This is a genomic window from Streptomyces tanashiensis, assembly GCF_014648895.1.
Lineage (GTDB): Bacteria > Actinomycetota > Actinomycetes > Streptomycetales > Streptomycetaceae > Streptomyces > Streptomyces tanashiensis.
In genome coordinates, this window is sequence record NZ_BMRZ01000002.1 from 850,530 (window position 1) to 906,726 (window position 56,197).

The window sequence follows — 56,197 nt, forward strand, 5'->3', positions numbered from 1 at the left end:
TCAGAGTCCACCTCGGCCAGACGCTCGCACGCGCCACGGGCGCATGGCCGGCTTGCGCCCTGCCACCTCGCGCCCACCCCTGGCGTGCGCTCCTGATGAAGGGATTGCCGTGTTCTTCACGCAGTACTACCTCGACTGCCTCTCCCAGGCGTCGTACATGATCGCCGACGAGCGCACGGGCCGGGCGGTGGTCGTCGACCCCCGCCGGGACGTCTCCGAGTACCTGGCCGACGCCGCCGCGCACGGCTTCACGGTGGTCGGCGTCATCAACACCCACTTCCACGCCGACTTCGTCGCCGGTCACCTGGAGATGGCGGACGAGACCGGCGCCTGGATCGGCTACGGCCGGCGCGCCGAGACCGAGTACCCGATCCGCAAGCTCGCCGAGGGCGAGCGGATCTCCCTCGGCGACGTCACGCTGGAGGTCCTGGAGACCCCCGGGCACACACCGGAGTCGATCAGCGTCCTCGTCTACGAACGGGCCGAGGACGAGGTGCCCTACGGCGTCCTCACCGGCGACGCGCTGTTCATCGGCGACGTCGGCCGCCCCGACCTCCTCGCCTCCGTGGGCGTGACCGCCGAGGAGCTCGGTGCGATGCTCCACGACAGCGTGCAGAACAAGCTGATGGGGCTGCGGGACGAGGTGCGGGTCTTCCCCGCGCACGGCGCCGGATCGTCCTGCGGCAAGCACCTTTCGACGGAGAAGCAGTCGACCATCGGTGAGCAGCGGGCGACCAACTACGCCTGCGCGCCGATGAGCCGCGAGCAGTTCGTCGCCCTCGTCACCGCCGGCCAGCCGGCCGCGCCGGGCTACTTCGCGTACGACGCCGAGCTGAACCGCAAGGACCGGGCCCGCTACGACACTTCGGCTCCTCGCCCGCTGGCGCTCGCCGAGTTCACCGGGCTGCGGTCCGCCGGCGCGGTCGTGGTGGACGCACGCGACCCGCAGGAGTTCGCGGCCGGGCACCTGCGCGGCGCGGTGAACGTGCCCGCCGACGGCCGCTTCGCCGAGCAGGCAGGCACCGTCCTCCACCCGGCCGCCGAGCTGGTCGTCATGGCCCCGCAGAACCGGGAGGAGGAGGTCGTCACCCGCCTCGCCCGGATCGGATTCGACCGGGTCGTCGGCTACCTGCGCAATCCCGAGGACGCCCTGGAATCACTGTCCGACGAGGTCTCGCCCGCCGGCCGGATCACCGCCGCACACCTGCGCGGCGCCCTCGCGGGCGAGCGGCCGCCGGTCGTCGTGGACGTGCGCACCTGCGGGGAGCGCGAGACGAACGGCTTCATCGGCTCCGCCCTGCACATCCCGCTCAGCGAACTCCCCCACCGCACGGACGAGCTGCCGTCCGACCGGCCCCTCGTCCTGCACTGTGCGGGAGGCCACCGTTCCTCCATCGCCGCGAGCCTGCTGCGACAGCGCGGCTTCCAGGACGTCTCCGACATCCTCGGCGGATACGCGGCCTGGGCCCTGACGGAGCCGGCGGGCGAGACGGCCGGAGTCTGACCCCGACCGCCCCCGTTCCACGCCGCAAGCCCACCCCCGGCGCCCCGCCGTCCACCGGGGCCCCTCGCAAGCTCATGAATACCCCCCTGGGTATTCATGAGCCCACATGAACTGGAATCCCATGAGCACCTCCCCCGCGCCCACCCCCTCCCTCACTCCCGCCGCACTGCACCGTCTCGTCCAGGAGGGGCGCGCTCCGCGCCTGCTCGACGTGCGCACGCCGGGCGAGTTCCGTACGGCGCACATCCCGGGCTCGTACAACGTGCCCCTGGACACCCTGCGCGAGCACCGCACCGAACTCCTGACCCACCTCGACGAGGACGTCGTGCTCGTCTGCCGCTCCGGGGCCCGTGCCGCCCAGGCCGAGAAGGCACTGGCCGATGCCGGACTGCCCCACCTCCGCGTCCTGGAGGGCGGCATCGTCGCCTGGGAGTCGGCCGGCGCCCCCGTCGACCGGGGTCCGGAGCGGTGGGACATGGAGCGGCAGGTCCGGCTCGTGGCCGGCTCGGTCGTCCTGGCCACCGGTCTGATCGGGGTGTTCGTCCCGGGCGCCCATCTGATCGGCACGGCGATCGGCGCGGGCCTGACGTACGCGGCTCTCAGCAACTCCTGCGCCATGGGCGTCCTGCTGTCCAAGCTGCCGTACAACCGCGGGCCCCGCGCCGACATCCGTACGGTGATCGCGGAGCTGCGGAGCGCGTCGTGACCACCCTGGTCGTCGCGGCGTCCCTGCTCGTCGGCGTCAGTCTCGGCGTGCTCGGGGGCGGCGGCTCGATCCTGACGGTGCCGATCCTGGTCTACCTTGCCGGGCAGGACACCAAGGAGGCGATCGCCACCTCCCTGTTCGTGGTCGGCGTCACCAGCCTCGCCGCACTGATCCCGCACGCCCGGGCCCACCGGGTCCGCTGGCGGACCGGTCTCCTCTTCGGCGCGTTCAGCATGGTCGGCGCCTACGGCGGCGGGCGGCTCGCCGAGTACGTCCCTGGCACGGTCCTGCTCGTCGCCTTCGCCCTGATGATGCTGGCCACGGCGGCCGCGATGCTCCGGAAGCCCAGGCCCGGCCGGGAGAAGGCGCGCAGGGCACACGCGGAACTCCCCCTGAAGCACATCGCGGTGGAGGGTCTCGTCGTCGGTGCGGTGACGGGTCTGGTCGGCTCCGGCGGGGGATTCCTCGTCGTCCCGGCGCTCGCCATCCTCGGCGGGCTGCCCATGGGCATCGCGGTCGGCACGTCGCTGCTCGTCATCGCGATGAAGTCCTTCGCCGGCCTCGCCGGGCACCTCTCGGGCGTCGAGATCGACTGGGGTCTGGCCCTGACCGTCACCGCGGCGGCGGTGGCCGGCAGTCTCGTGGGCGGCCGGCTCGCGGGCCGCATCCCGCAGGACGCGCTGCGCACGGCGTTCGGCTGGTTCGTCGTCGTGATGGGTGTCTTCGTGCTCGCGCAGCAACTCGACTCCGCCGTGTGGGCCCACCCGGCCACGTGGGCGGTGACCGGGGCGGTCCTGGCCGGCGCGGTCGCGGTCCGACTGCGGCGGATGTCCCGGTCGCCACGTTCCGGCCGTGGCACGAGAGAGCACGCCTTGAGGTCCTGATCCCCGAGGTACGACCGAGCGCCGTCCGTACGGGCGGGCGGATATTCGGTGGGGTCGTGGGAGCCCTGTCAGGCACAATGCCCGCGATGATCTCCACTGCCGAGCAGCTGCTCGCCGCCCTCGAACCCCTTCCCCACGCCGCCCGGCTCCGGTTGACCGCCGTCACCGCTCACCGGCTCGCCGCCCGGGGAGCGGTACGGCCTCTGCTCACCGCTCTGGCCGCGGGCGGCCCGTACGAACGCCGCCTCGCCGCGCTCGCGGCCCTGACCGCCGGAGAGCCGGACCACCTCGTGGCCCGGCTCGGCGACCCGGACCCCGTGGTCCGCCGGTACGCGCTGCGCGGCGCCCGGCGGCTGCCCGTCGCGGACGCCGCCGTCGAGGCGGCCTACGACGACGCGCCCGCCGTGGTCCGCGCCGATCTCGCGCGGCTGCTCCGTGACGGGCGAAGGCCGGAACTCGCCGAGCGGCTGGTGCTCCGGGTGCGCGACGCGTACGGCGACCGGGACGCGGCCCGCCTGCTGCCGGGCTGCTCGACGGAGTTCACCGCACGTCTGCTGCCCGAACTCGCCGGGGCGCTCGCGTTCGAGGACTGGAGCACGCTGGCCGTACGCCACCCCTCCGCCGTCCTGGACCATGCGGAGCGGGAACTCGGAGGCATACCCCGGCGGTTGCGCGACCTCTGGTGGAGGAGGCACGCCGCCGGAATCGCCGCCGCCCTGCCCGCCGCGCCGGGGCGCGTCCTCGACCTGCTGGAGCGGTACGGCCCCGACAACCTGCCCGGTCCGGTGCAGGACCGGCTGAGCGACCTCGTCGCGGTCGACGCCGAGCGCGTCGTGCGCTGGTTCGCCGACCCGGACCGGTCGGCCGCGCGGTGGGAACGGACCCCCCGCCGAACCGTCATGCGGCAACTGGTGGCGGCGGACCCGCCGTCGCTGCCCCTCCTGGGGGCCCGGTGGTTCCACCGGGAGGCCTTCGGCGTGCTGCTGCGATCGATGCCACCGGCGCGCCGGCCCCGCTTCGTGGACGCCGTCGTCGCCGCCGCGGGTCCGCGCGGGAACGTCCACGCGCACGCGGGGGTGATCGCCCCGCTGCCGCCCGCCGAGCGGCACGCCCGGGCCCGTGCCGCGATCGAGGCGGTCCGCTCCGATTCCTCCGCGGGCTGGGACCTCTGGGGTCTCCTCGCCCTGCTGCCTCCTGCCGAGGCCCGCCCCGAGCTGCTGGCCGGACTCGGGACCCATGACGCCGACGAGCGCGGGACGATCTGGTCCCAGCTGATCGCCAACGCCGGCCACACCCGTGATCCGGGGCAGATCGCGGAGGTCCTCGCGCTGGCCGCCGCCCGGCTCGCCCACGAGCGCGCCCCCGTGCGCGAGGAAGCCCTGTCCGCCGTCGGCGAGCTTCCGGCCCCGGCACTCGTGGCAGCCCTCGCGATCCGCGCGTCCGCCGGGGGCAGCACCGGGTCCGCCTCCGTGGAACGGCTGTGCCTCGACGGCCTGAGAGCCCGGGACTGCTCGGAGAGGACCCGGGACGCGATCCGGACGCTGGCCGTGACGCTCCTCGCCGGCGCCGAAGCGAGCGCCGCCGACGGCGGCGGGGCCACCGCGGACACGCCTGCCGACGCCGGCGGTGCCACCGCCGTGCGGACCGCCGTACACCTCGTCGAAGCCCTGACCGCGCACACCGGAGCGGCGCGGCTCGGACTTCCGGGCACTTTGCTGCGTGGCGGTGCGGCGGGCGCCGTGCTGGGTGCGCTCGGACCCTGGCTGGACCGGGCAGCCGTCTCCGGAGACGTCGCGCCGCTCCTCGCGCTGGTCAGGTCCGCCGGACGCCACGCCTTCGGGAACGCGGACCTCCAGGACCGTCTCCGACAGGCCCTGGGCTCCTGCCCGGACGGGGTCTTCGGCGAGGTCGCCGCCGCCTGGCTGGCCGACCCGGTGTCCCGGGGCGAACGCGTCGCCGAGTTGCTGGCGCGGGAGCCGTCCGCGGCCTTCGTGCCCCAGGTGCTGGCCGTCCTCGCCGCGGACCGGACCGACCTGCTGGACAGCGCCCTGCCCGAGACGCCTCCTCCGGGCGGCCGGTTCCCCGTGGCCGGCGCTCCCCGGCCGTTGCCCCCGTTCCGCTACGCCGACCGGTGGCTGCCCCGTCAGCAGGAGGCCGCGGTCCGGCTGGCCTCGGCCGTCATCGCCGACCCCGGCCGGGGCCTCGACGAACGCGCGGCGCTGCTCCGGGCGGTGGCCCCGGTGCCGCAGCACGGCAGGACCCTGCTCCAGCGGTACACCGCTCCGGGCCCGAGTGTCCCCGGGCACGGGAGTACGGCGGAGGCCTCGGCCGCCCCTGCCGGCTCGCCCTTGACGGCGGCGGCCTCGGCCGGCCCTGGCGGGTCGCCCCTGACGGCGGCGGCTCTGGACGCGGCCGCCCACACCGACGACCCGGCCTCGGCCCTGGCCACCCTCCTCGACCACGCGGGAGACGACAGGGCGGCGGCCGCCTGGTCCGCGGCCGCCCGCGCCGCGGCCCACGCCCGGCCCACCCGGGTCGCCGCCCTGCTCCACGACGTCCTGACCCGTGAGACCGGGGTGAAGGTCACCGTCAGAAAGGCGGCCGCCCGGCTCGCCGCCCGCCATCTGCCCGCGGGCGTCGCCGCCGCGCTCCTGTCCACCGTGGGCCGTGCCCCGGGCATCCACCGGGACGTGCACGCCACCGTCGTCGGCCTGGCCGCGACACTGCTGCCGGACGAGCGCATGTGGGCCCTGCTGGAGTCGGCGGCCGCCGACGGGCCCGACGCCGCCCGGAACGCGCTTCTGGACGTGAGCCCGGCGGAACTGGCCCCCGCCCACCGGTCGCGGTACGGGGAGCTCGTCGCCCGGCTGGCCTTCGTCCCCGAGGAGGAAGAGGCGAACCAGGCCCTGTACGGGCTCCGCGACTGGGCGCAGTACACGCCCGCCGCGGGAAGCGCCCTGGTGGCCGTCTACGCGGACCTCGCCTCGCCGCTGAGCGTCCATCGGGCGGGATACGGACTGACGGAGCTCGCCCAGTCCGGACTGCCCCACCCGCTCGGCGGCGCGACGCCCGGCAGCCTGCTGCACGATGCCGTGGACCGCCTGCTGGTGCTCATCGCGGCCGGCGAACCGGAGGGCGGCGGTCGCGACGGGGACCTTCCGGCGCGGCGTCGCCTCGACTCCCTCCTCGGCTCGACGATCCGGGACCCACGGATGTGCGCGGTCCTCGCCCGGCAGCTGGCTGCCGAACCGGCGGCCACCGCCACCCGCACCGCGCTCCTCGTACGGGCGATCGACCTGGAGGCCGCGGAGCCCGAGCTGTTGCTCTCGCTCCGCGAACTCACCGCCGCGATCGAGGGCCGTCCCGTCCTCGCGGCCCGGGTCGCCGAGGACGTGGAGGAAGCCCACCGGTACGGCAGGCCGCTCGCCGGCCCCGGCGCCGCTCCGACCGCGATCCGCGTCCTGAGCGGCGAGGGCGGCCTGGTGGAGGGGCTCCTCGCCGTCGGCCTGGCCACGGCCCTCGGCACCCGCCTGGACTGGCCGGAGAGCCTTCGTACGACCGTCGTGGAACTGCGCCGCCACCCGGAGCCGGAAGTCCGGGACGCCGCGTACGCCACGGATCTGGGCCGCCGCTGACCCCCTGAGGCCGCCCCCACGCGCCCCGGCTACAGGCTGAGCGCGTCCTCGGCGTTGTCCATCCACGGGGTGACGGAGTTGTCGTCGGAGACGTTCAGACCGGGCGTCGAGGCCTTGAGCGGGACCTGCTTCAGGTCGGAATCGGTCTCCATGGTCATCGCGATCGAGGAGACGGTCTCGCTCTTGGGGCCCTTCAGGCCGCCCATCAGTCCCGCGTAGGCGGACTGGCCGGGTGCGAGCTTGAAGGCCTCCTCGATGCCCGGGGCGGCGCCTCGCGCCGTCGCCTGCCCGTCGAGGCCGCCGAAGGTCACGACGGGGTGGCCGAGGACCCGGCAGGGCTTGCCGGTCTTGTTCGTGACCTTGAGCAGGTAGCTGCTGGTCGTGGGCTCGGCCAGGCTCGCGGTGAACGTCAGGTCGTAGGTGCTGCAGGGGAAGACGTCGTAGTCCGGATCGGTCGACGGCGTCACGGGCTTGGCGGGCGTCGACGGCTTGGCGGGCGTCGACGGCTTGACCGGCTTCGACGGCTTGGCGGGCGTCGACGGCTTGACCGGCTTCGACGGCTTGGCGGGCGTCGTGGGCTTGGCCGGCTTCGACGGCTTGGCGGGCGTCGTGGGCTTGGCCGAGGAGGTGGGCGGCGTCGCGGAGGGGGCGGAGGAGGTGGGCGGCGTCGCGGTGGGCACATCGGTCCCGCCGGCGGCTCCGTCCTCGGAGGGCCCGCAGGCGGTCAGGGCCAGCGCGGACACGGCGACGAGGACGACGGCGGCTCTGCGAACGGTACTCATGGTGGTACTCCCCCCGATGGCAACGCACGAACTGCGCTGTGGTGGACACCAGGTTCGCGCGCGAGGTTCACGGTTCTGTGACGGAGTCTTGCCGAAATCACCACGGTTCACCCCACGCGTCGCGAGCTCGTCGACGCACCGGCTTCGCAGGGGAGCGACGAGCGGGAGCGGCTGGAGCGGAGCGAGGCCCGGGGTCGGTGATGTCGGGCGCGCACGGTGTACGTCCGAGATCGACATCGCCGGCCACTCGAAAATCATTCGATCAATCATGGCCCCGCGCTCTAAGGTCGGCGACGTGGCAACGAAACTCAATCAGATCATCGCAGTCGAGAAGGGCGTCAAGTCCCGGGCGCATCAGGACCTGACGGCGGCTCATCACGGGCTGCAGAAGCCCGCGTTGCTCGCCGGCATCTCCCGTACGTACCAGCCGAAGGACGAGGAGGGCGAGCAGCTGCCGCCCGAGTCCACGCTGGTGCAGGTGAAGGCCGAGGACGTCCTGCGGGACACCGCACGGGCGTTGACCCGCCTGTTCGATGTGACGGCCACCAAGGACTGGGCGAACTGCGAGGCGCGCGCCGACATCACGGTCGACGGGCGCGTGCTCGTGGAGCGGGTGCCCGTGGCGTACCTCCTGTTCCTGGAGAAGCAGCTCACGGACATCAACACCTTCGTGCGCAGGCTTCCGGTGCTGGACGCCGCGGAGTCGTGGACGCAGGACCCGTCGACGGACGCCTGGAAGACCGAGGTCGTGCGCACCGTCCGGACGAAGAAGGTTCCGCGCAACCACGTGAAGGCGGAGGCGACGGACAAGCACCCGGCGCAGGTCGAGGTGTACTACGAGGACGTGCCGGTCGGTTACTGGACCACCGTGAAGTTCTCCGGTGCGCTGCCGGCCCGGCGGGTCAACGAGCTGCTCGAGCGGGTGGAGAAGCTCCAGCAGGCGGTGAAGTTCGCCCGTGAGGAGGCGAACAGCGCCGAGGTCACCGACCAGCGGGTCGGCGACGCCGTCTTCGGCTACCTCTTCGGGTAGCCGGGACACCACAGACTCCCCGGCCACAGAACACGGCCGGGGTGCGCGAGGAGCGCAAAGCTGAAGCTGAGCCTTGTCGTGACATCCGCGGTTCCAGTGGAGGTTCGAGTCCTCCTCCCGGCACTTCCGGCCGGGATGGCCCAACCAGGCAGAGGCAGACCGCGGTCAATCTCAGACTATTGCTCCAGACTCAGCATGCGCCGCTCATCGCCGGATCGACCGGGCCCGGGCCCAGGTGCGTCGAAATGCCAGTTCGAATCTGGTCCGCCGAGCTCGATCGGCGGTGGTCCAAAGGCAGGACGCGACGCAATGACGAATAACCCGGGTCCTCAAGTGTGCCGGCGTGTGATGTGAGCGGCACCCACAGGGTCCGGGGGCAGGCTACGCCCTCGGACCCGCTCCTTTTCCGTGCGACCGCTCAGGGCTCTCCGGGCGTGCGGGTGAGCTGGTGGAGGCGGAGGGCCAGGTGGGTCTCCAGAGCGCGGGCCGGGGTGTTCCAGTCGGGGCCGAGGAGTTGCGCGACGCGGTCCAGGCGCTGGACGACCGTGTTGACGTGGACGTGCAGGGCGTCCTTGGCGCGGGAGAGGCTGGCGCCCTGGTCGTAGTAGGCGCGCAGGGTGCGCAGCAGGTCGGTGCCGCGTTCGGTGTCGTACGCGAGGACGGGGCCGAGGACCCGCTCGACGTACGCGCCGACATCGGCACGGTCGCCCAGGAGGACGCCGATGAAACCCAGTTCGGCGATGTCGGCGCCCTCTCCGCTCCGGTCGAGGGCGTGCAGCGCCGTCACGCATCGCCGGGCTTCGGCGTGGAGGGCCGCGATCGCCTCGGACCCGCATCCGGGGCCCGCCGCCCCCGCGGTGACCGGCGCCCCGAGCGCGCGCGTGAGGTCGGCCGAGAGCGTACGGGCGAGGGTCCCGGGCCGGTCGCAGGGCGCGAGCAGGACCACGTGACCGTGTCGGGTGCCTGACAGCCCGCCGAGCCTGCGGGCTGTGCGCGCGGTCTCGGCGGCGAGCCGGGGGCGCAGGGCCGGCTCGCTGTCGAGCACGGCGACGGCGTGGGGGTGGGCCAGATTCACGCCGAGGCGACGGGCTCGCAGAGTGAGGCTTCCGCCGTCCCGACGCGGCGACGCCGTGGGGTCGGCGAGGAGGTCGTCGAGGAGTTCGCCCCGTACCCGGTCCTCGGTCTCGGCCACGGAGCGGCGCATGAGGAGCAGCATCGCGGTGACGAGTGCGGCGCGTTCGAACAGGCGCCGGTCGGCCTCGGAGAGGTCGGCCCGGCCGGTCAGGACGATGCTCCCCAGCGATTCGGTGCCGGCCAGCACGGCGCAGGTCCAGACGCCGTCGGCGTGGATCGCGCTGCCGTCCGTACGCGACGCCGTCAGGGTCTCGGCCGAGGGCGTGACGGGTCCGGTGCCCGACCGGGCCAGTTCGCTGCCGTCGGTGTCGTGGACGGCCACTCCCCCGCGGAGCAGTGCCCCGATCTCGGCTGCCACGTCGTCGATGCCCGCGCCGCGCAGGACGAGTCGGGTGAGGCGGTCGTGGGCGTCGGAGGCCAGGTGCAGCGCCTCTCCGTGGGCGCGGGCCGTGGCGTTGGCGGCTTCGAGCCGGGTGAGCGCGCTGCGGGTCTCCTCCAGGCGGCGGGCGCTGTCGATGGCGACGGCGGCGTGGTCGGCGAGCGAGCCGAGGAGGGCGATGGCGTCGGGGGTGAACTCGCGCGGGGTGCGGTCCGCGGCGAACAGCACGCCGATGATCTCCTCCCCCAGCCGCAGGGGGACGCCGAGGATGCCGCGGAGTCCTTCCTCGGCCACGCCGTCGTCGATGGTTCCGGTGTGGCGGTAGCGGTGGTCGGTGCGGTAGTCCGTGCTGGCGTAGGGGCGCGCGGTCTGGGCGACCAGGCCGCCGAGGCCTTCTCCCATGCCGAGGCGGAGCTGCTGGAAGGCCGCGGAGACGGATCCTTCGGTGACGCGCATGAAGGTGTCGTGGGCGAGCGGGTCGTTGAGCGTGAGGTAGGCGACGTCGGAGCCCAGCAGGGTCCTCGCGCGGCGGACGATGGCGCGGAGCACGGCGTCGAGCTCCCGCAGGCCGGCCAGATCGCCCGCGGTGTCGAACAGTGCGACGAGTTCCGTCTCCCGGCGCCGGTACTGGTCGAGCACGCGTCGTACGGACAGGGCGGTCTCGGTGGTCTCCTCGATCCCTGCGATGTCCGGCGCGGCGACACCGGCCGCGCGTGAGCGGGCGGGCTGGGAGGCGAGTTCCTCGGCGGGGGCGTCGGCCGCGAGGAGCTCCAGCAGACGGCGGGCGGCCGCCTCGGCGGGAGCGGTGACCTGAGCGGCCCTCTCGGCGGGTACGGAGGCCCGGCCCCCGGGCCCGTCAGGTCGGGACGTCCGGCCGCGCGGCTCGGCGGGTACGGACGCCGGGCCCGCCGACTCGGCGGGTACCGGCGTCCGGGGGTCGGGTCGGCGGCCGGTGGTCATGAGGCCTCCTCGCGGGCCGTGTTGTGGACGGGTGGTGCGGCGCGGCGCCCGGTCCACCGCGTTGCCCCCGTCAGGGCGGCGGACCGGGCTGCTCACGGGCGGGGCGGTGTCACACCCGGTCTGCCGCCGGGACCGCGGGAGCGGCGGCCGGCTCCTCGTGCCGCGAGCGCTCCAGGTCGCGCCCCCGGGTCTCCCGGGTGACCGCCACGGTGATGGTGGTGATCACCGCCGCCACGCAGAGGTAGAGACTGACGGGGGTGGAGGAGTCGTAGTCCTTGAGGAGTTCGACGGCGATGATCGGGGCGAGGGCTCCGGCGACGATGGAGGCGAGCTGGGAGCCCATGGAGGCGCCGGAGTAGCGGACCTTGGTGTCGAACATCTCGGAGATGAACGCGGCCTGCGGCCCGTACATCGCGCCGTGCAGCAGCAGCCCGGCGGTGACGGCCAGGGCGATCACGGGGAACGACTTGGAGTCGACGAGTCCGAAGAAGGCGAAGGCCCAAACGGCCATGCCCACCGAGCCGATGAGGGTGACGGGCCGCCGCCCGATGCGGTCGGACAGGGCGCCCCACAGGGGGATGGTGACGAAGTGGACGGCGGAGCCGATGAGGACGGCGTTCAGGGCGGTGCTCTTGGGCAGTTCCAGGTGGACGGTGACGTACACGAGGAGGAAGGAGGTGAGGATGTAGTACGAGATGTTCTCGCCGAAGCGGGTGCCGATGGCCGACAGCACCTCGCGCCAGCTGCGCCGGAACACCTCGACGACCGGGGCCTTCTCCTTCACGCCCTGCGCGGCGGCGGCCTCGGCCCGGGCCTGGGCGGCGAGGAAGACCGGGGACTCGGACACCGAGACGCGGATCCACAGGCCGATCAGGACGAGGACTCCGGAGAGCAGGAAGGGGATGCGCCAGCCCCAGGACTGGAAGGCCTCCTCCGACTGGAACGCGGCGAGCAGGGCCAGGACGCCGGTGGCGAGGAGGTTGCCGCCAGGCGCGCCGGCCTGCGGCCAGGAGGCCCAGAAGCCGCGGTGCTTGTCGCCGCCGTGCTCGGAGACGATCAGGACGGCCCCGCCCCACTCGCCGCCCAGCGCGAAGCCCTGGACGAGGCGCAGCACGGTCAGCAGGATCGGCGCGCCGGCTCCGAGGGTCTCGTACGTGGGCAGCAGACCCATCGCGAAGGTCGCGCCGCCCATCATCAGCAGGCTGACCACCAGCAGCTTCTTGCGGCCGATCTTGTCGCCGAAGTGGCCGAAGACGACCCCGCCGAGCGGACGGGCGGCGAAGCCGATGGCGTACGTGATGAACGCGATGAGCGTGCCCACGAGCGGGTCGGCGCTGGGGAAGAACAGCGTGTTGAAGACGAGGGCCGCGGCCGAGCCGTAGAGGAAGAAGTCGTACCACTCGATGGTGGTGCCGATCAGGCTCGCGGCGACGACGCGGCCGATGCCGCCTCTCGGCGTGGTGGTGTCAGACATGGGTTCACCGGTTTCACGAACGGAACGGGGACGGGGACGGGCGTGCGGCGGTGCTGGGGCGGTGCGGGGACGGCGAGAAGTGGGGCCGGGAGACGGCCGCGGGTCAGCCGGCGGTCCAGCCGCCGTCGAGCGGCAGGGAGGCCCCGGTGAGATAGCCGGAGTGGGGACCGCACAGCCATAGGACGGCGGCGGCCACCTCCTCGGACTCCAGGAGGCGTTTGACGGGCGTGCGGGCCAGCATGACGTCGGAGAGCACGTCGCCCTCGCTGATGCCGTGCGCGGCGGCCTGGTCCCTCACCTGGCCCTCGACGAGCGGGGTACGGACATAGCCGGGGTTGACGCAGTTGCTGGTGACTCCGTGCGGGGCGCCTTCGATCGCGGCGACCTTGCTCAGCCCCTCCAGGCCGTGCTTGGCGGCGACGTAGGCGGCCTTGTACGCGCTGGCCCGCAGGCCGTGGACGCTGGAGACGTTGACGAGGCGGCCCCAGCCCCGGTCGTACATGTGCGGCAGGACGTGGCGCATCAGCAGGAACGGAGCGGTGACCATCACCTTCTGGATCAGTTCGAAACGCTCCGTGGGGAATTCCGTGAGCGGAGCCACGTGCTGCAGGCCGGCGTTGTTGACCAGGATGTCGACCTCGGCCGGCAGGTTGCCGATGGCGGAGGCGTCCGCGAGGTCCGCGACATGGGCCTCGCCTCCGGTGATCTCCGCGACCGCCTTGGCCGCCTCGGCGTCCCGGTCGACCACGTGGACGGTGGCCCCTGCCTGCGCCAGGGCGAGCGCGCAGGCCCGGCCTATGCCGCTGCCGCCGCCGGTCACGAGGGCCGTGCGGCCGCTCAGGTCGAGCGCCGCGGCGGGCGGCGGCAGAGCGACCGGGCGGGGAAATGTGTTCGTCATGGCCGGAAACAGTAGGGAGCGCCACGGGCCCATCCCATGTCGGCAGCCCCTACAAACCACTGCCCAGGGGTGGTGGCTGCCGACATGACAGGGGCGGAGCCGAGGAGGAGCCGGTACCGGGGCCGTCTCGGGGACGGCCATGGATCGCTGTCACACATGGTTCCGGCCAAGCCTGGTTGTCCGGCCCATGTCAGCGCCGGTGCGGGCGCCCCCATGATGCACGCCACACCGACCGTCCCGGTCCCACGCCCGGCTCGGTCGGTGCTCCCCCGTGCTCACCCCTACAGGAGGCAGTCGTCATGGGACAGCCGCACCCTCCGTTCCGCTTCACCAAGAGCCGCCGCCTCGCCGGAGGCATCCGCCGCTGGGTCACCGCCGCCGCGGGCGCGCTCGCCCTCACCGGCGGTCTGGTCGCCGTGGGCCCGCAGGCCTCCGCCGCGGGTCTCACCCAGGTCACCGGCTTCGGGTCCAACCCCGGCAACCTGTCCATGTACGCCTACGCGCCCGAGGCGCTGCCCGCCGGCGCGCCGCTCGTGGTCGCCCTGCACGGCTGCACCCAGAGCGCGAGCGACTACTACGCGCACTCCGGCTGGCCGACGTTCGCCGACCGTTACGGCTTCGCGCTGGTCCTCCCGCAGACGAGCAGCGCCAACAACGCGAACTCCTGCTTCAACTGGTTCGAGCCGGGCGACAGCGCACGCGGTCAGGGCGAGGCGCTGTCGATCAAGCAGATGGTCGACAAGGCGGTCGCCCAGTACGGCAGCGACTCCCGGCGGGTCTTCGTCACCGGCCTGTCCGCCGGCGCCGGCATGACCGCGAACATGCTCGCCGCCTACCCCGACGTCTTCGCGGGCGGCTCCATCGACTCCGGGCTGCCCGCGTCCTGCGCGACCAGCGTGTCCACCGCGTACACCTGCATGTACAGCCCGCCGGACAAGAGCCCCGCGCAATGGGGTGCGCTGGTGCGCTCGGCCGCTCCCGCCGGCACCACGTCCTGGCCCCGGGTGGCGATCTGGCAGGGCACCGCCGACACCACCGTCCAGCCGGCCAACGCCACCGAGCTGCGCGACCAGTGGACCGACGTCTGGGGCATCGGCCAGACGCCCTCCCGCACCCGGAGCCTGAGCGGCGGCACCACGCTGAGCGAGTACGACGACGCCTCCGGCGAGCCCGCCGTCCAGGTCTACTCGATCTCCGGCATGGCCCACGGCCTCGCGGTCGACCCGGGGAGCGGCCCGGAGCAGTGCGGCAGCACCGGCACCTACTACCTCGACACCATCTGCTCCAGCTACCACACCGCCCGCTTCTGGGGCCTCGACGGCGCGGGGCAGGAGCCCGGCCCCGGTTCCCTGCCCGCCCCCACCGGCCTCGCGGTCGTCTCGACCGCCGACACCCGTGTGTCCCTGAGCTGGAACGCCGTGCCCGGCGCGGCCTCCTACGAGGTCTACCGCGCGGGTACGAAGGTGGGAGGCACGGCCTCGACCGCCTACACCGACACCGGCCTGGCCACCGGGACGGCGTACGGCTACACCGTCGCGGCCGTCGACGCCTCGGGCGCGGTGGGCGCGGTCTCGGCGTCCGTCACCGCCACCACGACCGGGTACACGCCCACGTGCCACACGGCCAGCAACTACGACCACACGGTCGCCGGACGTGCGTACCAGAGCGGCGGCTCCACCTACGCCACGGGTTCCGGCCAGGCCATGGGGCTGTGGAACACCTTCACCACACACACCCTCAAGCAGACCGCGCCCGGCTACTACGTCGTGGCCGATTCCGGCTGCTCGGCCTGACCTGACGCGCCGCTGGCCGAGGTGCTCACCAGCGCCGTCGGCCCTCCCGCGCACGCTCCGGTGGAGGTGGTCACCACCACCTCCACCGGGGTTGATGTGGGGATGACAGCCATGGTCCCGCCCCTGCGGCCTGCCTAGGCTCGCTGCCCGTCGGTTGTACTGGCACCCGCTCCGACCAGCACGGTCGGCCGGGCTGCCCGAGGGAAAGGGACCTGCATGGGTCTGGACAAGACAGTCGCGAGCGCCGCGGAGGCGGTGGCCGACATCCCCGACGGCGCCTCGCTCGCGGTGGGCGGCTTCGGGCTGTGCGGCATACCGGGCACGCTCATCGACGCCCTGTGGCAGCGCCGGACGCGCGACCTCAGGATCGTCTCGAACAACTGCGGCGTCGACGACTGGGGCCTCGGTCTCCTGCTCGCCGCGGGGCAGATCTCCCGCATGACGAGCTCGTACGTGGGCGAGAACAAGGAGTTCGCCCGCCAGTACCTGAGCGGCGAGCTCGAGGTCGAGCTCGTCCCCCAGGGCACCCTGGCCGAGCGGCTGCGGGCCGGCGGCGCCGGCATCCCCGCCTTCTACACCCCCGCCGGCACCGGCACCCAGGTCGGCGAGGGCGGGCTGCCCTGGCGGTACGCCACCGACGGCACGGTCGCCGTGGCCTCACCGGCCAAGGAGACCCGGGAGTTCGGCGGCCGTCAGCACCTGCTCGAACACGGCATCACCACCGACTTCGCGCTGGTCCGGGCGACCATCGGCGACCGGCACGGAAATCTCGTCTTCCGCTCGTCCGCCCGGAACTTCAACCCGCTGGCCGCCATGGCCGGCCGCGTGACCGTCGCGGAGGTGGACCACCTCGTCGAACCGGGCGAACTCGACCCCGACGAGGTGCACCTCCCCGGCGTCTTCGTCCAGCGCGTCATCCGGGTCACGCCCGGAGACCCCGCCGCCGAACGGCGCATCGAGCGCCGCACCGTCCGTCAGGAAGGCGACGTCTGATGGCCCTCACCCGCGAACAGATGGCCGCCCGCGCCGCCCTGGAGCTGACGGACGGTTCGTACGTCAACCTCGGCATCGGCCTGCCCACCCTCATCCCCAACCACCTTCCGCCGGGCATCGAGGTGGTGCTGCAGTCCGAGAACGGCATCCTGGGAGTCGGCCCGTACCCGACCGAGGACGAACTCGACGCCGACCTCATCAACGCCGGCAAGGAGACGGTCACCACGCGGCGCGGTGCCTCGTTCTTCGACTCCGCCCTCTCCTTCGGCATGATCCGGGGCGGCCACATCGACACCGCGATCCTCGGCGCCATGCAGGTCTCCGCCCGCGGCGACCTCGCCAACTGGATGATCCCCGGCAAGATGATCAAGGGCATGGGCGGCGCGATGGACCTCGTCCACGGCGCCGGCCGGGTCGTCGTCCTCATGGAGCACACCGCGAAGGACGGCACCCCCAAGCTCGTGGACACCTGCACTCTTCCGCTGACCGGCCGGGCCGTCGTCCACCGCGTCGTGACCGACCTCGCCGTCGTCGACATCACCCCGGACGGCTTCGCACTCGTCGAACTCGCCCCGGACGTCACCGTCGAGGAGGTCCGGGCCGCCACGGACGCCGACCTGAGGGTGCCGGTGGACATCGGAGGCGCACGAAAGCCCTGAACAGGGCCTCTCCGGGCGGGTATTCGTGCGCTGCTCGCTGCGCCGGGCGCGCCTCTCCGTGGGGGTATCGCGTCGCGCGCTCGCTGGATCAAGTGAATCCAGGGGGGCGTGTGTTGGTCCGTTTATGTCACCGGGCACCTTCCCCTCAGCGGTTCTCACCGTTGAGAGGGACACGCAATGACGAGCCACATGACCGAAGTCGAGCTGGAAGACCTCCTCCGCCAGGCGCTGCACGCCACGGGTACGGGTGCGCGCTGGGCGGTCGAGGCGGACGAGATGTGGTGCCGGGTCGCGCCCTTGGCCGGGACGCGGCGCGAGCAGGGATGGAAGCTGCACCTGTCGGCCACGGCCGCCTCCGCGCCGGAGGTTCTCAGCAAGGCCCTGGGGGTGCTGCTGAGGGAGCGGTCGGGGTTCAAGTTCGCCCGGTCGCTGGAGCAGGTCAGCGCGCTCAACTCCCGTGCGACGCCCCGGGGGAGCTCGGGCAAGTTCATCACCGTCTATCCGCGTTCCGACGCGGAGGCGGCCGCGCTCGCCCAGGAGCTGCACGGGGCCACGGCGGGTCTCGCCGGACCCCGGATCCTGTCCGACCAGCCCTACGCCGTGCGCAGCCTGGTGCACTACCGCTACGGATCCTTCGTCGGCCGGCGGCGGCTGTCGGACGACGGTCTGCTGGTGTGGTTCATCGAGGACCCCGACGGCAATCCCGTCGAGGACAAGCGCACCGGCCAGTACGCACCGCCGCCCTGGGCCGAGTGTCCGTTCCCCGCCGTGGTGCCGGTGGCGCCGCGCGGCGGGGACGCGACGAGTCGTCCGGTGGTCCTCGGTGGCCGCTTCGCGGTGCGTGAGGCGATCCGGCAGACGAACAAGGGCGGTGTGTACCGGGGCAGCGATGCCCGTACGGGCGCGGGCGTGGTGATCAAGGAGGCCCGGCCGCACGTGGAGGGTAATGCCTCCGGCGGCGACGTCCGCGACTGGCTGCGGGCCGAGGCCAGGACGCTGGAGAAGCTCAAGGGCACGGGCCTGGCTCCGGAAGCCGTGGCGTTGTTCGAGCACGGCGGGCATCTGTTCCTGGCGCAGGACGAGGTGCCGGGCGTGACCCTGCGTACCTGGGTGGCCGAGCGCTTCCGCGACGTGGGGGGCGAGCAGTACCGGGCCGACGCGATGGCCCAGGTCGTGCGCCTGGTGGACCTGGTGGCGGCGGCACACGCGCGTGGACTGGTCCTTCGGGACTTCACTCCGGGCAACGTCATGGTCCGCCCGGACGGTGAACTGCGCCTCATCGACCTGGAGCTCGCCGTCCTGGAGGACGAGACGGCGCTTCCGACCCGTGTGGGGACGCCTGGTTTCAGCGCCCCGGAGCGGCTGGCCGACGCGCCCGTCCACGCGACGGCCGACTACTACAGCCTGGGGGCGACCGCCTGCTTCGTCCTGGCCGGGAAGGTGCCGAACCTCCTGCCGGAGGAGCCTGCCGGCAGGGCGGCCGAGCAGCGGCTCGCCGCGTGGCTGACGGCCTGCGCGGGGCCGCTCCGGCTGCCGGACGCCGTGGTCGAGATGATCCTCGGGCTGATGCGGGACGATCCCGCCGAGCGGTGGGACCCGTCCGCGGCCCGCGAGGCCCTGCGCAGGGCGGACGGGGCGGCGGCGCCCCGGGGCGCGGCCGGGGCGAGCGTGCGGGCGGAGGCCTGCGCCGCCGCCGGGACGAGCGGGCGGGCGGAGGCCTGTGCGGCCGCCGGCCCGGTGCGGGACGGCGGGTCACCGGACGAGACGGTGGCCGGTCTGGTGGACCACCTCGTCGAGTCGATGACCCCGGCGGACGACCGTCGTCTGTGGCCCGTGTCGACACTGGCCGGGGAGAGCGATCCCTGCACGGTGCAGCAGGGCGCGGCGGGTGTCCTGGCCGTCCTGACGCGGTACTTCACTCTCACCGGCGACGCGCGGATGCCCGGGCTGCTCTCCACGGCGGGCCACTGGATCGCGGACCACGCCGACCGCAGCTCCCCGCGCCCCGGCCTGCACTTCGGCGGCCGCGGCACCGCCTGGGCGCTGTACGACGCAGGTCGCGCCATCGACGACCGCCGGCTGACCGAGCACGCGCTGACACTGGCCCTGGCACCGCAACAGGTGACGCCCCATCACGACATCACCCACGGCACGGCGGGCAGCGGGCTCGCCGCCCTCCACCTGTGGCAGCGGACCGGGGACACGCGCTTCGCCGACCTGGCCGTCGACGCGGCCGACCGGCTGACCGCCGCCGCGCAGCGCGAGCCCGGCGGTGTGGGCTGGGCGGTGCCCGGGGAGGCCGATTCCCCCGAGGGCGGAAAACGCTACCTCGGCTTCGCCCACGGGACCGCCGGCATCGGGTGCTTCCTCCTCGCCGCCGCGGCTCTCTCGCGGCGCCCCGAACACAGGGACCTGGCGGTGGAGATCGGCGAGGACCTCGTGACCCACGCCGTACGCACCGGCGAAGCGGCCCAGTGGCCGGCTCAGTCCGGTGACGTGCCCACGGCGCCGTACTGGTGCCACGGCTCGGCCGGCATCGGTACCTTCCTCGTCCGGCTGTGGCAGGCCACGGGCGACGAACGGTTCGGAGACCTCGCCCGCCGCAGCACGCACGCCGTCAGGGAACGCGCCTCCCGCGCCGCGCTCACCCAGTGCCACGGGCTCGCGGGGAACGGCGACCTCCTCCTCGACATGGCCGACGCCACAGGAGACCCCGTCCACCGGGAGACGGCCGGGGAACTGGCCGGCCTCGTCCTGGCCGAACGGACCCATCGCCAGGGCCAGGTGGTCTTCCCCAACGAGTACGGGGACGTCTCGACGAGCTGGAGCGACGGGTCCGCAGGGATCCTCGCCTTCCTCCTGCGGATCCGCCACGGCGGCCCTCGGCACTGGACGGTCGAGCAGCCGGGCTGAGCGACGGGGCCCCGCCCCGGACCGCCTTTCCTCACCCTGTCGTGCCCCGGCCCGGTGCTGCCCTGACCGGCCGCGGCCAGGCGCTGCCCTGCCCTGGCCCGGTGCTGCCCCGGCCTGCCCTGTGTCCTGCGGACACCCCACCAAGACTCCCGGCGCTGGACCGTCCATGTGCCGGGTCGAGCGGCAGAAGAGTGCTGCCGCCACCTCACAGAAGAAGGAGAATCCCATGGAGAACCAGGACCTCGAACTGCTGGCCCGGCTCCACGCCCTTCCGGAGACCGACCCGGTCGGCGTCGACGGAGCGCCGTTCGCCGCGACGTGTGAGTGCATCGGTCTGCTGACCCTCCTCAACACCGTCTGCATCGGCATCAGCTGCGCCTAGGACCGGCAGCACCATCCGGCCGGCGGCTGTCCCGGGCAGCCGCCGGCCGGAACCCGAGCGCGAACCCGTAGACGAGGACCGGACCCCATGCGACGACACACCGGCGACGACGATCTCGCCCCGGCGGCCCTCCGGACGGCCGCACACCCGAGCCCGCACGCCGCACACCCCGTTCCCGAGCCCGCGTACGCCATCAGCACGCGCGGTCTGGTCAAGAGCTACCCGGGGCCGGAGGGCATGACCAACCACGCCGTGCGCGGCCTGGACCTGGACGTGGAGCGAGGCGAGACGTTCGCCTTCCTCGGCCCCAACGGCGCGGGGAAATCCACCACCATCGCGATGCTGTGCGCGCTCGCCCGTCCCACCTCTGGGCGGGCCACGGTGGCCGGCGCCGACGTGCTCACCCAGCCCCACGAGGTACGGCAACGGGTCGGCATGCTGTTCCAGCACAGCGCCATGGACCCGGACCTGACGGCCGAACAGAACCTCCACATCCACGCACGCCTCTACGGCCTGCCCCGCCGTCACGCCCGCCGCCGAGCCGCCGAGGTACTGGAGACGGCCGGACTGACCGACCGGCGCCGCTCCCCCGTCCGCACCCTGTCCGGCGGCATGCGGCGCCGCCTGGAGATCGCCCGGCAACTGCTGCACGCCCCCGGCATCCTGTTCCTGGACGAACCGACCACCGGACTCGATCCCCACGCCCGGGCCCAGGTCTGGGAGCATCTGCGCGCCCTGCGCGAGACGCACGGCAGCACCCTCTTCGTCACCACCCACTACCTGGACGAGGCGGAGAACTGCGATCGCATCGCCATCATCGACCGCGGCCGGCTCGTGGCCCAGGGCGCGCCTCTCGCGCTGAAGGCCGCGATCGGTGACGACCGGGTCGTCCTGCGCACCGGCGACGACCCGGCGGCACGGCAGGTCGTCCGCGGGATCGCGCCGCCCGACCGGGCCGTCACCGTCGACGAGGGCGGCATCTGCCTGCGGGTTCCCGGCGGCAGCGCCTGGATCCCGCGGTTCTGCGCGGCCCTGGAGGCCCACGGGATCGCGGTGCACGCCGCCTCCGCGACGCCGCCCACGCTCGACGACGTCTTCTTCCACCACACCGGCCGCAGCCTGGACGGCGCCTCACCGGCCCGGCCGCCCGCCGGTCCCGTGGCCCCGGCCGGGAGCAAGGCCGCGGCACAGGCGGGCGGCAGCCGATGACCACGTACACCTGGAAGTCCCCGGACACGCCGTACGGCGAGTCCACCGGCCGTCTGCGGCGTGAACTCCGCGCGGTCCACGCCCTGATCCACCGCGATCTGCTGCGCCTGGCGTGCCAGCGCACCCACACCGCGCTGATGCTGCTGCACCCCGTGCTCTATCTCTTCATCCTCGGCGGGGGGCTGGCCGCGCTCATCCCCCGGTCCTCCCTGGGCGTCGGCTACCAGGCCTATCTCTTCCCCGGCATGCTGATGATGACGGTGCAGACACCGGCCATCATGGTCGGCATCCGGCTGATCACCGACCGGGAGAGCGGCTACCTGCGGGAGCTCCTGATGGCCCCGGTCCACCGCTCCACCCTGCTCCTGGGAAGCTGTGCGGGAGGCACCCTGACCGCCGCGGTCCAGGGCGCCGTCCTGCTCGGCCTGGCGGGCGCGGCGGGCCTGCCCTACGATCCGCTCCTCCTGGTCCTGCTGCTCGCCGGAATGATCCTCGCCTCCTTCACCATCACCGCCCTGGCCCTCGCCCTGGCGGTGAGCCTGCGCAGGGCGGAGACGTTCCACACCCTGCTGGGCCTGGTGATGATGCCGCTGCTGTTCCTCTCCGGCGGCTTCTTCCCCCTCACGGCCCTGCCCGGCTGGGCCCGCACGCTGTCCGAGGCCAATCCCCTCGCCTACGCGGTCGACCTCCTGCGCCGCGTCATCGCGCTCCGGGTCCCGGAGCAGGCGGCCGCCGCCGGAGTCGAGTGGGCCGGCCACCCGCCGCCCCTGCTCCTCGAAGCGGCCCTCCTCCTGACCAGCGGCACGCTCGCCCTGCTCTGGGCGGCACACCGCTTCAACCGCCCCGAATGACCGGCCGGCGGCGGGGCGCCGACCGCGTCAGAGGCTGTCGAACCTGTTGAGCCAGCGCCGGAGCACCTGATGGGTGGTGTCGTCCAGCGTGCACAGCGCCTCGACGGCATCGAGGTCGCCCGGCTGGGGTGCGATGCCCGCCGCGGTGAGAGCGGCGTGGAGCTCCAGCCGGCGGCGGTCGGCCGGTGCCAGGCGCACGGCCAGGTCGCTCACGGGAGTGACCGCCGCGCGCGGGTCACCGTGGCCGGCCGTGATGTCCGGCGCCGCCGGCTCCTCCTCGTAGCGGTCGTCGTCGTAGACCCTGGGGAAGCGGTACGGGTCCAGGTCCACCAGGGCCGCCGGAGTCGTGGAAACAGCCTCGAACACGTTCATGAAGGCCTCCTCAGTCGTCGTGCAACCTGCACAGGACGACGGCACCGCCACCGGGAGCAGTTGCGGAGCCGGTCCACATCCACCCGGATGTCCCCTACACCATCTCGTCACAAGACAGATGACCCGATGAGTGCCGCCTCGCGGGACGGGCTCATTCCCCCGCGCTCGGGAGCCCAGGTCGATTGTCAGTGGTGGGTGAGAAGGTAGGAACATCAAGCGGAAGAGGGGGAAACTGTCTTGTCCGGATCCCAGAACTACATCAATCACGTCGCCCTTGTACTGGACGCCAGTTCGTCCATGTCTCACCTGAGCCGCAAGGTGGTCGAGGTCGCCGACCAGCAGATCTCCTATCTCGCCCGCCGGTCGAAGGAACTGGACCAGGAAACCCGCGTCACGGTGTACGTCTTCGCGGACAGGGTGGAATGCGTCATCTACGACAAGGACGTACTCCGCATGCCGTCGCTGAAGCAGCTGTACCGGGTCGGAGGAATGACCGCGCTGCTGGCGGCCACGCTGAAATCACAGCGGGAACTGGCGCAGACCGCTCAGCTCTACGGTGACCACAGTTTCCTGACGTTCGTCCTGACCGACGGCCAGGAGAACGCGAGTCACCGCTGCCCCGACGCTCCCTCCGGCAATGCGCGTGAACTGGTGGGCGCCGTGGCCGGGATGATCGGGGCGCAGGAGGACAACTGGACCCTCGCCGTCCTCGTCCCGGACCAGATGGGCAAGCGGGAGGCCATGAACTGCGGTTTCCCGAAGGAGAACATCGCCGTCTGGGACGCCACGAGCACGCAGGGTCTGGAGGAGGCCGGGCAGGTCATCCGCGAGGCCACCGAGAAGTTCATGGTGGGCCGCACGAAGGGCATCCGCGGCTCGCGGGCGGTGTTCTCCACGGGCGCGGAGGCCGTCAACAAGGACACGATCGAGGCGGCCGGTCTCACTCCGGTGGATCCGTCGAAGTACCAGCTGATCCCGGTGGCCCGTGACGCGGCGATCCGGGAATGGGTCACCGAGTCCGGGCACGCCTATCGCACGGGCTGCGCGTTCTACCAGCTGAGCAAGCCGGAGAAGATCCAGGCACGGAAGCAGATCGCGGTCCTGGAGAAGAAGACCGACCGCGTGTACACGGGGCCTCAGGCGCGGGCTCTGCTCGGTCTTCCGGATGTGGAGACGCGCGTCAAGCCCGACCACAACGACGACTTCACGATCTTCGTGCAGAGCACCAGCGTCAACCGCAAGCTCGTCTCGCAGACGCGCATTCTCCTGATGAGCTGAGGGGAGAACGACCCGGGAGCGGGGAATCGGCGAAGTCGTGAAGCGCCGTTTCCCGCTCCCGGGCATTTACGAAAGTATTCCTCAGGAGGCCCGGCCCGCATTTTCCGCGCAGCCCTCGTAAAGAGTCGATACCTTTCCTGATGCACACACCTCGGATCCGTTCCGTACCCTGGCGGCATGCGCATGCGCCCCACTCTGAGCTGGACCCCCGACGAGGACCTGCCACCGGGTACGACGGACCTGGGACCGGTCGCCGATGCGCTGGGCGCGGGTGGCGTGCTGGTGCTCACCGGCGCGGGCATCTCCACGGAATCGGGCATCCCCGACTACCGGGGCCAGGGCGGAAGCCTCAGCAGGCACACGCCCATGACGTACCAGGACTTCACCGGCAGCGCCCGGGCCCGGCGCCGGTACTGGGCGCGCAGCCACCTCGGCTGGCGCACCTTCGGCCGCGCCCGCCCCAACGCGGGGCACCGGGCCGTGGCCGCCTTCGCACGTCACGGCCTGCTCTCGGGCGTCATCACCCAGAACGTGGACGGCCTGCACCAGGCGGCCGGCAGCGACGGGGTCGTGGAACTCCACGGGAGCCTCGACCGGGTCGTCTGCCTCTCCTGCGGCACCTACAGTCCCCGCCGCGAACTCGCCCGGCGGCTCGAGGAGGCCAACCCGGGCTTCGAGCCGGTGGCCGCCGGGATCAACCCGGACGGTGACGCCGACCTGACCGACGAACAGGTCGGCGACTTCCGGGTGATGCCCTGTGCGCACTGCGGCGGCATCCTCAAGCCCGACGTGGTGTTCTTCGGCGAGGCCGTCCCGCCCCCACGGGTCGAGCACTGCCGCGCGCTGGTCGGCGAGGCGGTCTCACTGCTGGTCCTGGGCTCCTCGCTCACGGTGATGTCGGGCCTCCGGTTCGTCCGCCAGGCAGCCCAGGCCGGAACCCCGGTGCTGATCATCAACCGGGACCCGACCCGCGGCGACCGGAACGCCCTGACCCGTGTCGCCCTCCCCCTCGGGGCGGCGCTCACCGCCCTCACCGCGCGGCTCGGCATCCCCGCCGACGATCAGGAACGATCCGACTGAGGCCGTGTTCCCGGAGCGTGGCGGGGAGGCGTCATCGACCGCTGCTCGCCGCGATCCACTCGTCGAGCTGTTCCTTCGTCGTCGCCGGATCGGCCACCAGCTCGGCCAGCGTGTCGTCGGCACGGTGGAGGGTCGAGACCGCGGGGCAGCGCAGGCACGCGGCGACGCCGGTCTGGTTCCACCACTGGCACCGGGTCCGCAGGTGACACCGCGGGACGGAACCGTCCTCGCGCGCGACCGGCCGCGCCAGGACGCGCTCGACCAGCGTGCAGTCGGAGCCCCTGCGGTTCACGCAGTCGCTCGCGCAGTGCGAGGCGAAGCGCAGGATGCGGCGCGGCTCGATGCCCTCGGGGACATCGCCGAGCACCTCCGACGCCGGCACCGGGTCGGCGAGGTAGACCACGCCCCCGTCCTGCCCGGACCGTACGCCCAGGACGACGGACTCCGGCATGTGCGCCTCACCGCTGGGACACCAGGTCCGCACCGGCTCGTTTCCGCCCACGGCAGTCACCTCTCCGCCTCAGCAGGCAGCGCGGGAAGTGTGCCGCGTCGCCTGGCCGCCGGTGTTGCCGCCGATCTCGGCGGCCGCGTCCTGCCCCTCCCGTTCGGCGGCGACCCCGATGCTCTCCTTGAGCTGGGCCACCGTCGTGATCCGGTCGGACCTGGTCGGCGTGGACTCGCTCTCCGCGCCGGCGACGACGGCCACCAGGCCGGCGGCCAGCAACGCGGCGGCCCCGGCCGCGGCCGCCCTACGCGTCGGACTCTCCATGACGTACTCCTGTCTCACGGTGATCGGACGTCAGGAGCGTAGGTACGGCGGAGCTCCGGGGTCGGCACTCGGCAGCGGCAGTCGTCCGGCAGTTCCGCACCCGGTCCGTGGGTCCGCGACGGACGGACCCGCACCTCCGGCTTTGCCGTAGCGGCAACTTCGGTTGCCGTCGTCGATGGTGTGGTCGCAGCCTGTCCTCGTACCGGCAGTGATCGAGAACCGGGAGGAACCGCACGATGACGACCCACGACAGCGCACCGGTCAACAACCGCGTCCACCACGTCCGCTCGGGGGAGCTGGACGGCTTCGCCGCTCTCAGCGGCGGCACGGTCGGTTCGAGGAGGCTCTGGATGGGACGGGTGGAGAACCCGCCGCTCAGCTCGACGGACAACCACCATCACGGCGATTCGGAGGCCGGTGTCTACGTCGTCAGCGGACGCCCCGTCTTCGTCTTCCACGACGGGACCGGCGAGGTCCGCCTCGCCGCGGAACCCGGGGACTTCTTCCTCGTTCCGCCGTTCGTCCCGCACCGCGAGGAGAACCCGGACCCCCACGAGCCCGCGGTCGTCGTGATCGCCCGCACGACCCAGGAACCGATCAAGGTCCCGGTCCCCGAGCTGTACCAGCTGACGGACCACGACACCGCGTGACAGCGACGCCGCCCCAGGAGCGGGGTGGGCGGTGCGCGTCCGCCACCCAGGCGCGTCCGCCACCCGGGCAAGCCCGGGCCCGGGCGCAGGCCCTAACGTGGGCCCATGCCCGAGATGACGACACGTGTCGAACTGCGCCCGCTCACCCACTCCGACCAGGACGAGTTCTGCACGCTCGTCCGGGCCAGCGCCGAGCTGCACCAGCCGTGGATGCAACTTCCCTCCACCGCCGAGGAGTTCCAGGCCTGGATGCACCGTTTCGACGACGGCAGCAACCTGGGCTTCCTGATCCGCGTCCTGGAGACCGGCGCCGCGGCCGGCATGGTCAACATCAACTCGGTCATCCGGGGCCGCTACCAGGGCGCGTCGCTCGGCTACGCCGCCTTCGCCCCGTCCGCGGGGCACGGGTACATGACCGAAGGGATCGCCCTCACGCTGGAGCACGCCTTCACCGATCTCAGGCTCCACCGGCTGGAAGCCTGCATCCAGCCGGGGAACAAGGCGTCCCTGGCCCTGGTCCAGCGGCTGGGCTTCCGCTACGAAGGCGTCTCGCCCGCCTACCTCTACATCGACGGGGACTGGCGGGACCACGAACGCTGGGCCGTCACCGCCCCCACTCCCTGGACGCCGGACCCCTCCCTCCCCGCGGTCTGAGCCGCGCCGCCCGCAGTCCCGCGCCTCACGGGGTCAGGAACTCCGTGACCCCGCGCAGGCGGGTGGTCAGCCGGCGCCTGCTCGCGCCGCCGTCGAGGACGATGCGGAGGCCGCCCGGCAGGTCGGTGTCGGCCCGCCGGCCGCTCGCCAGCCGGGACGCGTCGAGGCCGTCCCGCCGCGCGATGAGCGTGCCCAGCTCATGGCGGGTGACGGCCTCCGTACCGGCCAGGTGCAGGACACCGGTCGTGTCCGACCGGGTGAGCTCCCAGAGCGCGGCGGCCAGATCGCACACATGGACGGGGCAGCGGACGTCGTCGGTGAACAGGACCCCGCGTCGCGTGCCCGCCACCAGGTCGCGCACCTGGCGCTCGTGCCCGGACCGGCCGTCACCGAGGATCAGGGACGTCCGCGCGACGATCGCGTCCGTGCACAGCAGCCGTACGGCGGTCTCGGCCGCGGCCTTCGCCGCCCCGTACGGGGTGACCGGGTCCGGCAGGCACGTCTCGTCGTACGCGTCACGGCGACCCGAGAACACGGCGTCGGTGGAGACGTGGACCAGCCGGATGCCGCGGTCCGCCGTGGCCCGGGCCAGGCGCATGCCGCCCTCGGCGGTGACCGCCCAGTCGGCGTCGCCGCTGCTCGCGTTGATCACCGCGCGGGGATCCACCGCGTCCAGGACCTCGTGCAGACCGGCGGGGTCACGCAGATCCAGGCGATGCCACGGCACACCGGCGACCTCGCCGGGACGTGAGTGAAAGGTGGCGGCCGTGTCCCGGCCCGCCGAACTCCCCTGGCGGGCGAGCTCGGTACCGAGATATCCGCTGCCGCCGACAATCAGGACCGTCATGCCGTCCCACGCTAGGCCCGCGGGCGCGTCCCGGGAGGCGAAACAGCTCAGGGCACATACCCCCGCGACGCCGATAGTGCGGGCACGCCCGGGTGTTGTCACCCCTGAGGGGCCTCCGTCGGGATTCGCCGCACCCCCGGCCGGCCGGCGGTCTAGCGTACGCACATGTCGTGCCGCCCGCCGCGGTCGTCCGAGGAGGAGCCCGTGTCATCGCCCTGCGACCCCCAGTACGCCCCCGCCGGTGACGTGAGCGCGGCGCTCATGCTGGTCGACTCCCGGCTCAAGGCCATCTACGACGGCCGGACGGAGGTCGATCCCGAACAGCGCAAGCTGGACGAACAGTTCACGGCGTCCTTGGGGCCCACGGGAGCCCAGGACCTCCTCGACGGCGTGTGCACGATCATCTTCATGTACATGAAGTGGCTGCGGACGGCCTGCGAGGGTCACGACAGGGACGTGATCGCCTACATCGTGCCCAACCTCGTGACCACGATGCGCGGGATGCCCCGGAGCATCCGGCCGGAGGCCGTTCCCACCATGGCCGGTCTCGTCGTCGCGGCGGGCACGGGACTCAGCCCGAGCCTGTGGCGCCGGCAGTACGGGGACTGGACCAGGGAGGAGATGAACGCCCTGGAAGCCACCGCCTTCCTCCTGGCGGAGGTCATCAACCGCATCACGGACGACCACGACTTCGCCACCCGCCTGATCACCGACGCCCTCTCCAGCGCGGAAGCCTACTGACCTTCGGTTACGGCGGCCGCGGTCCTCACGTGCGCTCCGCCATGAAGGCCGTCAGGTCGCGGAGTACACGGTCCGGGGCCTCCCAGTACGCGACATGGCCCACGCCCTCGTAGACGAGCAGGCGGGAGTCGGGGATCGCGTCGAGGATCGTCTGCTGGTCCTCGCGGGGCAGGATGGGGTCCCGGTCGCCCCAGACGACGAGGGTCGGGACGAGGATTCCCGACAGGGTGGCGCGGAGGTCGGTCTCCAGCAGACCGCGCAGGGTTTCGCGCCAGACGTGTGCCGGGGCCTTCAGGTTCTCGTCCACGACGGTCTGCAGGAAACCGCGCCCCATGGGGTTCACCGTCAGGCCTTCGCTGAAAGCCGCGGCGAGTTGCGGATCCGGTACCTTCAACTGCCGTACGGTGTCCCAGATTTCGGCTGCCTTGGGTTTGTCGGCGAGTGTGGCCGGGACGCCGAGCAGGACGAGGCCCGCCACCCGGTCCGGCCGGCGGCCCGCGACGATGCGGGCCGCCACCCCGCCGCTCGATCCGCCGACCAGGACCGCTCGTTCCATGCCGACGGTGTCCATGAACGCGACCAGGTCGTCGGCGAAGTCCTCCGGCAGGTAGCCGTCGGGCGGCTTGTCGGCGTCGCCGTGGCCGCGCTGCGTGGGGGCGTACGCGTGCAGGCCGGGCGGCATGCGGCGCAGCATCGGCTCGAACGACCACCAGGAGTCCAGGTAGCCGTGCACCAGGACCAGCGGCGTGCCCCCCGGCTCGCCCGCCTCCGCGTACGGAAGCGTGGGGCGCCCCTCCCCCAGGACGGCGGTGTGCACGGCGACGGTGGCCATCGCGGCCCTCCTCACCTCTCCTTCCTCCAGCATAGGAAGGAGAGGGGTGGGGGGACACTCGGGGCGATCTCCTGGGCCGGCCCGCCCCGGGGGCGGCTCAGCGGCTCAGGGTCGTCCGCCGGTCCAGGTGCGCCAGCTTCTCGGGGTTGCGTACGGCGTAGAGACCGGTGATGAGCCCGTCGTCGACGCGCATCGCGAGCACGGTGTCGACCGCGCCGGCCAGCAGGACGAGCAGCGCCGGGTCGCCGTTGACCTGGGCCGGCCGGAGTGCCGCCGCGCCGCCGATCCTGCCCACGACGCGTGCGACCTCGCCGGCCCCGACGACGGGCGCCAGTGCGGCCCGTACGACTCCGCCGCCGTCGGTGAGCAGGACGACGTCCGGCGCGAGGACGTCGAGCAGGCGTTGCAGGTCGCCCGTCTCGACCGCGCGGCGGAACGCCTCGACGGTGCGCCGGGTCTCCGCGGCGGAAGCGACCCCGCGCGGCCGTCGCGCGGCGACATGGGCCCGGGCCCGGTGTGCGATCTGTCGGACCGCCGCCGGGGTCTTCTCGACGGCTTCGGCGATCTCGTCGTAGGCCAGGTCGAACACCTCGCGCAGGACGAACACGGCCCGCTCGGTCGGGGTTCGGGAGGCCGGCGTCTTGTGTTCGCCCCATGGGGGGCAGCAACCGACACCACGAGTGAGGACGACACCATGGAAGCCCGTTTCCACCTGTTCGACAGCCCGACCGCCGCGAAGGTCCTCAAGCGCTTCTCCACCGCCTCCCTGGCCCTGGAGGAGTCGACGCTCCCGACGTCCCTGCGGGAGCTGGTCCAGCTGCGGGTCGGCCAGATCAACGGCTGCGGATTCTGCGTGGACGCGCACGCCAAGGAGGCCGCGGCCGCGGGTGAGAGCGCCGTCCGGCTCAGCCTGGTCGCGACCTGGCGGCACAGCACCGTGTTCACCGACGCGGAGCGGGCCGCGCTGGCGCTCGCCGAGGAAGGCACCCGTCTCGGGGACCACGGCGTGTCCGACGAGACCTGGGCCGAGGTGCGCAAGCACTACGACGACGACGAGATCGGTGCCCTGGTCTGCACGGTCTCCCTGATCAACGCGGCCACCCGGATGAACGTGATCGTGCACAACCCGGGCGGGTCGTACGAGCCGGGGATGTTCGCCCGCATGTCCGGCTGACCGGCCGTCCGGCGGCAGAAGCTCCGGCCCGTCCCGGGAGAGCGGTCCCGCGACGGGCCGGTGTCGGGTGCCGTGCCGGTACGGCTCCGGATCAGCCGCCGGTCCCGCCCTCCGGCGGACCCGCGGTCCTGGCCGCCGTTCTGGCACGGACGTGGCGGCGCAGGCCGTCCAGGGTCACGTCCTCCAGGCTGTCCGCGAAGATCCGTTCCGGGCCCGGAGGCACCGGCAGGAGCGACGGGACGACCAGGACGGCGCAGCCGGCGGCGTCGGCCGAGGCGGCACCGTCCGGCGAGTCCTCGACGGCCACGCACGCCGCGGCGGGGACGCCGAGCCGTTCGGCGGCCGTGCGGTACGGGTCGGGGTGCGGCTTGGTGCGTACGGTGTCGTCGGCGGAGAGCGTGAGGGCGAAGGGGACGTGGGCGAGCGCGCCGCCGACCACCGAGTCGACCACCGAGCGCGGTGACGCGCTGACCAGCGCGAACGGCAGGCCCGCCCGCTCCAGCTCGGCCAGGAGCCGGTCCGCTCCCGGGCGCATCGGCGCGCCCTCGTCGACGCGCTTCTGGAAGGCGGTGGTCAGCGCCGTCGCGATGCCGTCCGGGTCGGGCGCGCCGGTGGCGCGGACCAGGTGTGCGGCGGTGTCCTCGACGGCGCGTCCGACGACCTCGGGCGCGTCGGTGTCCGTGAGCCGGTGGCCCAGCCGGGCGGCGACCTCCTCCGTGGCCTGCCACCAGAGGACCTCGGTGTCGACGAGGGTGCCGTCCATGTCGAAGAGGACGGCGGCGAGTCCGCTCACCGCTCCGCCCTCGGGACGACGAGGACGGGGTGCGGGGCGAGGCCGACGGTGGCTCGGGTGCCCGGAGTCAGGTCGCCCGCGTCGCGTGACGGGAGGTCCGCCTTGACCGTCGTACCGCGGTGGTCGAGGTGGACGCGGGTGACGGAGCCGAAGAAGGAGGTGGAGGCGATGACGGCCTCGCCGTCGGGGTCGGCGGTCACGGTGACGTTCTCGGGGCGGACGAGCACCTCGACCTCGCGGGTGCCGGGGGCGTCCCCGTCGACGGGGAGGCGGCTGCCCGCCACCTCCACGAGTCCGGAGTCCGTGAGGCTGCCCGGCAGGCGGTTCATGGTGCCGACGAACTCGGCGACGAAGGCGGTGGCCGGCCTGCGGTACAGCTCGGCCGGGGAGGCGCACTGCTCCAGCTTCCCGGCGTTGAGGACGGCGACGCGGTCCGCCATGGACAGCGCCTCCTCCTGGTCGTGGGTGACGAACACGGTGGTGATGCCGAGGGAGAGCTGGAGCCGCCGGATCTCCTCGCGCAGGCTGAGCCGGACCTTGGCGTCGAGCGCGGACAGGGGTTCGTCGAGGAGGAGGACGCGGGGGCGCAGGGCGAGGGCCCGGGCCAGGGCCACGCGCTGCTGCTGGCCGCCGGACATCTGGTGCGGGTAGCGGTCGCCGTGCTCGGGCAGGCCGACCAGGCCGAGGAGTTCGGAGGCGCGGGCGCGGCGTTCGGCCGCTCCGACCTTGCGCACGCGGAGGCCGAAGGCGACGTTGTCGCGGGCGGTGAGGTTGGGGAAGAGGCTGTACGACTGGAAGACCATGCCGGCGTCGCGGCGGTTGGCCGGCACGTGGGTGATGTCCGTCCCGTCCACCCGTACCTCTCCGGCGTCGGGGCGCTCGAAGCCGGCGAGGACCCTCAGTGCGGTGGTCTTGCCGCAGCCCGACGGGCCGAGGAGCGCGAGGAGTTCGCCCGGCTCGACGGTGAGGTCGAGGCCGTCGAGTGCGACGGTGGTGCCGAACGCGCGGCGCAGGCCGCGGAATTCGACGCGGGCCCCGGTGGCGGCGGTGGACTCCGTCCGTTCCGCTGTGGCTGAGGTCATGGGTCAGGACTCCTTGCGGGAGGTGCGGGGGGCTCCGGGTGTGCCGGCCTGTGCCGTTCCGGCGCGGGACAGGACGAGGAGCAGCAGCCAGGTGATGAGGAGGCTCAGGAGGGAGACGGCCACCGACATGCGGGCCTGGGCGCCGGAGATGGAGACGATCCAGACGGCGAAGGGCCGGAATCCGAGGATCGAGGCGAGGGTGAACTCGCCGAGGACGAGGGCCAGGGTGAGGAACGCGGCGCCGGCGAGCGAGGAGCGCAGGTTGGGCAGGATCACCCGGAGCATGACGTGGGCCCAGGACGCGCCGCAGTCGCGGGCGGCTTCGACGAGGGTCGGGACGTCGACGGCGCGCAGGCCCGCGTCGAGGGAGCGGTACACGAACGGCAGGGCCATGACGGTGTACGCGAGGACCAGGACGAAGGGGAAGTCCTCGTTCTGGACCGCGAGGAAGGTCTGGTAGAGCGGGGTCCGGGACAGGTGGTCCGGGCCCCAGCGCAGTACGGTGCTGATGCCGGTGACGAGCGCGATCGGCGGAACCACCAGCGGCAGCATGCACATCACCTCGACCACCGGCCGCAGGCGCGGCGCGCCGAGCCGGACCGCCACCAGGGCGGGCACCGCGAGCAGCAGGGCGAGCGCGATGGTGGCGGCGGCGAGGCCGAGGGACAGCAGCAGGCTCTCGGTGAACCCGTCGGCGGAGAGCAGCGCGGTGTACGCCTCGAAGGAGACGCCCTGGCCGGGGGTGTGCACGGTGAACACGAACGAGGCGATCAGCGGGACGAGGAAGTAGGCGCCGCCGAGGCCGAGGACGAGTCCGCGCCACAGGCGGGGGCGGCGCCGGGTCCGTACGGGGGCGGCGGGCCGGGCCGCCGCCCGCGCCCCGGGCTCCGGGGTGACGTCCGGGGCGGTGGGGGTCATCGCAGCCATCGGGCGCTCCTGCGCTGGAGGGGGAGGTGGACCGCCATGACCAGGCCCGCGATCAGGATCATGTCGAGGCCGAGGGCGAGGGCGACGTTCTCCTGGCCGACGAGGACGTTGCCGGAGAGGGCGTCCGCGATCTTCAGGGTGACGAGGGGTACGGAGCCGCCGACGAGGGCCGCCGCGGTCGCGTGGGCGGCGAAGGCGCTGCCGAAGAGCAGCACGAACCCGCCGAGCAGCGAGGGCGCGAGGACCGGGATGCCGACGTGGCGCCAGTACTGCCAGCCGCCGGCGCCGGCGTTCTGCGCGGCCTCCCGCCACTGGGGGCGCAGGCCGTCGAGGGCGGGCAGGATCACCAGGACCATGAGGGGGATGAGGAAGTACAGGTAGACGACGGTCAGGCCGCCGAAGGAGTACAGGTTCCAGCCGAGGCTGGTCAGGTCGGCGAGCTGGGTGACCACGCCGGAGATGCCGACGGTCGCGATGAACGCGAACGCGAGGGGGACGCCGCCGAAGTTGGCGAGGACTCCGGAGGCGGTGAGGACGGCGCTGCGCAGGGCCCGGGACCGGGAGGTGACGACGGCCTGGGCGATGAGGACACCGAGGACCGAGCCGATCAGGGCGGTGAGCGCGGAGAGTTGCAGGCTGCCGAGGAGCGATCCGAGGTAGGGGCCCTGGAGCGAGCGGCCGAGGTGCTCGCCGGTCAGGGCGGTGGCGCCGGTGGCCGGGTCGGTGCGGGTCACGGCGCCGAACAGGAGGGCGCCGAGGGGCAGTCCGAAGGAGAGGCCGGTGAAGGCGATCAGGGGGAGGGCGGCGAGCCAGGTGTGCGGGCCGCGCCGGCGGCGGCTGGTGCCGCCGGCGGTTCCCTCGGTGGGGGTGGCTGAGGACATCAGGAGAGGGCCTTGTCCCACTTCTCGGCGAGGGTGGCCTTGGCCTTGTCGAGCTCGGCGGAGGCCGGGAAGGCGGGGGTGCCCTCGACCTGGGGGAGCTTGGCCAGGAGGGTCTTGTCGGCGCTGCCGTCGGCGGTCATGGCCGGCAGCAGGACGGGGCGGGCGTATCCCTTGAGCCAGAGGTTCTGGCCCTCGGCGCTGTAGAGGAACTCCATCCAGAGGCGCGCCGCGGCGGGGTGCGGGGCGTCCTTGTTGACGGCCTGGGAGTAGAACTGCGCGTACACGCCGTCCGTGGGAACGGCGACCTGCCAGTCGACGCCCTTGCCCTTGAACTGGTCGGCGTAGCCGGCGTTGAGGTAGTCCCAGTCGATGCTGATGGGCGTCTCGCCCTTCTCGACCGTGGCGGGGGTGGACTCGACGGGGATGAAGTTGCCGTTCTTCTTCAGGGTGCCGAAGAAGTCGATGCCGGGCTGGATGTCCGCGAAGGAGCCCTTGTTGGCGAGGGCGGCCGCGTACACGCCGCCGAAGGCGGAGCCGGACTTGGTCGGGTTGCCGTTGAGGGCGACCTTGCCCTTGTACTCGGGCTTGAGGAGGTCCGCGAAGGTCTTCGGGCAGTTCGGGATCCGCTTGGCGTCGCAGCCGATGGAGACGTAGCCGCCGTAGTCGTTGTACCAGCGGCCGGCCTCGTCCTTCTGGGCCGCGGGGATCTTGTCCCAGGCCTCGACCTTGTACGGGGCGAACAGGCCCTCCTCGGCGCCGCTGCGGGCGAAGGCGATGCCCAGGTCGAGGACGTCGGGCGCGCGCTTCTGGCCCTTGCGGGACTTGACGGCGGCGATCTCGTCGGCGCTGGCGGCGTCCGGGTTCTCGCTCTCGACCTTGATCCCGTACTTCGTCTCGAACGTCTTGATCAGCTCGCCGTAGTTGGCCCAGTCCGGCGGCAGCGCGATGACGTGGAGCGCGCCTTCCTGCTTGGCCGCCTTGACGAGGGCGTCCATGCCTCCGAAGTCCTTGGCCGATGCCGCGGTGGCCGACTTCGCACCCTCGCCCGTGGCGCCGGCCGCGCCCTCGGGAGCGGCACCACAGGCGGTGACGGTGGTCAGGACGACGGCGCCGAGCAGGACTGCGGCGCCGCGGACGGGGGTTCTACGCACGGGTTCTCCCAGAAGCGAGTGAAGGAACTTGTCTGAACAAGCCGCCCCTAGTTCGCCCGCGCCTCCTGTCCGGAAGATGAACGGGACATGGCTGGTTTCGCACGGCTCCCGGAAGAGCCGGTTGTGGTGAACCACAGGTGAATGCCGCGGCCTTGAGGTGAATCGACAGGGCCGCCGGGCGTCGGATCATCGGGTTAGGGTGAGTGCCGGGACAGCACCGCCCGTGACCGGGCGTGCACAGCCAAGTGCGAGATGGGGGCATTGTGACGGCGCTCTACGTGGCGATCGCGGAGGAACTCCGCCGCTCGATCCTCAGCGGCGAGTACCCCGTCGGCGCCCGACTGCCGTCCGAGAGCGACCTCGCCGACCACTGGTCCGCGTCACGCGGCACAGTCCGCCAGGCGGTCGCCCTGCTCACCTCGGAGGGCATCATCGGCTCGCGCCAGGGCGCCCGTCGCATCGTGCTCCGCAGGGAACGCCGGCACAGCTTCGCCGAGCTCCACAGCTTCGCCCAGTGGGCGCGGACCATGGGCTACCGATCGGCCAGCCGCTTCCTCCACCGCGAGCGCCGCCGGGCCACGTCCGAGGAGGCGCGCCGCCTGGCCCTCCCGGAGGGCGCCAGGGTCCTCGACGTGCTGCGCCTGCGCTGCCTGGACGACGAACCGGTGATGGTGGAACGCACGGCGTACGCGGAGTGGGTGGCGCCGACCGTCGAGTCCCTGCCCGTCGACTGTGCGTCGATCATGGACAGCATGGCCGAGGACGCGGGGATCGTCGCCCACTACGGCGAGCACCTCATCGACGCCGTCCCCGCCGGGAGCGACGACGCCCGCCTGCTCCGCGTCCGCCGGGGCAGCCCGCTCCTCCGTCAGCGTCACCTGACGAGCAACCAGGACGGCCGCCCCATCGAATGGACCGAGGACCGGTACCGCGCGGGAAGCGTCACCTTCAACGTGAGCAACTCGGTGGGCACGGCGCCTCTCGTGCGGGACCCCGGCTCCCTCCTGATGTGACGCTCCGCCCGCCGCGGCTTCCATGAGCCCGGAGGTCAACTCTCCTTCGGGGAGGTTGGTTTGACCACGCATCGACCCCCACGCACCTCACAGACGTGAGGTGCGTCACTTATTAAGGGTTGTTTAAGAATCAACGTCTAGAATGCGCCGTTTTCCTGCACATCGACCACAGTTGACGCTTGCATTGAATGCCAGTCAAATTCTCCTCGGCTTCCGCCTCACTCTCCGCGGCTTCGCCGCATCCTCCACGGCTTCACCACATCTGGAGCATCTGATGCGCAACAGGACTGCCCTGACCACAGCAGTCACGTCCGGCGCCGCCGAACCGCCGTCACGCCCCACGCGGGACGACCTCATCTTCGGGAAGGTCGCCGGACCCGGCAGCGGCGGGCCGGGGGCGCGCACGCAGGACGTGGAGATGTTCGACGCCGCACCGAGCCCGTCGCCGGCCCCCGGAGGGGCCGCGCCCCGCCGGCGCCACGGAGCCGGAAAGCCCAAGCTCATACGGAAGGCATCGCGGTCGCGGCGGGCCGAGAAGGCGCCCGAGCGGGAGATCCGGGCCGGCGGCATGTCCCTCCCGCTGCTGATCACGGGTGCCCTCGCCGCCGGCATCGGACTCACCGTCGGCCTGACCTCCGAGCCGGAGCCCGGGGCCGCGAACAGCCTGTCCCTCACCATGCCCGACCTCCCGGCCCCCGACCTCACCCCGGACGACGAGCCGTCGGCCACCCGCCGGAGTGCCGCCGCCCCCACGACGACCGCGCGGACCACGACCCCACCGACCGCCGCCCCCACGAGCTCCGCCCCGTCCTCCGCTCCGCCCTCCGGCCCCGGCACGCCGACCCGGACCCCCACGCCCCCGCCCACGTCCACCCCCACTCCCCCGGCCACACGCACGCCGGATCCGGTGCCGACCCAGAGCTCCCGGCGGCCCGGACCCTCGGACTCCGGGCTGCTCTCGCTCGGCAGTTCCGGACCCGAGGTACTGGACCTCCAGCTCCGTCTCCAACAGCTGTACCTGTACCTCGGCTCGGCCGACGGGACCTTCGGCAGTTCCCTGGAGGTGGCCCTGAGCCGCTTCCAGAGGGCCCGCGACATCCCGGAGGAGCCGGGTGTCTATGGCCCGTTGACCCGCGCCGCCCTGTACGCCGAGACCCACCGCCCCGATCGTCGCGACCGTCACGACCGGAACTCCTGGACGGGGGACGGCGACTGGCGCGACTGACCCCGGCGCCGGCCGTTCCGGGTCCGCGCGGCAGCGGTGCATGACGTAGTGTCATCATGACTCCCCCCGTACACTGTTGGGCATGGCATGCCGCATCACGGAACTGATCCTCGACTGCGCCGACCCGGAGCGGCTCGCCGCCTTCTGGAGCGAGGTCCTCGGGTACGTCGAGATCGGCCGGGAGGACGACGGCGGCATCCAGATCGGCCCGCCCGGCGCCGAGTTCGGCGGGCCGCAGCCGACGCTCCTCCTCAGCCCCTCCAGCGACCCGCGGGCCGGGAAACTCCCCCTGCACATCGACGTCAACCCCACCGACCGCGACCAGGACGCCGAGCTGGAGCGGCTGCTCGCCCTCGGCGCGAAGCCCGCGGACATCGGACAGGGCGCCGGCGTGAGCTGGCACGTCCTGGCCGACCCGGAAGGCAACGAGTTCTGCCTCCTGCGGACCCGGATCCAGCCCCTCTGACCTTCCCCCTCGCCGCCGCCCCGGCCCCGGGGAGCGGGACGGTCCCGCGACGACCGCACGTAAGTGCCACCCGGGTGGCAGACACGCGGCCTGGGCCGAAGCGCAGCGCGGAAAGTATGATCAAGCGATGTCTGACATGACTGAGACCACGCCCGGCTGGCTGACCACGGACGAACTGGACACGGCCAGGTCCCGGATGCCGATCCTGTACGTCGAGGCCGTCCCCGTGCGCGTGGACGACAGCGGCGAAGTCACCAGCATCGGACTGCTCCTGCGGATCGGCTCCGAGGGAAACATCAGCCGCACCCTGGTGTCCGGCCGCGTCATGCACCACGAGCGGGTCCGGGACGCGCTGCTGCGCCACCTGGAGAAGGACCTCGGGCCCGTGGCCCTGCCTCGCGTCCCGGCCTCCTTGCAACCCTTCACCGTCGCCGAGTACTTCCCCACGGCCGGCATCACGCCCTTCCACGACCCGCGCCAGCACGCCGTGTCCCTCGCCTACATCGTCCCGGTCACCGGCGACTGCCGCCCCCGGCAGGACGCACTCGACCTGGTCTGGTTCAGCCCGCAGGACGCCGCCTCCCCCGCCGTGCAGAACGAGATGCCCGGCGGTCAGGGTCATCTCCTCAAGCAGGCCCTCGCCCACGTCGGACACGCCTTCTGAACTCCCGTTCCCCCGCAGGGCCGCCCGCGTGGCCCCGTTTGACCTTGACACGGTGACAAGGTCTTCACTGTGGCCCAGGAGGTGGTCCCGATGACCATGGCGAACGAGGACACACAGGTGACGCGAGCTCTGCGGGGGCTCGAGAGCGACAACTCGTCGGTGCGGCTGCGGGCCGCACTGGCGGTGGGCACGGCACCGGACCCGCGGTGCGTCGACGACCTCGTCGGACGATGCGCGGTCGAGCCCGACTTCCAGGTCCGCGAGATGCTCACCTGGGCCCTCACCCGTCACCCGTCGGCACTGACGCTCCCCCCGCTCCTCGGCGAACTCCGCTCGGAGCGGGCCCAGGCACGGAGCCAGGCCCTGCACACCCTGTCGAAGATCGGGGACCGGCGGGCCTGGACGGCGATCACCCGGGAGCTCATGACCGACGCCGACGACGAGGTGGCGCGCAGCGCCTGGCGGGCGGCGGTCGTACTCGTCCCCGAGGGCGAGGAGCCCGGTCTGGCGGACGTCCTCGCCACCCAGCTCGGGCGGGGTGGGCGCGAGACGCGGCTGAGCCTCAGCCGGGCGCTGATCGCCCTCGGCGAGGCGATGGCGCCGGCCCTGCGCACGGCGATGGCGGACCCCCGTCCGTCCGTACGTCAGCACGCGATCGCCACGGAGAAGCTGTCGCGCGACCCGGACGCCGGATTCGACTTCGCCGTCGAGGAGGCGAAGCGGATCGTGGCCCTCGGCACGACCGGCCAGGAGGAGTGACCTTCCGTGTTGATCGGTGACGTGGCGCGGCACTCCGGGGTCAGCGCCCGCATGCTCAGGCACTACGAGGCGCTCGGCCTGGTGCGGCCCACGGGCCGTACCGGCGCCGGCTACCGGGAGTACTCCGACGAGGACATCCGGCGCATCTTCCACATCGAGAGCCTGCGGTCCCTGGGCCTCTCGCTGCGCGAGGTCGGACGGGCGCTCGACGATCCCGGCTTCACGCCCTCGGAGCTCGTCGACGATCTCATCCGCCAGACGCGCGAGCGCATCGCGGCCGAGACGGAGCTGCTCACACGGCTGCGCCGGATCGGCCACGCGGAACCCGCCGGCTGGCGGGACGTCCTCCAGATCGTCGCCCTCCTCCAGGCCCTGGGGTCGGCGAGCCCCGAGACCCGCCAGCGCGCGGCGCTGTCCTCGGCCGAGGAGGCACCGGTGCCGGTGGAAGCGCTCGTCGAGGCGGTCCTGAGAGAGACGGACCCGAGTGTCGCCGGAGCCCTCCGCTGGGCGCTGGCGCGATCGGGCGACGACGGGCTGCCACTCCTCGCGCGTGGCCTCGGTTCACCGGCGGCCGAGGTGCGCGGACGTGCCGTCCGGTCCGTCGTCGAGATCCCGGGCGACGCGGCGACCGCCGTCCTGCGGGAGGCGCTCGCGGCCCCCGACCTCGGGGTCCGCAGGGTCGCCGCCCTGGAGCTCGGGGCACGCGGCGTGACGGGCGCGGTCCCGACACTCATCGACATGATCGTCGAGGAGGCGAACGACGTCGACGCGGCCGACGCGCTGGGGGCACTGGCGAGCCGTCCCGCGCTCGCGGACCGGATCACCGGCCTGCTCGTGGGCCGCCTCGCCGACGGCACCACGACGCCGTCCGCTCGCCGACGCCTCACGCAGGCTCTCGCGGACATCCCGGGAGGCACGGCGTCACGCGCGCTGACGGAGCTGTCCCACGACGAGGACCGCGCCGTCGCCCTGACCGCCTCGTACATCCTCGGGATGCGCGAAGCGCGCTGATGAAGGCGGCCGGCGGGGAGCCCCGCCGGGGCGGTTACGGGCGGGTGTAGCGGCGGATGCGGTAGCGCAGGCCGGTCGTGGAGTCCCGCCAGCCGCTGTCCTCCGCGATCTCCCAGTCGGCGCCGATGGCCGGGGCGTACGTGTCGCCGGCCAGCGCGGTGTCGACCTCCGTCACCGAGAGCGTCGTGGCGTGGGGCAGCGTGGCGCGGTAGATCTCGCCCCCGCCCATCACCCAGGCGACGGCCGCGCCGCCCGGCCCCGGCGACCCGGCCGCCAGGTCCAGCGCCGCGTCGATGGAGCCCGCGCGCTCCGCGCCCTCGGCCGTCCACCGCGCGTCCCGTGTCACCACGATGTTGCGGCGGCCGGCCAGGGGGCGGAACCGCTCGGGCAGCGAGTCCCAGGTCTTGCGCCCCATGATCACGGGGTGGCCGAGGGTGGTCGCCTTGAAGTGCGCCATGTCCTCGGGCAGGCGCCACGGGATCGCGTTGTCGGCACCGATGACACCGTCGAGGGTCTGCGCCCAGATGAGCCCGACGTTGGTGCGGCTGTCCGTGGGGCTGCTCATACGGCGACCGGAGCCTTGATCGCCGGGTGGTGCTGGTAGCCCACGATCTCCACGTCGGAGTAGGCGTAGTCGAACAGCGAGTCGGCCCGGTGCAGCTTCAGCTCGGGGAACTCGAACGGGGCGCGCGTGAGCTGCTCGGTCACCTGCTCCGTGTGGTTGTCGTAGATGTGGCAGTCGCCGCCGGTCCAGATGAAGTCTCCCGGCTCCAGGCCGGTCTGCTGCGCCACCATGTGGGTGAGCAGGGCGTAGCTGGCGATGTTGAACGGGACGCCGAGGAACAGGTCCGCGCTGCGCTGGTAGAGCTGGCAGGAGAGCCTGCCGTCGGCGACGTAGAACTGGAAGAAGGCGTGGCACGGGGCGAGCGCCATCCGGTCCAGTTCGGCGACGTTCCAGGCGGAGACGATCATCCGGCGGGAGTCCGGGTCGCGGCGCAGGGTGTCGAGGAGCTGGCTGATCTGGTCGATGTGCCGGCCGTCGGGCGTGGGCCAGGAGCGCCACTGCACGCCGTAGACGGGGCCGAGCTCGCCCTTGTCGTCGGCCCACTCGTCCCAGATGCTGACGCCGTTCTCCTGCAGCCAGCCGACGTTCGAGTCGCCGCGGAGGAACCACAGCAGCTCGTACACGATGGACTTGAGGTGCACCTTCTTGGTGGTGACCAGCGGGAAGCCCTGCGCGAGGTCGTAGCGGAGCTGGTGCCCGAAGACACTCCGGGTGCCTGTGCCCGTCCGGTCGGCCTTGGCCGTTCCCGAGGTGAGCACCATCTTCAACAAGTCTTCGTACTGGGTATCCGCCACGGTCGCCGAGTCTACCGCCGGCCACGCGGGGTCCGGGCCGGCGGTCCTTCCGGACACGCCCTATCCGCTGGTCACGGTGGTGCGGGGCGTCTCGTCGACGTGGAGGGTGAAGACGTCGGGGCGGGCGTAGTGGCCGACCGTGTCGAGGTCGAAGCGGGCGCGGGCCAGGTCGTCGAGGTCGAGCTCGGCGGTCAGGATGCCCTCGCCGTCGCGCAGCGGCCCGGCGAGGACCTCGCCCAGCGGGGAGACGATGACGGAGCCGCCGCCGATCAGCACGGTGTCGGGAGCGTCGCCCTGGACGGGGTGGAGGTCGTCCGGGAGGGCGTCGCGGCGCAGGTACTGGCAGGCGCTGAGGACGAAGCAGCGGCCCTCCAGGGCGATGTGCCGCATGGTGGCCTGCCAGGCGTCGCGGTCGTCGACGGTCGGCGCGCACCACAGGTCCACGCCCTTCGCGTACATCGCGGTGCGCAGGAGCGGCATGTAGTTCTCCCAGCAGATGGCCGCGCCGACGCGCCCGGTACCGGTGTCGACGACGGGCAGGGTGGAGCCGTCTCCCTGGCCCCAGAGGTAGCGCTCGGCGGCGGTGGGCATGAGCTTGCGGTGGAGGCCCAGGTAGCCGTCGGGGCCGAAGAAGAGCGCGACGCAGTAGAGGGTGCCGCCGTGGCGTTCGACCGCGCCGATCACGGCGTGGCAGCCGAGTTCCCGGGTGACGGCGCCGAGCGTCTCGGTCTCCGGGCCGGGGATCTCGACGGCGGCGGCGTGGTAGCGGCGGAAGAGGTCACGGCCGTCGGGGGTGCGGCTGCCGACCGTGATGCCGAAGTCCAGGCCCTTGGGGTAGCCGCCGATGAACGCCTCGGGGAGCACGACGATCCCGGCGCCCCGGGCGGCGGCCTCGCGGACGAGCTCCTCGGCCCGGGCCACGGCGGCCGGGGTGTCGAAGAGCGGGGCGGCGGCCTGGACGACGGCGACGGTCACGGTGCGGCGGGCTTCGGCGGAGGTCGGAGTCATGCCCCGACGCTAGGAACACCACCGCCCAACGGCAAGCACGCGCTCATCGCCAGGCGCTCCGGGGGGGGACGTCCAGCGCGCGACAGAGCTCGGCGCAGGCCGTTGAATGGAGAGGTGAGCACCGTTCGATGGCTTGCCGCGGCAGGATTGACCGCGCTGCTCGGTGCGGCGGCACCCGGCCCCTCGCCGCCTCCCGCCCAGCCGCCTCCCCAGCTGGACGACGCGGACGTGAAGCGCGCCGTCGACCGTCTCGACGGAGTCGTCGAGGGCGCCATGAAGCGCACCGGGGTGCCGGGGGTGGCCGTCGCCGTCGTCCACGACGGCAAGGTGATCCATCTGAAGGGGTACGGCGTACGCAAGGCGGGCGAGAGCGCCGCCGTCGACGCCGACACCGTCTTCCAGCTGGCCTCCGTGTCGAAGCCGATCGCCTCCACCGTCGTCTCCGGAGCCGTGGGCACCGAGGGCTGGACCCGGCCGGTCGCCCCGCACGTGCCGGGCTTCGCCCTCAAGGACCCGTGGGTCACCTCGCACGTGACGGTCGCCGACCTGTTCTCCCACCGCAGCGGCCTCCCCGATCACGCCGGTGACCTGCTGGAGGACCTCGGCTACGACCGCTCGTACATCCTGTCCCACCTGCGGTACGAGCCCCTCGCGCCGTTCCGCGCGAGCTACGCCTACACCAACTTCGGCCTGACGGCGGCGGCGCAGGCGGTCGCCGACGAGAAGGGCGTGCCCTGGGAGAAGCTCGCCGCCGACACGCTCTACCGGCCGGCCGGGATGAACTCCACCAGTTCGCGTTTCGAGGACTACGCGCGGGCGTCCGACAGGGCCTGGGGCCACGTCGAGGTCGACGGCGTCTGGAAGCCGGAGTTCGTGCGCGACCCCGACGCCCAGTCCCCCGCCGGTGGCGTCAGCTCCAGCGCCCGCGACATGGCGACCTGGCTGAAGCTGCAGCTGGGCGACGGCAAGCTCGACGGCAGGCAGATCATCGCCGCCGACGCCCTGGAGCGCACCCACTGGCCCGAGTCGGTCGCGAGTCCGCCCCACGCCCCGGCCGGGCGGACCGGCTTCTACGGCCTCGGCTGGAACGTGAGTTACGACGACGAGGGCCGGCTCAGGCTCTCGCACACGGGCGCGTTCGCCCAGGGCGCGCACACCAACGTGACGATGCTGCCCGGTGAGCAGCTCGGCATCGTCGTCCTCACCAACACCTCGCCGGTCGGCGTCGCCGACGCCGTGGCGCTCGACTTCTTCGACATCGCGCAGACCGGGGAGATCAGCCGCGACTGGATCCCCCTGGTGGACGCGCTGTACCGGGCGCAGGCGGACGAGGGCCGTTCGAAGACCGACTACGCCCACCCGCCGTCGGGTGCCGCGCCCGCGCGGCCCACCGACACGTACACCGGCACGTTCGAGAGCTCCTACTACGGCCGTGCGGAGGTCGTCACCGGTCCGGACGGCACGCTGACGCTCCGCCTGGGCCCGAAGCCCCAGAACTACCGGATGACGCACTACGCCGGCGACACGTTCAGCTTCCCGACGGCCGGAGAGAACGCCGTGGGCCTCACCGGGGTGACCTTCACCCCGGACGGGAAGTCGTTCACCGTCGAGTACTTGAACACCGAGGGCCTGGGCACGTTCACCCGGACCGACGGCACGTGAGCGCGGCGCCTCAGGCCCGGTCCTCCGTCCCCGACGCCCACGGCCATACGGCCTCTCGGCCCGCCTCGACGAGGCCGACCATCCGGAACGCGGCGTCCGTGAGACCGCCGAAGGTGTGGCGGTGGGGGCCCGCGGGGCCGTGGGCGGGGCGGTATCCCGCCAGGTTCCAGGTGTAGACGGGGATGCCGGCCGGGACCGCATCGGTCGCACTGCCGGAGTCGTAGGGGGCGACCTGCTCGTCGGTGACGATCAGGACCCGGTCGTGTTCCTGATAGTGCTTCCGCAGTGCCTTGGCCGTGTACGTGCCTCCGAGGCTGCGGAAGCGCTTCAGCACGTCGAGCACCGGCTCGCCCTGGGCGAACGGCACCGTGGCGCTTCCCCAGCCGAACTCCACCAGATCCGCCTGCTCGGCACGCATGGCAAGCGCGGTGCCGAACACGGCGGCCGCGTCCGCGCGGGTCAGCCTGGACCGCTCCGAGACGGTGTCCCAGAACATGGAGTCGGACCGGTCCACCAGGATCAGGCTGCGGCCGGGCAGCGCCGGTACGTTGGCCAGGGAGTGGCCCAGCGCCCGTTCCAGCGGGGCCGCCCAGCGCGGGGACGGCGCGTGCTGGTGGGCCGCCAGGTAGCGGAAGGGGAACTGCCTGGACCTGGCGACCTCGGAGGCGTCCGAGAGCCGTTCGGCCACCCGTGCGGCGACCTCGTCCGAGACGCCCGCCTCGTCGAAGTTCCGCAGGTTCCTCAGGAGGGCCATCGGCCCCATCGTGGGGATCACGGCCTCCCAGACGGCGGCGTCCATCGGTCCGTGGAGCCAGCCCGCCAGGGCCTCCCACGTCATGCCCGCCGCGGCGAGCCGCTCGGAGCCGCCCGGCCCGGTCACCACCGCTCTCCGCTCGTCCGCCGCCGTCTCCATCAGCGCCCGATGGGCGGTCAGCAGGTGGTCGGAGGCCGGCGGGACCGCCCGCTCCGGGTGGTGGCGGCGGTCCAGGGCGTACCGGAAGAGCGCCCCCTGCCAGGGCTTGTCCGGGTCGGGAGCGGCGTGCACCAGGTTGAGCACGTCGCCGAAGCGGAAGTCCTTGGAGGCGGTGTCGTACTTGAGCAGGGACCGGGACGTGTAGAGCCGGCGCGCTCCGTCGGCGACGCCCCGCTTCACGGGCTGCGGCACGTTCCGCCCGTAGGCCGAGATCCAGTGGGCGAGCAGTTCGCCGGGCTCGTCGGCCCGCTGGAGGACCGAGTCGATCACGGACCGGTTGGAGGGGCCTGCGGTGGCCCCGGCCCGGAGCCGGGCCCGGACGTACGCGGCGGCGCCCACCAGGGACGCGGTGCGCATGTTGCCCTCGGCGCGCAGCCAGCGCAGCAGGCCGGCCGTCCACTCGGGGTCCTGGACGGCGAGTTCGCCGACGAGCCGGGTGTACCGCGCGTCGCGCTCCTCGCCGCTCTCGTAGAAGGTCCGCTGGGAGACGAGGTTGCCGACGGCGAGGAGGAAGAGCTCGTCGCGGGGCTCCCGGACGAAGGCCGGACCCCCCGGATACGTACGGGGGTCCGGCCCGCCGGGCCTGCGGTGGAGCCGTGGTGGTGACGGAGGCATGGAGCGGGCGGTCGCCAGGATGTGCGGGGCCACCAGCAGTTCGGACCACATCTTGGAGACGCGCGGGGTGTGACGAGGCAGTGAATCCCCCCGGATTCAAAGGATCGGACGGCCCCGGGCACAACGTCCTGCGGGGCGGAGCGCCCGCGCCTGCCGAGATCCAGAATGGCGGCGGCATCACTTGGGTTTCAGAAGAAGTAGCCGCAGCCGAGCGCATCGGAGGCGCGGTCGCGTGCCCACCGTACAAGCCCCACCGCCCCGCACACCAACGATTAACGCGGGTCCTGGCTCCGCGGGTCCTGTCCGCTGTCCCCGCGGCCGAGACCCGTGCCTCGGACGGGTACGACCGGGCTCGTGACTCCCTGCGGGACACGCCTGAGCGCGAGCCCCAGGAGCAGCGCCGCGTACGCGCCCAGGACGCCGACGCCCGCCCACCAGGGAAGCGGGAAGTAGCCGGTGGAGGGCGCGTAGTGGGCGATCACCTGCGGATGTTCGACGAGGGACTGCTGGACGGCGAAGCCGGAGGCCGGGGTGACGCGCAGGAGCCACTGTGCCACGCCGTCGGCGAGCAGCGGGAAGGACGTGACCACGTACGGGACCACGACGGCCAGGACGGCGACCGGGACGGCGAGCCAGGCGCGCCGCAGCAGGGCGCCGAGCGCGAGGGCGAGCACGGCGGACAGGGCGAGGGCGACGGCCGTGCCGACGACGACCCGCGCTCCGGTGAGCGCGGACACCCCGAGGACGGGGATCCCGTTCCCCTTCAGGACCGCCGCGCCGACGGGCACCACGATGCCGACGGCCAGGAGACCCGTCACGAACGTGACGCCCGCGACGACGATCGACTTCGCCGCGAGTTCCCCGCGGGTGACCGGCACGCCACCCGTCGCCTCCCGGCGGTACGCGGTGGTGGCGAACCGCACCGCGACCACGAGCACGACGATCAGCGCGAGGCCGAGTCCTCCGAGGGTGCGCTCCACCGGCCGGGCGCCGTCCTCGGTGCCGGCCGGGCCGATGTCACCGGCTCCGGTGACGGTGACCGTCCCGTTCTTCTCCACCGCGCCGGATGCCTGGAAGTACTTCTCCCAGTCGGTCCGGTTCGCCTCCCCCACGGTGTCGCTGCGCCACCGCGCGCCGGTGACCGTGCCCTTGAGGTCGACGTGGTCGAAGACGCCGCCGGCCTGGGTGTAGCGCACCTGTTCCGTGGCGCCGCCGAGGCCGGTACCGACCAGCGTCAGATCGCCGGGAGACGTGGCGAACAGGCCGACCTGCACCTTCTCGGGCAGCCCCGGCAGCCGTGCCGCGCCGACCTTCACCCACCGCTCGCCGTCGGCGGACTCGTGCCCGGTGACGGTGTCGCCGGACCGGGTCAGCCGCAGCCAGCGGGGAGTCCGGGCGGAGACCCCGTCCCCGTTGCCGGCGCTCCCGGCGATGTCGTGGAGGTAGTCGTACTGCATCCGCACGCCGTGGCCGCCGGTGGCCATCAGCGCCGCGTACGAGGAGCCCGGGCGGACGCCGTCCTTGATGATGATCCCGGCCTTGGCCCAGGGCACGAGGCCGGGGACGAGCTTGTCGTGGTGGGGCGGCGGGTAGGTGATGATGCCCTTCATGGACGTCATCCGGACGGTGATGCTGCCGTTCTCTCCCAGGTCCTGGTGCATGAGGGAGAACTGGTCGTTGACGAGGGAGCCGTCCGGTCCGTGGGGATCGGAGGGGCACGGGCCGTCGCAGGACGCGTGGTTGCCGAAGGCGTAGAGCAGGCCGAGGACGATGACGGCCGCCATCGCCGCCGCCATGGCGACGATCCGGCCCGGACGGCGGAAGCCGGTCCACTCCCGGTGGACCGCGTGGCGCAGTGCGTTTGTCGAAGACATGACCACGGTTCTACGGGTGCCGCCGTGACACGGTCCGAACCGTGCCTGTCACCTCGTTGTTAGGTGCGGCGGGGCATGCTGGGTCCGGTCGGACACACGCGGGGAGAGGACCATGGGCATGCTGCGGGGCGGGACTGTCGGACGACGCTTCACGATCCTGTACGCCGCGGGGTTCCTCGCGTCCGGGATCGCGCTGCTCGCCCTGACCTACCTGATGTCCGGGGTCCGCCTGTCCACGCCCGCTCCCGGGAACCTCCCCGCACCGGTCCCCGGCGGTCCGCCCGAGCTCGTCGCCGCCCAGCAGCGGATCCGGGAGCTGCAGACACAACTCGCGGACGCGCAGGGCCAGCAGGAGCACCGGTGGCTGGTCGGCTCGCTCGTCGCACTGGTCGTGATGACGGGCCTGTCGCTCCTGCTCGGCCGGCTCCTGGCCGTCCGGGTCCTGCGGCCGCTGCGGCTCATCACCGCGGCGACGCGGCGGATCACCGCGGAGAACCTGCACGAGCGGCTCGCCGTGACCGGCCCCTCGGACGAGGTCAAGGAGCTCGCCGACACGGTCGACGGGCTCCTCGAACGTCTCGAGGCCTCCTTCGTCGCGCAGCGCCGCTTCGTCGGGAACGCCTCGCACGAACTGCGTACGCCGCTGGCGACGATCCGGGCGTCGCTGGACGTGGCCGTCGCCAAACCACGGCCCGAGGCACAGACGCTCGCGCTCGCCGGCCGGGTACGGACCGAGCTGGACCGTGTGGACCACCTGCTCGACGGCTTCCTCCTCCTCGCCCGTGCGCAGCACGGCGCCTTCGCCGACCGGACCCTCGTGTCGCTGGGCGAGCTGGCGCGGAACGCGCTGGACGCCCGGGCCTCCGACATCGCCGCGAAGGGCCTGAGCCTCGACGCCGGGGTACGGCCGGAGGCCCGGACGCGGGGCAGCGCCGTGCTGCTGTCCCGGATGACACAGAACCTGGTCGACAACGCGATCGCGCACAACCAGGAGGGCGGCTGGATCAGGGTCACCGCCGACAGCGACGGCTCCGGGGCGCGCCTGGTCGTCGAGACCGGCGGGCGCGTCCTGGACCAGGACGAGGTGGACCGGCTGGGACAGCCCTTCGAACGGCTCGGCACCGCCCGTACGGGATCGGAGGGGAGTTCGGGCCTGGGACTGTCGATCGTGGCCGCGATCGTCGCCGCGCACGGCGGCCGTCTCGTGCTCCGTGCCCGACCGGAAGGCGGTCTGCGCGTGGCGGTGACGCTGCCCCCGGCCGTCCCGGAAGGCGACGCGGTGCGGGCGGAGGTGGCGGCGTGAGGGTTCTGGTCGTGGAGGACGCGCGGTCGCTCGCCGAGGTCGTCGCCGAGGGACTGCGCGATCAGGGGATGGCCGTCGACCTCGCGCACGACGGCCTGGAAGCCGCCGCCAAGCTCGACGTGAACGCGTACGAGGTGGTGGTCCTCGACCGGGACCTGCCAGGGATCCACGGTGACGTGCTCTGCCAGATGATCACCGGGCGGGACGACCGTCCGATGGTGCTGATGCTGACCGCGGCCGGGGCACCCGGCGACCGGGTCAGCGGTCTCACCCTCGGGGCCGACGACTACCTCGCCAAACCCTTCCACTTCCCCGAACTGGTCCTGCGCATCCGGGCGCTGGCCCGCCGCAGACCGGCCGCCCGGGCCCGCACGCTGCGCGCCGCCGGTCTCGAACTGGACCCGGTACGCCGCACCGCCCACCGGGACGGCCGCCCGCTCGCCCTGTCCGTCAAGGAGTTCGCCGTCCTGGAGGCACTCCTGCGCGCCAGCCCGGGATTCCTGAGCGCCGAGGACCTCCTGGAGCAGGTGTGGGACGAGAACGCCGATCCGTTCACCAACACCGTGACGGTCACCGTCGGCCGCCTGCGCCGCAAGCTGGGCAGCCCACCGGTCATCACGACGACGACCGGGGTGGGGTACCGCATCGGCGACACCCCGACGGCCTGAGGGGACGCCACGCGCGCCGCCCCATGCCGCTCATCGGACAGGCAGCCGCAGGCGTCCCTCCTTCCGGAGTCACCCGCAGCGGTAGGTGAACGTGTCCTCCGCCGTGTGAGGGGTGGGGGACGTGATCACCAAGCGTGCCACCGCTCGGTGGGTTCCCGGGCCCTGGAAGGTCCAGAGGAGGTGGAGGCGGGCTTCCTTCTGGCCGCGGGTGAGCGTCTCCCGCAGGGGTGCGGAGCGGGTGCCGTCGCTGCGTTCCCAGTGGTACGTGAGCGTGCCCGGGCGGCCGTCGGTGCGGACGACGCCCAGGACGTTCGCCGTGCCGTCGCAGCCGAGCCGCCCTTCGGGGGCGGTCACCGCGACGTCCTGGACCGCGACCTGGGGACCGTACTCCCGCCACGCCAGCCATGCCAGGACGGCGAGCAGGATCACGGCCGCCGGCACGTACCGGAGCGGCCGTCGGGAGCGGGGCCGGCCGGGTGGTGGGGTGCCGGGGAGGGTGCCGTGCCAGATCTGCGCCGCCGTGGGCGTGTTCTCGGCGCGTCGGGCGGCGGCCGCGGTCACTCCCGGGCCGAAGCGCAGGACTTCGCCCTCCACGCGGTCGGGTGTGGGGTCCGGTGTCGGGCGCTCGAACCAGTGGCTGCCCAGTTCGGTGGCGCTGTAGTCGTCGTCGTTCACGTGATCACACACCGCCGGATGTAGATCTGCTGGAAGGAGCCGCCGTTCGGGGCGGCCGGGTCCGTGGTCGCGCGCGCTCCCCAGTAGCAGCCGGCGCCCCGGACCGCGTGCGTGAGCGTGAGGGTGTAGCGGCCCGCCCCTTCGCGTCGGACGGTCTCGGTGCCGTCCGGTGCGCCCGGCGCGCCCGGCTCGTCGCCGGTGAACCACTCCAGGACGAGCGCCACGGGGCCCGTTCCGTCCGTCGTGATCTCCACCGTGGCCTCGGCGGTCGTCGGTCCGGTCTGACGCAGGCTCGTCACGGACACCGCCGTGACGGAGACCGGTGGCTGTGTCGGGGGCGTCGTCGGCGGGGTGGTGGGGGGAGTCGTGGGCGGCGTGGTGGGTGGCGTGGTGGTCGGGGGCGCCGGGTCCGTCGTGGTGGGTGGGGGCGGTGCCGTCGTGGTGGGGGTGTCCGTCGTGGGGTCCGGAGGCGGTGTCGAGGGAGTGGCCGGTGAGGCGGAGGGGTCCTCGGTCGTCGGCGTCGAGGTCGGTGTGGGCGTCGGAGACGTGCTCGGGGCCGGTGGACCCGTGCGGGGTGACGTGCTCGTCGTCGCGAAGGCCTGCGCCGCCTCGTCGCCGCCCGATTCCGCTCCCCCGGCCCGCGCGGCGAGGGCGAGCAGCAGGGCGAGGACGAGCGCGGCCGCGCCCGCGGGCAGTCCCTGCGGGAGCCTCCGGCGCGGGCGCCGCGCCGGTGGTGCGGTGAGGGTCGTCGTGGCGAGCGCGGTGGTGCCCTGGGCCGTACCGCCGGAGGAGGGGAAGAGCAGCGGGAGGAGTGCGGCGAGGGCCGCCAGCCGGCCCCGGCCCCGTTCCTCCCAGTCCGGTCCGTACGCGGCCGTGGCGACCGACTCCAGTTCGCTGACGAACGCGTCGGCGTTCTCGGGCCGTTCGTGCGGAGCCTTGGCGAGTCCCCGGCGGATGAGCGGGCGCAGCGGCTCCGGCGCCTGTCCGTCGGGCACGGGCGCCTCCAGGTGCTGGAGGGCGAGTTCGGCGAAGTTGTCCCCGGCGAAGGGCTTGCGGCCGGTGAGGCACTCGAAGAAGGTCGCTGTCGCCGCGTAGACGTCGGCGGCCGGCGAGGCGGGGGCGCCGTTCCACTGCTCGGGCGCCATGTAGGCGGGTGTCCCGGCGATGCCGGGGCTGCTGTCCCGTCCGGCGGCGATCCCGAAGTCGACGAGCTTGGAGGATCCGTCGGCGGCGACGAGGACGTTCTCGGGCTTGTAGTCGCGGTGGACGACGCCCGCCCGGTGGGCGGCGGCGAGGCCGAGGAGCGAGCCCTTGAGGACCGCGAGGGCGGCCTCGGGGCCGGTCGAGCCCTCCCGGGCGAGGAGGGCGCGCAGCGCGACGCCGTCCACCAGTTCCATGACGATGGCCGCGCCCTGCGGAGCCTCGACGTACTCGTAGAGCCCCACGACGTGGGGGGTGTCGAGGGCGCCGAGGAGCCGGGCCTCGGAGCGGAATCCGCGGACGAACGACGCGTCGGAACGGAGGCGCTCGTTCAGGTACTTCACGGCCACCGGTACGCCGGTCGCGTCGTGCGTGGCCAGCGCCACGCGTCCGCTGCCGCCCGAGCCCAGTTCCCGGGATTCCGTGTATCCCGGGACGACCCATGCGCTCATCCCCGTTCCCCCCTCGGCGCCGTGGCAGCCTTCCCTCCACAGTGACAGATTCTCGCCACGGCCGGTTCCCGGCAACAGAGGACATCTGTACAAAAAGGGGAACGGCCCCCCACGATCGTGGGGGGCCGTCCGGTGTGCGGTGCGGTTACGGCGTGACCTTCAGGAGCTTGTTCGCCGTGCCGGAGGAGGGGTTCTTGATGGCGTCCGGCGTGGCCGCCCCGGTCAGCGCGGCGGCCGTGTCGGCGGGCGTCGCCGACGGGTGGGCCGCCAGGTAGAGGGCCGCGGCACCGGTCACGTGGGGTGTGGCCATGGACGTCCCGGAGATCGTCTTGACGCCGGTGTCGCTGTCGTTCCAGGCCGACGTGATCTCCGAGCCGGGGGCGTACAGGTCCACCACCGCACCGAAGTTCGAGAAGTCGGACTGCTCGTCGTCCTTGGTGCTGGACGCCACCGTGAGGGCCTCCGGCACCCGGGACGGCGACCCCTGGCCGGCGTCGGAGGACTCGTTGCCGGCTGCCACCGCGAAGGTCACGCCGGAGGCGATGGCGCGCTGGACCGCGGCGTCGAGCGCCTCGTCGGCGCCGCCGCCGAGGCTCATGTTCGCGACGGAGGGTCCGGAGTGGTTATTCGTCACCCAGTCGATGCCCGCCACGACCTGCTCGGTGGTGCCGGAGCCGTTGTCGTCGAGCACCCGCACGGCGACGATCCTGGCCTTCTTGGCGACGCCGTGGGAGGTACCGGCGATGGTGCCGGCGACGTGGGTGCCGTGGCCGTTGCCGTCGTCGGCCGAGTCGTCGTTGTCCACGGCGTCGAAGCCGTGGGTGGCCCGGCCGCCGAAGTCCTGGTGGGTGATCCGGACGCCGGTGTCGATGACGTACGCGGTGACGCCCTCTCCTCCGCCGTCGGGGTAGGTGTACTTGTCGTCGCCGGCCGTCTCGGCCTGGTCGATCCGGTCCAGGCCCCAGGACGGGGGCTTCTCCTGGGTCTCCTTGATGCTGAAGCGCTTGTTCTGCACGACCGTCCCGACGGCGGGGTCGGCGGCGAGCCGCTTGGCCTCCTGGACGGTCAGGCCCGAGGCCGAGAAGCCGTTGACCTCGGAGCCGTAGGAGCGCTGGAGCGTGCCCCCGTACTTCTTCGCGAGCTCCGCCTTGTTCGCGGATGCGTCGAGGATGACGACGAAGCTGCCGTCGACGGCGCCCGGGGCGCCGAGTCCGTGCACGGTCCCCTCGGCCGGGGCGGCGGCCCCGGCGAGATTGCCCGCGAAGAGCGCCGCGGCGGCGGCACCCGCCACACCAGTGGCTATGACCGCGTTGCGAAGACCTTTGGATCGCTTGTGAGTTGCCATGAAAAGGGATCTCTCCTCGTGTTGACGTGTGGGGCGTCAAACGTTCGAGAGAACCCTGTGCGGATTGGCAGGAGCAAATCAAGTGCGAACCAGGGGTAAGGGGTTCTTCAACAAGGTTTCTTAAAAGGCTCTCCGCATCACCTCCACGACGCACACGTCGCACCGCGAACTCCTCCGTGAAATACCCACGTTCGCCGACGGGCGGCGCCGGCCGAAGAGATGACCTCCCGCCGGCCGCGACCCGTCAGCCGTGCCGGTGCGCGTCGAGAAGGGTGTGGAGACGGGCCGCCTGGCGGGTCAGGTGGTCGCGCTCCAGGAGGTCGGTCGCCTTCTTCGCCGCCTCGGCGTACAGCCGCGCCGCCGTGATGAGGTCACCGGCGCGCTCGTGGAGGTACGCCGCCACGGCCGCGTACCGGGGCAAGGAGCTGTCCAGCTCGGCGAGTTCCGCCAGGCCTGCGCGTGCTCCGTCGGCCTCGCCGACGGCGACCGCCCGGTTCAGGCGGACCACCGGACTGTCGGTCAGGCGCGCGAGCTCGTCGTACCACTCGACGATCTGCACCCAGTCGGTCTCCCCGGCCGTGGGCGCGTCGGCGTGGAGTGCCGCGACGGCGGCCTGCGCCTGGAACTCGCCGAGCCGGTCGCGGGCGAGGGCCGCCTGGAGGATCGCGACGCCCTCGGCGATCGCCCGGGTGTCCCAGCGGCGGCGGTCCTGCTCGGCCAGCGGGACCAGACTGCCGTCGGGAGCGGTCCGGGCGGCGCGCCGGGCGTGGTGGAGCAGCATGAGGGCGAGCAGCCCCGCCACCTCCGGGTGGTCGATCGCGGTGGCGAGCTGCCGGGTGAGCCGGATGGCCTCGGCGGCGAGGTCGACATCGCCGGAGTAACCCTCGTTGAAGACCAGGTACAGGACGCGGAGCACCGTGGCGACGTCTCCCGGGCGGTCGAGGCGGGCGCCGGAGACCGTGCGTTTGGCGCGGCTGATGCGCTGCGCCATGGTCGCCTCGGGCACCAGATAGGCCCGGGCGATCTGGCGGGTGGTCAGGCCGCCGACGGCGCGCAGGGTGAGCGCGACCGCCGACGACGGCGTCAGTGACGGGTGGGCGCAGAGGAAGTAGAGCTGGAGCGTGTCGTCCACCGCGGGCGCGGGCCCGGGCGCCGGCTCCTCGTCTACGAGGTCCTCGCGCCGGCGGCGGGCGGTGTCCGCCCGCGCGGCGTCCAGGAACTTGCGCCAGGCCACGGTGACCAGCCAGCCCTTCGCGTCCCGGGGAGGGTCGGCCGGCCAGACGCGGACCGCCTCCACCAGGGCGTCCTGCACGGCGTCCTCGGCCGCCGCGAAGTCGGCTCCGCGGCGGACGAGGGCGGTGAGGACGCCCGGGGTGAGGCTCCGGAGCAGCGCCTCGTCCATGGGGGCGCTCACTCCGTGATGGTGGGCGGCTCGGCCAGGAACGGGCGCAGCTCCAGCCATTCGTGGATCGGCTTCCCGCCGGCCCCGGGGGCGGCCGAGAGTTCCCCGGCGAGCTCGACGGCGCGCTCGTAGCTGTCGACGTCGATCACCATCCAGCCGGCGATGAGGTCCTTCGTCTCGGCGAACGGGCCGTCGGTGACCGGCGGGCGGCCTTCGCCGTCGTACCGCACGAAGGTGCCCCCGGGGGCGAGCGCCTGCCCGTCGACGTACTCTCCGGTCCCTTCGAGACGGGTCGCGAAGTCCCGCATGTACTGCATGTGGGCCGAGATCTCGTCCGGCGTCCACTGCTCCATGGGCACGTCGTTGACCGCGGCCGGAGCGCCTCGGTAGTGCTTCAGCAGCAGGTACTTGGCCATGGTGTGCTCCTCGGTGCTGGTGCGGCCCATTCTGGTCGCTCTCACACCGGGGACGGAGCAGGCCACGGGTTCTCGACATCGCCGTCCGAATGAATTTCGGCGCCTCGCTCACGGCGCCGTGGTCGGCCTGCCCAGGTACCAGACGGGGCCGGGGTCGTCCACGGCCAGCGGCAGGAAGCCGAGGCGGTCGTAGAACGCCCGGGCCGGGGTGTTCGCCTGCGCCATGCAGAGGTGCACCGCCGGGACTCCGTGCCGCCGCAGGGCCTCCAGGAGGGTGCCGATGAGGGCGCGGCCGTGCCCCCGGCCCTGCCATGCGGGCAGCAGGTCGATGTGCAGGTGGGCGGGGTATCCGGTCAGTTCGTCGCGGACCATCCGCTCCGGCGTGTGCAGCAGTCCGGTCATCTCCTCGGCCGGCGTGGTGGCCGGCCCCGTGGGGGCCGGATAGCGGTCCGACACCCCGGGAAGCCACGCGGTGCGGAAGCGTCCGGCGAAGGCGGCCGTGTCCGGAACCCCCAGGACGTAGCCGACGGCACCGCCGGCGCCGTCGTCCAGGACGAAGGCGAAGTCGGGTTCCAGCTCGACGTACGGGTAGGCGAAGATCGTCGGGAGCAGCTCCGGGTCGGGGTACAGGGGCGACGCGGCCGCGCCCGCGTGGGCCGTCCTGACGCAGATGTCGCCGAGCGCGGAACG

The 56,197-nt window shown here is 72.9% G+C and carries 52 protein-coding genes and 2 pseudogenes (1 of these 54 running past the window's edge); 28 read left to right on the top strand and 26 right to left on the bottom strand.

The features are described from left to right. The first annotated feature begins 109 nt into the window (after positions 1-109). The 4 genes from IE237_RS09345 to IE237_RS09360 all read left to right on the top strand — a co-directional run bounded on the left by IE237_RS09345 (position 110) and on the right by IE237_RS09360 (position 6,729). Entirely contained in the window at positions 110-1,504 is a 1,395-nt protein-coding gene (locus tag IE237_RS09345; RefSeq protein ID WP_189801328.1) for an MBL fold metallo-hydrolase, read from the top strand. A 121-nt stretch (positions 1,505-1,625) separates the two neighbouring features. Further along, positions 1,626-2,210 carry a rhodanese-like domain-containing protein gene (locus IE237_RS09350; RefSeq protein ID WP_189801329.1) on the top strand — a complete coding sequence of 195 codons (585 nt, stop codon included), beginning with the start codon at positions 1,626-1,628 and terminating at the stop codon, positions 2,208-2,210. Then, positions 2,207-3,094 (top strand): sulfite exporter TauE/SafE family protein, encoded by an 888-nt coding sequence (locus IE237_RS09355; protein ID WP_189801330.1) that lies wholly within the window; start codon positions 2,207-2,209, stop codon positions 3,092-3,094. Before IE237_RS09350 ends, IE237_RS09355 begins: the two co-directional genes overlap by 4 nt. An 86-nt stretch (positions 3,095-3,180) precedes the next feature. Beyond that, complete coding sequence (locus tag IE237_RS09360) at positions 3,181-6,729, top strand: hypothetical protein (protein ID WP_189801331.1); 3,549 nt, start codon at positions 3,181-3,183, stop codon at positions 6,727-6,729. 29 nt (positions 6,730-6,758) lie between these two features. Here IE237_RS09360 and IE237_RS40635 read toward each other — a convergent pair whose 3' ends face one another. After that, positions 6,759-7,511 carry a DUF4232 domain-containing protein gene (locus tag IE237_RS40635; RefSeq protein ID WP_229842478.1) on the bottom strand — a complete coding sequence of 251 codons (753 nt, stop codon included), beginning with the start codon at positions 7,509-7,511 and terminating at the stop codon, positions 6,759-6,761. 268 nt (positions 7,512-7,779) lie between these two features. On the opposite strand from IE237_RS40635, the gene IE237_RS09375 reads away from it, so the two are divergent. Next, on the top strand, positions 7,780-8,541 hold the full coding sequence (locus tag IE237_RS09375; protein WP_189801634.1) for a DUF7873 family protein: 762 nt from the start codon (positions 7,780-7,782) through the stop codon (positions 8,539-8,541). Positions 8,542-8,576: 35 nt separating this feature from the next. Then, positions 8,577-8,664: pseudogene (locus tag IE237_RS09380) on the top strand. A 295-nt stretch (positions 8,665-8,959) separates the two neighbouring features. Here IE237_RS09380 and IE237_RS09385 read toward each other — a convergent pair. The 3 genes from IE237_RS09385 to IE237_RS09395 form a co-directional block, all read right to left on the bottom strand. Continuing rightward, positions 8,960-11,014, bottom strand: a complete 2,055-nt coding sequence (locus tag IE237_RS09385; protein WP_189801333.1) for a helix-turn-helix domain-containing protein — start codon at positions 11,012-11,014, stop codon at positions 8,960-8,962. 109 nt (positions 11,015-11,123) lie between these two features. Beyond that, entirely contained in the window at positions 11,124-12,488 is a 1,365-nt protein-coding gene (locus IE237_RS09390; protein ID WP_189801334.1) for an MFS transporter, read from the bottom strand. A 103-nt stretch (positions 12,489-12,591) separates the two neighbouring features. Beyond that, positions 12,592-13,386 (bottom strand): 3-hydroxybutyrate dehydrogenase, encoded by a 795-nt coding sequence (locus IE237_RS09395; protein WP_189801335.1) that lies wholly within the window; start codon positions 13,384-13,386, stop codon positions 12,592-12,594. Positions 13,387-13,685: 299 nt separating this feature from the next. Between IE237_RS09395 and IE237_RS09400 the strand changes: the two genes are divergently transcribed. The 7 genes from IE237_RS09400 (at position 13,686) to IE237_RS09430 (ending at position 22,186) form a co-directional block, all read left to right on the top strand. Then, entirely contained in the window at positions 13,686-15,179 is a 1,494-nt protein-coding gene (locus IE237_RS09400; RefSeq protein ID WP_189801336.1) for an extracellular catalytic domain type 1 short-chain-length polyhydroxyalkanoate depolymerase, read from the top strand. A gap of 216 nt (positions 15,180-15,395) precedes the next feature. Beyond that, positions 15,396-16,172, top strand: a complete 777-nt coding sequence (locus IE237_RS09405) for a CoA transferase subunit A (RefSeq protein ID WP_189801337.1) — start codon at positions 15,396-15,398, stop codon at positions 16,170-16,172. Continuing rightward, a complete protein-coding gene (locus tag IE237_RS09410; protein ID WP_189801338.1) occupies positions 16,172-16,831 on the top strand; it encodes a CoA transferase subunit B in 660 nt (219 codons plus the stop codon). The genes IE237_RS09405 and IE237_RS09410 overlap by 1 nt, the downstream gene beginning before the upstream one ends. Positions 16,832-17,008: 177 nt before the next feature. Continuing rightward, positions 17,009-19,744 carry a class IV lanthionine synthetase LanL gene (gene lanL / locus IE237_RS09415; RefSeq protein ID WP_189801339.1) on the top strand — a complete coding sequence of 912 codons (2,736 nt, stop codon included), beginning with the start codon at positions 17,009-17,011 and terminating at the stop codon, positions 19,742-19,744. Between the two features lie 226 nt (positions 19,745-19,970). Beyond that, on the top strand, positions 19,971-20,126 hold the full coding sequence (locus IE237_RS09420; protein WP_189801340.1) for a VenA family class IV lanthipeptide: 156 nt from the start codon (positions 19,971-19,973) through the stop codon (positions 20,124-20,126). 87 nt (positions 20,127-20,213) lie between these two features. Further along, positions 20,214-21,335, top strand: a complete 1,122-nt coding sequence (locus IE237_RS09425; RefSeq protein WP_189801341.1) for an ATP-binding cassette domain-containing protein — start codon at positions 20,214-20,216, stop codon at positions 21,333-21,335. Further along, a complete protein-coding gene (locus IE237_RS09430) occupies positions 21,332-22,186 on the top strand; it encodes an ABC transporter permease (RefSeq protein ID WP_189801342.1) in 855 nt (284 codons plus the stop codon). Before IE237_RS09425 ends, IE237_RS09430 begins: the two co-directional genes overlap by 4 nt. A gap of 27 nt (positions 22,187-22,213) precedes the next feature. On the opposite strand, the gene IE237_RS09435 is transcribed toward IE237_RS09430, so the two are convergent. After that, positions 22,214-22,558: a hypothetical protein gene (locus IE237_RS09435; protein WP_189801343.1), complete on the bottom strand. Its 345-nt coding sequence runs from the start codon at positions 22,556-22,558 to the stop codon at positions 22,214-22,216. Positions 22,559-22,795: 237 nt separating this feature from the next. Between IE237_RS09435 and IE237_RS09440 the strand changes: the two genes are divergently transcribed. Continuing rightward, entirely contained in the window at positions 22,796-23,836 is a 1,041-nt protein-coding gene (locus tag IE237_RS09440) for a vWA domain-containing protein (protein ID WP_189801344.1), read from the top strand. A gap of 177 nt (positions 23,837-24,013) precedes the next feature. Then, the gene (locus tag IE237_RS09445; RefSeq protein ID WP_189801345.1) at positions 24,014-24,916 is read left to right on the top strand and encodes an NAD-dependent protein deacetylase; all 903 of its coding nucleotides are present in this window, start codon (positions 24,014-24,016) and stop codon (positions 24,914-24,916) included. 31 nt (positions 24,917-24,947) lie between these two features. On the opposite strand, the gene IE237_RS09450 is transcribed toward IE237_RS09445, so the two are convergent. Together IE237_RS09450 and IE237_RS09455 are read right to left on the bottom strand one after the other, a co-directional pair. Next, a complete protein-coding gene (locus IE237_RS09450) occupies positions 24,948-25,418 on the bottom strand; it encodes a hypothetical protein (RefSeq protein ID WP_229842480.1) in 471 nt (156 codons plus the stop codon). 18 nt (positions 25,419-25,436) lie between these two features. Beyond that, entirely contained in the window at positions 25,437-25,685 is a 249-nt protein-coding gene (locus IE237_RS09455; protein WP_189801346.1) for a hypothetical protein, read from the bottom strand. A 236-nt stretch (positions 25,686-25,921) separates the two neighbouring features. Between IE237_RS09455 and IE237_RS09460 the strand changes: the two genes are divergently transcribed. Next, a complete protein-coding gene (locus IE237_RS09460) occupies positions 25,922-26,335 on the top strand; it encodes a cupin domain-containing protein (protein WP_189801347.1) in 414 nt (137 codons plus the stop codon). 105 nt (positions 26,336-26,440) lie between these two features. Continuing rightward, complete coding sequence (locus tag IE237_RS09465) at positions 26,441-26,989, top strand: GNAT family N-acetyltransferase (RefSeq protein WP_189801348.1); 549 nt, start codon at positions 26,441-26,443, stop codon at positions 26,987-26,989. Between the two features lie 25 nt (positions 26,990-27,014). On the opposite strand, the gene IE237_RS09470 is transcribed toward IE237_RS09465, so the two are convergent. Next, positions 27,015-27,836 carry an SDR family oxidoreductase gene (locus tag IE237_RS09470; protein WP_189801349.1) on the bottom strand — a complete coding sequence of 274 codons (822 nt, stop codon included), beginning with the start codon at positions 27,834-27,836 and terminating at the stop codon, positions 27,015-27,017. Positions 27,837-28,040: 204 nt separating this feature from the next. Between IE237_RS09470 and IE237_RS09475 the strand changes: the two genes are divergently transcribed. Further along, positions 28,041-28,577, top strand: coding sequence for a hypothetical protein (locus IE237_RS09475; protein WP_189801350.1), 537 nt, complete (start codon positions 28,041-28,043; stop codon positions 28,575-28,577). 25 nt (positions 28,578-28,602) lie between these two features. On the opposite strand, the gene IE237_RS09480 is transcribed toward IE237_RS09475, so the two are convergent. Then, complete coding sequence (locus IE237_RS09480; protein ID WP_189801351.1) at positions 28,603-29,409, bottom strand: alpha/beta fold hydrolase; 807 nt, start codon at positions 29,407-29,409, stop codon at positions 28,603-28,605. Between the two features lie 97 nt (positions 29,410-29,506). After that, positions 29,507-30,031, bottom strand: a pseudogene (locus tag IE237_RS09485) (sigma factor-like helix-turn-helix DNA-binding protein); the annotation flags it as partial. A gap of 72 nt (positions 30,032-30,103) precedes the next feature. Between IE237_RS09485 and IE237_RS09490 the strand changes: the two are divergent. Further along, entirely contained in the window at positions 30,104-30,583 is a 480-nt protein-coding gene (locus tag IE237_RS09490) for a carboxymuconolactone decarboxylase family protein (RefSeq protein WP_189801352.1), read from the top strand. A gap of 91 nt (positions 30,584-30,674) precedes the next feature. Here IE237_RS09490 and IE237_RS09495 read toward each other — a convergent pair whose 3' ends face one another. The 5 genes from IE237_RS09495 to IE237_RS09515 are packed head-to-tail and all read right to left on the bottom strand — an operon-like array spanning position 30,675 to position 35,384. Next, positions 30,675-31,376, bottom strand: a complete 702-nt coding sequence (locus tag IE237_RS09495; RefSeq protein ID WP_370468157.1) for an HAD family hydrolase — start codon at positions 31,374-31,376, stop codon at positions 30,675-30,677. Then, positions 31,373-32,458 (bottom strand): ABC transporter ATP-binding protein, encoded by a 1,086-nt coding sequence (locus tag IE237_RS09500; RefSeq protein ID WP_189801353.1) that lies wholly within the window; start codon positions 32,456-32,458, stop codon positions 31,373-31,375. Before IE237_RS09500 ends, IE237_RS09495 begins: the two co-directional genes overlap by 4 nt. Before the next feature lie 3 nt (positions 32,459-32,461). After that, positions 32,462-33,385, bottom strand: a complete 924-nt coding sequence (locus tag IE237_RS09505; RefSeq protein WP_189801354.1) for an ABC transporter permease — start codon at positions 33,383-33,385, stop codon at positions 32,462-32,464. Continuing rightward, a complete protein-coding gene (locus IE237_RS09510) occupies positions 33,373-34,266 on the bottom strand; it encodes an ABC transporter permease (RefSeq protein ID WP_189801355.1) in 894 nt (297 codons plus the stop codon). Before IE237_RS09510 ends, IE237_RS09505 begins: the two co-directional genes overlap by 13 nt. After that, on the bottom strand, positions 34,266-35,384 hold the full coding sequence (locus IE237_RS09515; protein WP_189801637.1) for an ABC transporter substrate-binding protein: 1,119 nt from the start codon (positions 35,382-35,384) through the stop codon (positions 34,266-34,268). The genes IE237_RS09510 and IE237_RS09515 overlap by 1 nt, the downstream gene beginning before the upstream one ends. 296 nt (positions 35,385-35,680) lie before the next feature. Between IE237_RS09515 and IE237_RS09520 the strand changes: the two genes are divergently transcribed. The 6 genes from IE237_RS09520 to IE237_RS09545 all read left to right on the top strand — a co-directional run bounded on the left by IE237_RS09520 (position 35,681) and on the right by IE237_RS09545 (position 40,555). Continuing rightward, positions 35,681-36,430, top strand: coding sequence for a GntR family transcriptional regulator (locus IE237_RS09520; RefSeq protein ID WP_370468158.1), 750 nt, complete (start codon positions 35,681-35,683; stop codon positions 36,428-36,430). A 274-nt stretch (positions 36,431-36,704) separates the two neighbouring features. Next, positions 36,705-37,655, top strand: a complete 951-nt coding sequence (locus tag IE237_RS09525) for a peptidoglycan-binding domain-containing protein (protein WP_189801356.1) — start codon at positions 36,705-36,707, stop codon at positions 37,653-37,655. A gap of 82 nt (positions 37,656-37,737) precedes the next feature. Continuing rightward, positions 37,738-38,121, top strand: a complete 384-nt coding sequence (locus tag IE237_RS09530) for a VOC family protein (protein ID WP_189801357.1) — start codon at positions 37,738-37,740, stop codon at positions 38,119-38,121. Between the two features lie 136 nt (positions 38,122-38,257). After that, the gene (locus IE237_RS09535) at positions 38,258-38,785 is read left to right on the top strand and encodes an NUDIX hydrolase family protein (RefSeq protein ID WP_189801639.1); all 528 of its coding nucleotides are present in this window, start codon (positions 38,258-38,260) and stop codon (positions 38,783-38,785) included. Between the two features lie 90 nt (positions 38,786-38,875). Continuing rightward, a complete protein-coding gene (locus IE237_RS09540; RefSeq protein ID WP_189801358.1) occupies positions 38,876-39,544 on the top strand; it encodes a HEAT repeat domain-containing protein in 669 nt (222 codons plus the stop codon). A 6-nt stretch (positions 39,545-39,550) separates the two neighbouring features. Beyond that, positions 39,551-40,555, top strand: coding sequence for a MerR family transcriptional regulator (locus tag IE237_RS09545; protein WP_189801359.1), 1,005 nt, complete (start codon positions 39,551-39,553; stop codon positions 40,553-40,555). 34 nt (positions 40,556-40,589) lie between these two features. Here IE237_RS09545 and IE237_RS09550 read toward each other — a convergent pair whose 3' ends face one another. From IE237_RS09550 to IE237_RS09560, 3 genes are read right to left on the bottom strand one after another with little or no spacing between them, the layout of a single operon-like run. After that, positions 40,590-41,120 carry a dihydrofolate reductase gene (locus IE237_RS09550; RefSeq protein WP_189801360.1) on the bottom strand — a complete coding sequence of 177 codons (531 nt, stop codon included), beginning with the start codon at positions 41,118-41,120 and terminating at the stop codon, positions 40,590-40,592. Next, entirely contained in the window at positions 41,117-41,914 is a 798-nt protein-coding gene (locus IE237_RS09555; protein ID WP_189801361.1) for a thymidylate synthase, read from the bottom strand. Before IE237_RS09555 ends, IE237_RS09550 begins: the two co-directional genes overlap by 4 nt. 60 nt (positions 41,915-41,974) lie before the next feature. Continuing rightward, positions 41,975-42,922 carry a nitrilase-related carbon-nitrogen hydrolase gene (locus IE237_RS09560; protein WP_189801362.1) on the bottom strand — a complete coding sequence of 316 codons (948 nt, stop codon included), beginning with the start codon at positions 42,920-42,922 and terminating at the stop codon, positions 41,975-41,977. Positions 42,923-43,036: 114 nt separating this feature from the next. On the opposite strand from IE237_RS09560, the gene IE237_RS09565 reads away from it, so the two are divergent. Further along, positions 43,037-44,584 carry a serine hydrolase gene (locus IE237_RS09565; protein ID WP_189801363.1) on the top strand — a complete coding sequence of 516 codons (1,548 nt, stop codon included), beginning with the start codon at positions 43,037-43,039 and terminating at the stop codon, positions 44,582-44,584. A 10-nt stretch (positions 44,585-44,594) separates the two neighbouring features. On the opposite strand, the gene IE237_RS09570 is transcribed toward IE237_RS09565, so the two are convergent. Next, positions 44,595-46,172, bottom strand: coding sequence for a TROVE domain-containing protein (locus tag IE237_RS09570; RefSeq protein WP_189801640.1), 1,578 nt, complete (start codon positions 46,170-46,172; stop codon positions 44,595-44,597). Between the two features lie 272 nt (positions 46,173-46,444). Then, the gene (locus IE237_RS09575) at positions 46,445-48,046 is read right to left on the bottom strand and encodes a DUF1349 domain-containing protein (protein WP_229842483.1); all 1,602 of its coding nucleotides are present in this window, start codon (positions 48,044-48,046) and stop codon (positions 46,445-46,447) included. Between the two features lie 112 nt (positions 48,047-48,158). Between IE237_RS09575 and IE237_RS09580 the strand changes: the two genes are divergently transcribed. Both IE237_RS09580 and IE237_RS09585 read left to right on the top strand, forming a co-directional pair. Then, entirely contained in the window at positions 48,159-49,349 is a 1,191-nt protein-coding gene (locus IE237_RS09580) for a sensor histidine kinase (protein WP_189801364.1), read from the top strand. Then, positions 49,346-50,017 (top strand): response regulator transcription factor, encoded by a 672-nt coding sequence (locus tag IE237_RS09585; protein WP_189801365.1) that lies wholly within the window; start codon positions 49,346-49,348, stop codon positions 50,015-50,017. The genes IE237_RS09580 and IE237_RS09585 overlap by 4 nt, the downstream gene beginning before the upstream one ends. A gap of 69 nt (positions 50,018-50,086) precedes the next feature. On the opposite strand, the gene IE237_RS09590 is transcribed toward IE237_RS09585, so the two are convergent. The 6 genes from IE237_RS09590 to IE237_RS09615 all read right to left on the bottom strand — a co-directional run. Continuing rightward, a complete protein-coding gene (locus IE237_RS09590; protein WP_229842484.1) occupies positions 50,087-50,692 on the bottom strand; it encodes a hypothetical protein in 606 nt (201 codons plus the stop codon). Next, positions 50,689-52,344 (bottom strand): serine/threonine-protein kinase, encoded by a 1,656-nt coding sequence (locus IE237_RS09595; RefSeq protein ID WP_189801367.1) that lies wholly within the window; start codon positions 52,342-52,344, stop codon positions 50,689-50,691. Before IE237_RS09595 ends, IE237_RS09590 begins: the two co-directional genes overlap by 4 nt. A 145-nt stretch (positions 52,345-52,489) precedes the next feature. Beyond that, positions 52,490-53,689 carry a S8 family peptidase gene (locus tag IE237_RS09600; RefSeq protein WP_189801368.1) on the bottom strand — a complete coding sequence of 400 codons (1,200 nt, stop codon included), beginning with the start codon at positions 53,687-53,689 and terminating at the stop codon, positions 52,490-52,492. Positions 53,690-53,933: 244 nt separating this feature from the next. Next, the gene (locus IE237_RS09605) at positions 53,934-55,091 is read right to left on the bottom strand and encodes an RNA polymerase sigma factor (RefSeq protein WP_189801642.1); all 1,158 of its coding nucleotides are present in this window, start codon (positions 55,089-55,091) and stop codon (positions 53,934-53,936) included. A gap of 8 nt (positions 55,092-55,099) precedes the next feature. Continuing rightward, on the bottom strand, positions 55,100-55,507 hold the full coding sequence (locus IE237_RS09610; RefSeq protein ID WP_189801641.1) for a YciI family protein: 408 nt from the start codon (positions 55,505-55,507) through the stop codon (positions 55,100-55,102). A gap of 108 nt (positions 55,508-55,615) precedes the next feature. Further along, positions 55,616-56,197 carry the 3' portion of a GNAT family N-acetyltransferase gene (locus IE237_RS09615; RefSeq protein ID WP_189801369.1) on the bottom strand. Its footprint extends 42 nt past the window's final position, so 582 of the gene's 624 nt are visible here — the last part of the coding sequence; its start codon lies off the right edge, out of view; the stop codon is at positions 55,616-55,618.

Coding starts and splice junctions, on each gene's coding strand:
- IE237_RS09350 (WP_189801329.1), top strand. CDS start 1,626: ATGAGCACCTCCCCCGCGCCCACCCCCTCCCTCACTCCCGCCGCACTG.
- IE237_RS09560 (WP_189801362.1), bottom strand. CDS start 42,922: ATGACTCCGACCTCCGCCGAAGCCCGCCGCACCGTGACCGTCGCCGTC.
- IE237_RS09425 (WP_189801341.1), top strand. CDS start 20,214: ATGCGACGACACACCGGCGACGACGATCTCGCCCCGGCGGCCCTCCGG.
- IE237_RS09490 (WP_189801352.1), top strand. CDS start 30,104: ATGGAAGCCCGTTTCCACCTGTTCGACAGCCCGACCGCCGCGAAGGTC.
- IE237_RS09460 (WP_189801347.1), top strand. CDS start 25,922: ATGACGACCCACGACAGCGCACCGGTCAACAACCGCGTCCACCACGTC.
- IE237_RS40635 (WP_229842478.1), bottom strand. CDS start 7,511: ATGAGTACCGTTCGCAGAGCCGCCGTCGTCCTCGTCGCCGTGTCCGCG.
- IE237_RS09435 (WP_189801343.1), bottom strand. CDS start 22,558: ATGAACGTGTTCGAGGCTGTTTCCACGACTCCGGCGGCCCTGGTGGAC.
- IE237_RS09510 (WP_189801355.1), bottom strand. CDS start 34,266: ATGTCCTCAGCCACCCCCACCGAGGGAACCGCCGGCGGCACCAGCCGC.
- IE237_RS09525 (WP_189801356.1), top strand. CDS start 36,705: ATGCGCAACAGGACTGCCCTGACCACAGCAGTCACGTCCGGCGCCGCC.
- IE237_RS09570 (WP_189801640.1), bottom strand. CDS start 46,172: ATGCCTCCGTCACCACCACGGCTCCACCGCAGGCCCGGCGGGCCGGAC.
- IE237_RS09430 (WP_189801342.1), top strand. CDS start 21,332: ATGACCACGTACACCTGGAAGTCCCCGGACACGCCGTACGGCGAGTCC.
- lanL (WP_189801339.1), top strand. CDS start 17,009: ATGACGAGCCACATGACCGAAGTCGAGCTGGAAGACCTCCTCCGCCAG.
- IE237_RS09530 (WP_189801357.1), top strand. CDS start 37,738: ATGGCATGCCGCATCACGGAACTGATCCTCGACTGCGCCGACCCGGAG.
- IE237_RS09575 (WP_229842483.1), bottom strand. CDS start 48,046: ATGTCTTCGACAAACGCACTGCGCCACGCGGTCCACCGGGAGTGGACC.
- IE237_RS09500 (WP_189801353.1), bottom strand. CDS start 32,458: ATGACCTCAGCCACAGCGGAACGGACGGAGTCCACCGCCGCCACCGGG.
- IE237_RS09420 (WP_189801340.1), top strand. CDS start 19,971: ATGGAGAACCAGGACCTCGAACTGCTGGCCCGGCTCCACGCCCTTCCG.
- IE237_RS09455 (WP_189801346.1), bottom strand. CDS start 25,685: ATGGAGAGTCCGACGCGTAGGGCGGCCGCGGCCGGGGCCGCCGCGTTG.
- IE237_RS09600 (WP_189801368.1), bottom strand. CDS start 53,689: ATGGCAACTCACAAGCGATCCAAAGGTCTTCGCAACGCGGTCATAGCC.
- IE237_RS09395 (WP_189801335.1), bottom strand. CDS start 13,386: ATGACGAACACATTTCCCCGCCCGGTCGCTCTGCCGCCGCCCGCCGCG.
- IE237_RS09540 (WP_189801358.1), top strand. CDS start 38,876: ATGACCATGGCGAACGAGGACACACAGGTGACGCGAGCTCTGCGGGGG.
- IE237_RS09390 (WP_189801334.1), bottom strand. CDS start 12,488: ATGTCTGACACCACCACGCCGAGAGGCGGCATCGGCCGCGTCGTCGCC.
- IE237_RS09535 (WP_189801639.1), top strand. CDS start 38,258: ATGACTGAGACCACGCCCGGCTGGCTGACCACGGACGAACTGGACACG.
- IE237_RS09400 (WP_189801336.1), top strand. CDS start 13,686: ATGGGACAGCCGCACCCTCCGTTCCGCTTCACCAAGAGCCGCCGCCTC.
- IE237_RS09470 (WP_189801349.1), bottom strand. CDS start 27,836: ATGACGGTCCTGATTGTCGGCGGCAGCGGATATCTCGGTACCGAGCTC.
- IE237_RS09360 (WP_189801331.1), top strand. CDS start 3,181: ATGATCTCCACTGCCGAGCAGCTGCTCGCCGCCCTCGAACCCCTTCCC.
- IE237_RS09550 (WP_189801360.1), bottom strand. CDS start 41,120: ATGAGCAGCCCCACGGACAGCCGCACCAACGTCGGGCTCATCTGGGCG.
- IE237_RS09595 (WP_189801367.1), bottom strand. CDS start 52,344: ATGAGCGCATGGGTCGTCCCGGGATACACGGAATCCCGGGAACTGGGC.
- IE237_RS09465 (WP_189801348.1), top strand. CDS start 26,441: ATGCCCGAGATGACGACACGTGTCGAACTGCGCCCGCTCACCCACTCC.
- IE237_RS09610 (WP_189801641.1), bottom strand. CDS start 55,507: ATGGCCAAGTACCTGCTGCTGAAGCACTACCGAGGCGCTCCGGCCGCG.
- IE237_RS09445 (WP_189801345.1), top strand. CDS start 24,014: ATGCGCATGCGCCCCACTCTGAGCTGGACCCCCGACGAGGACCTGCCA.
- IE237_RS09580 (WP_189801364.1), top strand. CDS start 48,159: ATGGGCATGCTGCGGGGCGGGACTGTCGGACGACGCTTCACGATCCTG.
- IE237_RS09480 (WP_189801351.1), bottom strand. CDS start 29,409: ATGGCCACCGTCGCCGTGCACACCGCCGTCCTGGGGGAGGGGCGCCCC.
- IE237_RS09405 (WP_189801337.1), top strand. CDS start 15,396: ATGGGTCTGGACAAGACAGTCGCGAGCGCCGCGGAGGCGGTGGCCGAC.
- IE237_RS09410 (WP_189801338.1), top strand. CDS start 16,172: ATGGCCCTCACCCGCGAACAGATGGCCGCCCGCGCCGCCCTGGAGCTG.
- IE237_RS09385 (WP_189801333.1), bottom strand. CDS start 11,014: ATGACCACCGGCCGCCGACCCGACCCCCGGACGCCGGTACCCGCCGAG.
- IE237_RS09505 (WP_189801354.1), bottom strand. CDS start 33,385: ATGGCTGCGATGACCCCCACCGCCCCGGACGTCACCCCGGAGCCCGGG.
- IE237_RS09375 (WP_189801634.1), top strand. CDS start 7,780: ATGGCCCCGCGCTCTAAGGTCGGCGACGTGGCAACGAAACTCAATCAG.
- IE237_RS09605 (WP_189801642.1), bottom strand. CDS start 55,091: ATGGACGAGGCGCTGCTCCGGAGCCTCACCCCGGGCGTCCTCACCGCC.